A 56313-nucleotide genomic window follows, 5' to 3' on the forward strand; every position below is an offset into this window, starting at 1 on the left:
AGGTTCAGCAGATCGTTGCCGATCGCATGATTTCGGCCGTCGGCGTCCAGGGCAACATCGAAAACCTTGGGCTCGAAGCGCTCGGCGTGAAGACCGATCGCGGCTGCGTCGTCATCGACGGCTACGGCAAGACCAATGTTGCGGGCATCTACGCGATCGGCGACGTTGCCGGCCCGCCGATGCTGGCCCACAAGGCTGAGCATGAGGGCGTCGTCTGCGTCGAGAAGATCGCCGGGCTGCCGAATGTTCATCCGACCGACAAGAGCAAGGTTCCGGGCTGCACCTATTGCCAGCCGCAGGTTGCTTCCGTCGGCCTGACCGAAGCCAAGGCCAAGGAACTCGGCCACGATATCCGCGTCGGCCGCTTCTCCTTCGTCGCCAACGGCAAGGCGATCGCGCTCGGCGAGGACCAGGGTCTCTGCAAGGTCATCTTCGACAAGAAGACCGGCGAGCTGCTGGGCGCGCATATGGTCGGCGCCGAGGTCACCGAGCTCATCCAGGGCTTCGTCGTCGCCATGAACCTGGAGACGACGGAAGAAGAGCTGATGCACACGATCTTCCCGCATCCGACCGTTTCGGAAACGATGAAGGAGGCGGTGCTCGACGCCTACGGCCGGGTGCTGAACGCTTGATAATTTCCTGCCTCGCCCTTTATCCGAAGGGTGGAAAACAGCAAAGGAAATCAACATGTCTATAGCTGCTCAAGGTTGGATCGTCTTTCTTCTCATTGGGCTGGTCGCGGGTTTTCTCGCGAGCCTGGTGGTCGGGGGCGGCGGGCTCATCGGTTGCCTGGTGAGCGGGGTGATCGGGGCCTTTGTCGGCGGCTTCCTGTTCCACTGGTTCGGGATTTCGCTGGGTATTGAAAATGCGCTTGTCGTGGAGATCATCCATGCCACGGTCGGCGCGATCATCGTGGTGCTCTTGGCGAGATTGATCGTCTAGGGCACCTTGGCAAAACGCAACACGGCGTCCGGCAGGATCATTCCGAGGAGCGCCTGATCGAGGGTTTGATGGAAAGCGTAGGTTGGCTGGGTCTGATCATCATCGGCGGTCTTGCTGGCTGGCTCGCGGGCAAGCTGATGGATGCGCGCTACGGCATCATCCTCAACATCATCCTCGGCATCGCCGGCTCGGTGGTGGCCGCGGCTTTGATGGTGGCCCTGCATGTCGGCGTGCCCGGCGGCCGCCTCGGTTTTTTTATCACCGGTTTCATCGGTGCATGCATTCTGATATTCCTCGCTAAATTCGCACGGCGATGAATGGGCCGCACTTAAGCGGCGGAAAGTAGACGTTTCATGGTCACGATTCTCGACACGATCAATCCGGAAGCCAAGCGCGTACGACACCCGGAGAAGGCGCATCGGCCGGATACGGAAGTCCTGCGCAAGCCGGACTGGATTCGCGTCAAGGCGCCGACATCGAAGGGCTATGCCGAAACCCGCTCGATCGTGAAGGAGCATAAGCTCGTCACTGTCTGCGAGGAAGCGGGCTGCCCGAACATCGGCGAATGTTGGGACAAGAAGCACGCCACCTTCATGATCATGGGCGAGATCTGCACACGCGCCTGCGCCTTCTGCAATGTCGCCACCGGCAAGCCGAACGCGCTCGACATGGCCGAGCCGGAAAATGTCGCCAAGGCCGTCAAGCAGATGGGCCTCAGCCACGTCGTCATCACGTCGGTCGACCGCGATGATCTTGCGGACGGCGGCGCCGAGCATTTCGAGAAGGTGATCTGGGCGATCCGCGCCGCTTCGCCCATGACGACGATCGAAATCCTGACGCCGGACTTCCTGAAGAAGCCGGGCGCGCTGGAGCGCGTTGTCGCCGCCAAGCCGGACGTTTTCAATCACAATATGGAAACCGTGGCAGGCAACTATCTGACGGTCCGTCCGGGCGCACGCTACTTCCATTCGATCCGGCTGCTGCAGCGGGTCAAGGAACTGGATCCCACCATGTTCACCAAATCGGGCATCATGGTCGGCCTGGGCGAAGAGCGCAACGAAGTGCTGCAGCTGATGGACGACCTGCGTACCGCTGACGTCGACTTCCTGACCATCGGCCAGTATCTGCAGCCGACGCGCAAGCATCATCAGGTCATGAGCTTCGTCACGCCGGAAGAGTTCAAGTCCTACGAGACCGTGGCTTACACCAAGGGCTTCCTGATGGTCGCCTCCAGCCCGTTGACGCGCTCCTCCCACCATGCTGGCGACGATTTCGCCCGGCTGCGGGCTGCGCGCGAGAAGAAGGTTCTGCTAGCGGCGGAATAGGAGAACAGTCTCTCCGTCCTCAGGAGGGCGCAGAGATCTCAGGAATTTTTGGGTTCGAATAATTCGATCGCGTTGCCGGACGGGTCTTCGCACAGGATTTGTCGTCCGCCTGGTCCCTCTATGATGTCGTTGCGGAAATGAACACCATGTTCGCGCAGAGTGGAAACGAGCGCAGGCAATTCTCCTTGGATCTCAAGCACGAATCGGTTCCAGCCGCCCGGTTCAGGTTTGCGGCCATCCGGCATTGGCCGGGAAGCCGACGCCATCGGGCCTGCAAGCCACAATGTGAGGTCGTCCCGCGTCAGAATCGCCATTGCCGGTCCGAACTGTTGCTTTAGCGTAAAGCCGAAATGCTTCAGATAGAATGCCGCTGCCGTTTCGACATCCTCGACTATGTACCGCACCGTCGCCATTGCGCTGCTCCTCGATCTGGCTAAGGGATGCTACCACGGTTTTCGCGTGCTTCGCCATAAGATCGTCATCCGTTTGATTTAGGAAACATGCCCGCCGTTTGTTGCCGGTACCGGCACTTTCGATTCGATTGTGGAGCTGTACCGTGGAGCAGATCGTCGCGCCGCAGACGCATGTCCGTGCCGTTGATATCGAAGAGGCGACTGCGCTTATCAAAGAGGCGAACCGCATCCTTGTCATAGGCTGCTCCGGTACCGGCAAAAGCACGCTGGCGCAGGCGATCGCCTCGTTGCTCGGTCTGACCTACGTGTCCATGGACCGCGATATCTTCTGGCTGCCGGGTTGGAAGTCTCGCTCGCGTCCGGAAGCGATCTCGCGGATCGAGCAGGCGGTCGCCGGGCCGCGCTGGATCATGGATGGCAACAGCCCCGGAACCTTGCCGCTGCGGCTGCCGCGCACGGAGATCGCCCTGTGGCGCCGCCCTCCACGGTATGTTGCGCTATGGGACGTGTTTTCGCGCTGGCTGCGCTACAGGGGCAGCACTCGACCGGAGATGGCGGCTGGATGCCCGGAGCAACTGACGTGGACATTCCTGCGTTACATCTGGACTTTCGAGCGTAACGAAGTGCCGCAGTTTCAGGAAATGCTCGCGCTGCATGGCCGCCATGTGCCTGTTTTGACGCTGAAATCCTATCGCGACGGCGAGGAGCTGCTGGCACGTCTGCAAAGCAAGATCTGAAGTGGGTGGTATCATGGATCAGATGACGATGCCTGCGCTGCGCAACGAAATAGACGACCTCGCCCAGGCCGCCGATCGTATCCGCAGGGCGAACCGTATCCTGGTGATGGGTTGCTCCGGCGGCGGAAAATCGACGCTGTCGCTGCAGATCGCCGCCCGCTTCGGCCTCGCTTATGTCTCGATCGATCGCGATGTGCTGTGGTTGCCGGGCTGGAAGCAGCGCGACAAGGCCGAGCAGCGCGCGATCATCCTTTCCAAGATCGCGGGCGAGCGCTGGATCATGGACGGCACGAATCCCTCCACCTTCGACATACGCCTGCCGCGAACCGACTTCGTCATCTGGGTGCGGATGCCACGGCTGCTTTGCATCTGGGGTGCCGTCTCCCGCTGGGTCAAATGGATCGGCCGCACGCGCCCGGAAATGGCGCCCGGCTGCAGAGAGAAAATCGACTGGGAATTTCTGCGCTTCATCTGGACGTTTGAGGAAAAGTTTACGCCGCGCGTCGTCACCGGCCTTGTCGAACATGGCCCGGATGTACCGGTCCTTCAACTGATCAGCCGCCGGCAGATGCGCCGGCTTCTTGATCTGCTTGCGGCCTCTGTTTGACTGAGATCCCCTGCATTCCGGAGGTGAGAATATGAAGGTGCTAAGTGATCTCACCGAAGCTGCCGCACGGCTTAATGCGGCCGATCGGGTTCTCGTTATAGGATGCTCCGGTGGCGGTAAGTCGACCCTGTCGCAAACGATCTGTGAGCGCCTGAATCTGCCTTATGTCTCCATGGATCGTGACTTCTATTGGTTGCCGGGATGGATCAAACGCGCAAGAGCAGAGGAGCGCAGCCTGATCGCCGCCAAAGTCGCGGAGGAGCGCTGGCTGATGGATGGCAGCGGGCAATCCTCTTTCGATTTGCGACTGCCGCGCACGAATTTGATTCTGTGGGTGCGTATGCCGCGATGGCTCTGTCTCTGGGGCGCCCTCTCCAGAGCGGTCATGGGTTACGGCAGGACACGGCCGGAAATGGCGGAGGGTTGTCCGGAGCGGATCGATGGAGAATTCCTGCGTTATATCTGGAATTTCGAGAGGATGACCGTTCCGAAAATTCTTGCAGGCTTAGCTCAACACGGCCCCGATGTGCCTGTTTTACAGTTAAAATCCCGCGGCGAAATGCGTCAGCTTCTTGATCTTCTTGGCCGTCCTGCTTAATTGCCGATCATGCCTCAATTCGAAACCCATCGCCCCGTTCCGCATTCGCCTGACCAGATGTTCGACCTCGTCGCCGACGTCGAGCGCTATCCGGAATTCCTGCCGCTTTGCGACGGGCTTGTTGTTCGCAGCCGCAAGGAACGCGACGGTAAGGTGTTGCTGATCGCCGACATGACCGTTGGCTATAAGGCGATCCGCGAAACCTTCACCACGCAGGTGTTGCTGAACAAGCTCGAACGCGCCATCGATGTGAAATATATCGACGGCCCTTTCAAATATCTCGACAATCGCTGGCGCTTCGCGCCGTTGGAAAACGGCGGCTGCAGCATCGATTTCTTCATCGATTACGAGTTCAAGAGCCGCATTCTCGGCGCCTTGATGGGATCGATGTTCGATCGTGCATTTCGCATGTTCACGGATGCCTTCGAGACGCGCGCGAACAAGATCTACGCGTAAGGCCGGATTTCGGCGTCACCGATCGAGAGCGATCAGCATTTCCAGCGCCTTCTTCACGGTAGCAAGCCGCACCTTGTCGCGGCCGATATCGCCATAGCGCATCTCGTGGTGGATCAGCGCGCCGTTGCGCGCCTTGGCGGCAAGGTGGACGAGACCCACAGGCTTTTCCGCTGACCCGCCGCCGGGACCGGCTATACCGGTAACCGCGACTGCAAGATCCGCATGCGAGCGGAAGAGGGCGCCGTGCGCCATCTGCAGCGCCGTTTCCTTCGAGACGGCGCCGAAACGCGCAAGCGTCTGTTCCTGAACGCCGAGCATCTCCATCTTCGCCGCGTTGGTGTAGGTGACGAAACCACGGTCGACGACAGACGACGAGCCGGGGATTTCCGTCAATGCGCCGGCGATCAATCCACCGGTGCAGGATTCCGCCGTGGCGACCATTCGGCCCTTTGCCGTGAAGTCCGCGACGATGGTTTGCGCGAGCGCAAGTATGTCCTCCGGGAAATGCGTCACGCCTTGCCTCCGCGATAGACCACGGTTGCCGTTGCGATAGCGGCGATGCCTTCGCGGCGACCGACGAAGCCGATCCCTTCGTTTGTGGTCGCCTTCACCGAGCAGCGATCGAGGCTGATGCCCAGAAATTCGGAGAGCTTTGCGCGCATGGCGTCGCGATGCGGCCCGACCTTCGGCGCCTCGGCGATCAGCGAGACATCCGCGTTCATGATGGTTCCGCCGCGCTCGCGGACGATCTTCGCCGCATGCTCGATGAAGATGCGGGATGCCGCACCCTTCCATTGGGGATCGGAGGGCGGAAAGTGGTCGCCGATATCGCCTGCGCCGCAGGTCGCGAGCAAGGCATCCGTCAATGCATGCAGCGCGACGTCGGCGTCGGAATGTCCCTTCAGCGTCTGGTTGTGCGGAATGAAGATGCCGCAGAGCGTGACGCCGTCACCCGGCTCCAGCTGGTGCACGTCATAACCGTTGCCGGTGCGCACGTCGGGCAGAAGAGCGGCGGTGAGCTTCTCATCGGCCATGGCGATATCCCTTTTGATGGTCAGTTTGATATTGTCGGCACTGCCGGTCACGAGCGTGACAGGTAAACCGTTCCATTCGGCGATAGCGGCATCGTCGGTAAAATCGGTCCTGCCGTCGGCAGCCGCTTTTTCATGTGCGGCCAGAATATCGGCAAACCGGAAGGATTGCGGCGTCTGCGCGGCATGAAGTCCGGCGCGAGGCACCGTTTCCACGACCAGCGCATGTCCATCTGCCCGCTTCAGCGTGTCCGTGACAGGCATTGCGGGCAGAACTGCCGGCGCACCGGCCGCAAGGGCCTCGGCAACGCGATCCAGCAGATCGTGGTCGAAGAAGGGGCGCACGGCATCATGGATCATCACATGCGTCACGCCGCTCCCCTGCAACTGCCGTAATCCCGCGAGCACCGATTGCTGCCGCGTCGCGCCGCCGAAAGCGATCTCGACGTCGGGCGAGCCGGCCACCTGCTTCAGCGCCGACCGCAGCAGGCTCTCATCGTCGTGGTGGATGACGATGACGATCTTCGCCGCCTGCGGCCATGTCACGAATCTTTCAAGCGTATGCGCAATAACCGCTCTGCCGCCGATCGCGCGATATTGCTTGGGACCTTCGCCAGGCGACCCCGCCCGTTCGCCGCGTCCGGCGGCAACGATCACGATTCCCACCGACAGCGGTTGCGTTGAATGCATTTGCGTCATAAACCCCCGAGGAATAAAAGGCTCCGTCTCCAGCATGCTTCTGAAAAGCGTAGAGCTTTCTTTTGAACAAGCACATGCTAAATAGATCGCCAAAGCGGGATCTCGCTCCAGCAGGGTCTATCGTCTTGAATGGGTGTTTTCCAGCATTTGCCCAAAAAATATCGGGCCTCTCCGAAACCTCTTGGCAAACTTCTCAAGCCTGTCTAAAAATAGTGCAGATGTATGGTGTGCCCGAAAGATAATCATTTGCTTTCATCCGAGCTTGCAACTTCGTTTTCCATCGGCCCGGTGTCTATCCGCAATCGCGTCGTCCTTGCGCCGATGTCGGGCGTGACCGATCTGCCTTTCCGGCAGCTGGCTTTGCGCTATGGGGCGGGCCTTGTCGTGACCGAGATGGTGGCTAGCCGCGAGCTGGTGCAGGACACGGCCGAATCCTGGGCACGACTGAAGAGCGCCGGGCTGAAGCCGCATATGGTGCAGCTTGCCGGCCGCGAGGCTCACTGGATGGCGGAGGCGGCCAGGATCGCTGCCGGCAACGGTGCCGATATCATCGATATCAACATGGGCTGTCCGGCCAAGAAGGTCATCGGCGGCTATTCCGGCTCGGCACTGATGCGCGATCCCGATCACGCGCTCAGCCTGATCGAGGCGACGGTGGGCGCGGTTGATATTCCCGTCACGCTGAAGATGCGGCTCGGCTGGGACGAGAATTCCATCAACGCGCCATTGATCGCGCGCCGTGCCGAAGAGGCCGGCATTCAGCTTGTGACCATCCATGGCCGCACGCGCATGCAGTTCTACGAGGGCAGGGCGGATTGGGATGCGATCCGCGCCGTGCGTGACGTCGTCTCCATTCCGCTGGTCGCCAATGGCGATGTCGAGACACCGGAGGATGCGCGGGAAATCCTGCGCCGGTCCGGCGCCGATGCCGTCATGATCGGTCGCGGTTGCCAGGGTCGCCCCTGGCATGCGGGCGTTCTGGCCGGTCATCGCGCGCCGGGACGCCATGAGATCGTCGAGATCGCCCTGGAGCATTATCAGACGATGCTGGATTTCTATGGCGAGGCTGTCGGCATCCGTCATGCCCGCAAGCATCTGGCCTGGTATCTGGATCGCCATGCTTCGGCGACCACCGGCGCCGACAAGGCGAAAATCATGACTTCGAAAGATAGCCGCGAGGTAGCCGCATCATTCCATGCGGCATTGCAGGCCGGGGCGAATCTCGCCCCATGCGTCCAGGAGGCGGCATGACTTCAAAATCCAGCTCCGGGACCGGGGAGAGCGCGGGCAATTCCGTCGCCATGGCCGTTCTCAACGCGATCCAGAACCCGGTCGTCATGGTCGACGAGGCGGGTCTCATCGCTTTCGCCAACTGGGAGGCGGAAGTCTTCTTCGGCGCCAGCGCCTCGCATCTGTCGCGCTACAAGATCTCGACCTTCATTCCGTTCGGCAGTCCGTTGCTGGCGCTGATCGACCAGGTGCGCGAGCGCCGCGCGCCCGTCAACGAATATCGCGTCGATCTCAGCTCGCCGCGTCTCGGGCAGGACAAGCTGGTGGACCTCTACGTCGCGCCGATTTCCAGCGAGCCCGGCTCCGTGGTGGTGGTGTTCCAGGAACGCTCGATGGCAGACAAGATCGACCGGCAATTGACGCATCGCGCCGCCGCCCGCTCGGTCACCGGCCTTGCCTCCATGCTGGCGCATGAAATCAAGAACCCGCTGTCTGGTATTCGCGGCGCTGCGCAGCTGCTCGAGCAATCCGTCGAGGACGACGATCGCGCGCTGACGCGCCTCATCTGCGACGAAACCGACCGTATCGTGTCGCTGGTCGACCGCATGGAGGTTTTTTCCGATGAGCGGCCGATCGATCGCGTGCCCGTCAATATCCATTCCGTCCTCGATCATGTGAAGGCGGTCGCCAAGGCCGGTTTTGCCCGCAACATCAAACTGTCGGAGAATTATGATCCGTCACTGCCGGCGGTTTTCGCAAACAGGGACCAGCTCGTGCAGGTCTTCCTCAATCTGGTGAAGAATGCCGCGGAGGCGGTCGGCGACCGGCCGGATGGCGAGATCATGCTGACGACGGCCTATCGTCCGGGCATTCGCCTTTCCGTCGCCGGCACCCGTGAAAAGATCTCGCTGCCGCTCGAATTCTGCGTGATCGACAATGGTCCCGGCGTGCCGGCCGATCTCGTGCCGCATCTTTTCGATCCGTTCATCACGACCAAAACCAACGGTACCGGCCTCGGTCTGGCGCTGGTCGCCAAGATCATCGGCGACCATGGCGGCATCGTCGAATGCGACAGCCAGAACCATCGCACTACTTTCCGCGTTTTGATGCCGGCCTCCAAAGGCATCACGCTTGAAGACGCCCCCTTTCCGAACTCTACAGGGACTACTCGATGACAGCCACGATCCTTGTCGCCGATGACGATGCGGCCATCCGTACCGTGCTCAACCAGGCTTTGAGCCGCGCGGGTTACGACGTACGCATCACGTCCAACGCCGCCACGCTCTGGCGCTGGATTTCCGCCGGCGAAGGCGACCTCGTTGTAACCGACGTCGTCATGCCCGACGAAAATGCGTTCGACCTTTTGCCGCGCATCAAGAAGGCGAGACCGGATTTGCCTGTTCTGGTTATGAGCGCGCAGAACACCTTCATGACGGCGATCAAGGCGTCGGAGAAGGGCGCTTATGATTATCTGCCGAAGCCGTTCGACCTCACGGAGTTGATCGCGATCGTCGGCCGTGCCCTGTCCGAGCCCAAGCGCAAGCCGGCGAAGCTCGAGGACGACATGCAGGACGGTATGCCGCTTGTCGGCCGCTCGGCTGCCATGCAGGAAATCTATCGCGTGCTGGCGCGCCTGATGCAGACCGACCTGACGCTGATGATCACCGGCGAATCCGGCACCGGCAAGGAGCTGGTGGCGCGCGCCCTGCACGACTACGGCAAGCGTCGCAACGGTCCCTTCGTTGCCATCAACATGGCGGCGATCCCGCGCGACCTCATCGAGTCGGAACTGTTCGGCCATGAGAAGGGCGCCTTTACCGGCGCACAGACCCGCTCGACGGGGCGCTTCGAGCAGGCCGAGGGCGGTACGCTGTTTCTCGATGAAATCGGCGATATGCCGATGGACGCGCAGACGCGTCTTCTGCGCGTATTGCAGCAGGGCGAATATACGACCGTCGGCGGCCGCACGCCGATCCGCACCGACGTTCGCATCGTTGCCGCCACCAACAAGGATCTGAAGCAGGCGATCAATCAGGGCATGTTCCGTGAGGATCTCTATTATCGCCTCAACGTCGTGCCCTTGCGCCTGCCGCCGCTGCGCGACCGTGCGGAAGATATTCCCGATCTGGTGCGTCATTTCATTCAGCAGGCCGAGAAGGAGGGGCTCGGCTCCAAGCGTTTCGATCAGGAAGCGCTGGAACTGATGAAGGCCTATCCCTGGCCAGGCAACGTCCGCGAGCTGGAAAACCTCATCCGCCGGCTGATGGCGCTTTATCCGCAGGATGTCATCACACGCGAGATCATCGATGCCGAATTGCGCGCCGACGTTCCCGACAGCCCGATCGAGAAGGGCCCTGTCCGCAGCGGCAGCATGACCATTGCCCAGGCGGTCGAGGAAAACATGCGGAGCTATTTCTCAAGCTTCGGCGACAATCTCCCGCCTCCCGGCCTCTACGACCGTGTTCTGACCGAAATGGAGTACCCGCTGATCCTTGCGGCCTTGACCGCCACGCGTGGCAATCAGATCAAGGCCGCCGATCTTTTGGGGCTGAACCGCAATACGCTGCGCAAAAAGATCAGGGAACTGGGTGTTTCCGTCTACAGAAGCTCCCGCACGGCTTGACAACGTGATCGGATGCGTTGCATTTTCGCCACAATGCGTTGCTTAAAGGTCACGCAGCAGATTCGTCTTTTTCGCGATGGCGATTCGTCCGGCTTACAGCCATAAATCGGCAGTTGGCCTGATTTTTCAGCCTATTGCAGAGATGAATTCAAGTAAAGATTTCGCTTTTAGGCGAAACCGGACGACAGCTGCCGCCTTGCCTGTCACTCACGCTGATGCCGAAAATGGCGGCAGCGTGAATTGAGCAGGGCGCCGACCGTCGCTCGGGCGTGGAGATGATGGGAATGATGCAGGACGCGGTGTCGCCGACGGCGAGCGACGAGGCGGTTGTCAGAGTGACGGACCGTCGTGCTTCCTTCGCTCTACCTGGCCTGATCTTGGCCGGCGGCGCGCTGCTGTGCGCGATTGCGACCCTGTTGATGCTTCTCGGACTGACGCCGGTAGCCCCAACCTCGTCCGTCGTCTTTACGTCGGTTGTAATCAACGGCATGTTCGTTCTTGGGTTGATGGCGCTGATTGCGCGGGAGGTTGCGCGACTGGTAAAGGCGCGCAGCCGCGGTCGTGCCGCGGCTCGCCTCCATATTCGTATCGTAGCCCTCTTTTCGATCGTCGCGATCACGCCGGCCATTCTCGTCGCCATCGTGGCCAGTTTGACGCTCAACGTCGGCCTCGACCGCTGGTTCGGGGTGCGCACCCAGCAGATCATCAGCTCGTCGCAGAGTGTGGCGCAAGCCTATCTGATGGAAAATGCGAGCTATCTGCAGGGGCAGACCGTCTCGATGGCGAATGACCTGGAGCGTAACCGTTCGCTCTATAGTCTGGATCGCACCGGCTTCGCCGATCTGATGACCCGTCAGGCAAGAGGCCGCGGCCTGCTCGGCGCCTTCCTCGTGCGTCGTGACGGCAGCGCCATCGTTCAGGCCGAAATCAAGACCGAGCGTCCGCTGCCGGCAATTCCGAAGGATGCGCTCGATGCGTCCGCCAATGGCCAACCGACGCTTATTCCGCCCGGTGTCACCAACCTCGTCGGCGCGGTCATCAAGCTCGATGAGATTCCCGGCTCGTTCCTTTATACCGTGCGGGCCGTCGATCCGCGCGTCATGAACGCGATGCGCATGGTGGAAGACAACACGGCCGAATACAAGGCGATGGAAGAGGGGCGCATGTCCCTGCAGATCGCCTTTGCCGTTCTCTACATCGGCTTTGCTCTGATCGTGCTTCTGGCTGCGATCTGGACTGCCATTGCGATCGCCGACCGTATCGTGCGGCCGATCCGCCTCCTGATCAGCGCCGCTGACAATGTTGCTTCAGGCAACATGAATGTCTTGGTTCCGGTGCGTTCGGCCGATGGCGACGTCGGCAGCCTGTCGCGCACCTTCAACAAGATGATCTCGGAAATTCGCACCCAGCGCGACGAGATCCTCGAGGCGAAAGACGAGGTGGATGACCGCCGCCGCTTTATCGAGGCGGTGCTTTCGGGCGTGACGGCGGCCGTGATCGGCGTCGAGCATGACCGCCGTATCACCATCGTCAATACTTCTGCCGAAGATCTGATGACGCTGACGAGCGATGAACTGGTCGGCAAGAGCCTGGTAGAAATTGCCCCGGAGGTCGATCAGGTCGTGACAGAGGCGACGATGCGTCATCGCAGTGACTTCCGCAAGCAGATCAGCCTCGTGAGGGGCGGGACGGTGCGCACGCTGAGCGTCCAGGTGACGCGAGAGGAATCGCGCGACGCGAATGAATCCTATGTCATTACGCTCGACGACATCACCGATCTGGTCATAGCGCAACGCTCGACCGCCTGGGCTGACGTGGCGCGCCGCATTGCCCACGAGATCAAGAACCCGCTGACGCCGATCCAGCTCTCAGCCGAGCGCATTCGCCGCCGTTTCGGCAAGAATATCGCCGAGGCCGATCGTCCGGTTTTTGATCAGTGCACGGATACGATCATTCGCCAGGTCGGCGATATCGGCCGCATGGTCGACGAGTTCTCTTCCTTTGCCCGCATGCCCAAGCCGACGATGGAGCCGAGCGACCTGCGTGACGTTCTGCGCGATGCGGTGTTCCTGCGCGAGATGGGCAATAGCCACGTCAAATTCGAGCGTGAATTGGGCGATGAGCGGCTGGAAGGCATGTTCGATACGCGAATGCTCGGCCAGGCCTTCGGCAATCTCATCAAGAACGCCGTTGAAGCGATCGAAGGCTTGCCGAGCGACGAAGCGCGCGCGCAACCGAAGATCCTGGTGCGTGCCTCTCTGGATCCGGAGCGCGATCGCTTTACCGTCGATGTCATCGACAATGGCCGCGGCCTGCCGGTGGAGAACCGGCACAGCATTCTCGAACCGTATATGACGATGCGTGAGAAGGGTACCGGCCTTGGGCTCGCGATCGTCAAGAAGATCATTGAAGACCATGGCGGGCAGATCGAACTCCACGACGCTCCCGCCGAATTCGACCAGGGCAAAGGGGCCATGATCCGCGTGCATCTGCCACGCCGTGAGCAGGCCGCCGTTGCCCAGACAGCAAGTGACAAGGAAAGTGTTTATGGCATCTGATATTCTCGTAGTCGACGACGAGGAAGATATTCGCGAAATCGTTTCGGGAATTCTTTCGGATGAGGGCCACGAAACCCGCACCGCGCATGATAGCGACAGTGCGCTCGCGGCGATCTCCGATCGAGCGCCGCGACTGATCTTCCTCGATATTTGGATGCAGGGCAGCAAGCTCGACGGTCTGGCATTGCTGGATGAGATCAAGGCGCGCCATCCCGATCTGCCCATCGTCATGATCTCCGGCCACGGTAATATCGAGACGGCCGTATCAGCCATCAAGCGAGGCGCGTTCGACTTCATCGAAAAGCCGTTCAAGGCCGATCGCCTGATCCTGATCGCGGAACGCGCGCTGGAAAACTCCAAGCTGAAGCGCGAAGTCACGGAGCTGAAGCGCCGCACAGGCGACGCTGTGGAGCTCATCGGCACCTCGGTCGCCGTCTCGCAGCTTCGCCAGACCATCGATAAGGTGGCGCCGACCAACAGCCGCGTCATGATCTTCGGCCCCTCCGGTTCCGGCAAGGAACTGGTGGCCCGCATGATCCACAAGAAGTCGGCACGCTCCGGCGGTCCTTTCGTGGCGCTGAACGCAGCGACGATCACGCCGGAGCGGATGGAAATCGCCCTCTTCGGCACGGAAGGCTCTCCGGGGCAGGCGCGCAAGATCGGCGCTCTGGAAGAGGCGCATCGGGGCATCCTCTATCTCGATGAAGTCGGCGAAATGCCGCGCGAGACGCAGAACAAGATCCTGCGCGTGCTGGTCGATCAGCAGTTCGAGCGCGTTGGCGGCTCGAAGCGGGTCAAGGTGGATGTGCGCATCATCTCGTCCACCGCCTATAATCTCGAAAGCCGCATCGCCGAGGGCCTGTTCCGCGAAGACCTTTATCATCGCCTGGCTGTCGTGCCGGTGCGTGTTCCGGCACTTGCCGAGCGGCGTGAGGATATACCCTTCCTCGTCGATCAGCTGATGCGGCAGATTTCCGAACAGGCCGGCATCCGCACGCGGCGGATCGGTGATGATGCGATGGCCGTGCTGCAGGCGCATGATTGGCCGGGCAACATCCGCCAGCTGCGCAACAATATCGAGCGGTTGATGATTCTGGCGCGCACCGACGGGGCGGATACGCCGATCACCGCCGAAATGCTGCCGACCGATCTCGGCGACATGCTGCCGAAGGTATCCGCCAAGAACGACTATCACATCATGACGCTGCCGCTGCGCGAGGCCCGCGAGATGTTCGAGCGCGACTACCTGATCGCGCAGATCAACCGTTTCGGCGGCAATATCTCGCGCACGGCGGAATTCGTCGGCATGGAGCGCTCTGCGCTGCATCGCAAGCTGAAATCGCTGGGTGTCTGATCCCTGGCGCAACGCTCCAATAGTCCGGAATTCTTATGCCAAGAATAGCTTATGTGAACGGTCGGTACGTCCCGCACAGCGATGCCATGGTGCATATCGAGGATCGCGGCTATCAGTTCGCCGATGGAGTCTATGAAGTTTGTGAGGTTCGTCATGGCCTGATCGTCGATCTGACGCGCCATCTCGATCGCCTCAACCGCTCGCTGGGTGAGCTGCGCATCGCCTGGCCCATGGCGCGAGCGGCGCTGATCCTCGTGATTCGCGAGACCTTGCGTCGTAACCACGTCCGCAACGGCCTGTTCTATCTGCAGATCACGCGCGGCGTTGCCCGGCGCGATCATGTCTTTCCGGCCGACGGCACACCGTCTTCGATCGTCGTCACCGCCAAGAGTACCGACCAATCCCTCATCGCTAAGAAGAATGCCAACGGCATCAAGGCGATTACCGTCCGTGACAATCGCTGGGACCGGGTTGATATCAAGTCGGTCGGCCTGTTACCGAACGCGCTGGCCCGTCAGCAGGCCAAGGAGGCCGGTGCGCAGGAGGCGATCTATATCGACCATAACGGAATGGTGAAGGAGGGTGCGGCCACCAACGTCTGGATCGTCGATCACAACGGGAATCTCGTCACGCGCCCAGCCGAGCACGGCATTCTGCGAGGCATCACCCGCACGACCCTGATGGATGTCGCGGCCAAGCTCGGAGTGACGATCGTCGAGCGTTTCTTCTCGGTTGAGGAGATGATGGCGGCGCGCGAAGTGTTTATCACAGCGGCCACAAGCATCTGTTTTCCGGTCGTTTCGATCGATGGGGAAACGATTGCCAACGGCCATCCGGGCAGCATCTCACAGAAAATTCGTGAAGCCTTTTTCGACGTTGCGGAAAAGACTGTGATTTGATACCAACATTCGCTGGGAGGAGAAAATGAGGTATCTCCTATCCGGGATCTCTGTATATCATGACATTTCACCGACTTAGGTCGGCAAAAAAGAAAGAAGCGGCGCGATGGCGGAACGTTCTCAAAACTTGCAGGACTTATTTCTCAATACTGTTCGCAAGCAAAAGATCTCACTGACAATTTTCTTGATTAACGGCGTGAAGCTGACAGGTGTCGTTACCTCATTCGACAATTTCTGTGTCCTGCTCCGCCGTGATGGCCATTCGCAGCTCGTCTACAAGCATGCGATCTCGACGATCATGCCGGGTCAGCCGATGCAGATGTTCGAGAGCGAAGAAGCCGCATCCTAACTGGGATTTGCCACTATCACGACACGCGATACCAAAAACGATTCCCTCATTCCGGAGTCCGTAAAGCACCGGGATGATATGCGGGCTGTCGTGGTCGTGCCTGTGCTGAAGCAGGCTCGCGCGTCGCGCTCTGCTCAGGCTGACGGCGCCATCTCGGTCTCACGTCCGTCCGAAAGCCGGTTGGAAGAGGCCAAAGGCCTCGCCCTGGCGATCGATCTCGACGTGGTCAACGGTTCCATCGTCCCGATCAACGATCCCAGGCCCGCGACACTGCTTGGCACGGGCAAGATCGAGGAGATCCTCGCGCTGCTCGATGAATTCAATGCCGGACTTGTCATCGTCGATCATCCGCTGACACCGGTGCAGCAGCGCAATCTCGAAAAGGCATGGAACGCCAAGGTCATCGACCGTACCGGCCTCATCCTCGAAATCTTCGGCCGCCGTGCCTCCACCAAGGAAGGCACGCTGCAGGTCGAACTTGCACATTTGAACTATCAGAAGGGTAGACTCGTCCGGAGCTGGACCCACCTTGAACGCCAGCGCGGTGGTGCAGGCTTCATGGGCGGTCCCGGCGAAACCCAGATCGAAGCCGACCGGCGCATGCTGCAGGAGCGGATCATCCGGCTCGAGCGCGAGCTGGAGCAGGTAGTGCGCACCCGCCAGCTACATCGCGCCAAGCGCCGGAAGGTGCCGCATCCGATCGTCGCTTTGGTCGGTTACACCAATGCCGGCAAGTCGACGCTGTTCAACCGCATCACCGGTGCCGGCGTGCTGGCCGAGGACATGCTGTTTGCGACGCTCGATCCGACGCTGCGCCGCATGAAGCTTCCGCATGGCCGCACCGTCATTCTCTCCGACACCGTCGGCTTCATCTCCGACCTGCCGACCCACCTGGTGGCGGCTTTCCGCGCGACGCTGGAAGAGGTGCTGGAAGCCGATCTGATCCTGCATGTGCGCGATCTCTCGGATGACGACAATCAGGTCCAGAGTGCCGATGTGATGCGGATCCTTGGCGATCTCGGTATCGGCGAGGCCGAAGGCGCCGAGCGCATCCTCGAGGTCTGGAACAAGATCGATCGCCTGGAGCCGGAGGCGCATGATGCCATCGTGCAGAAGGCATCCACCGCCGAAAACGTCATTGCCGTGTCGGCAAAAAGCGGCGAGGGCGTCGATCGCCTGATGGACGAGATCAGCCGCCGCCTTTCCGGCGTGCTGACGGAGGCGACGATCACGCTTCCGGTGGAAAGGTTGGCTCTGCTGCCCTGGCTCTACAATCACGCGATAGTCGATAACCGCGAGGACAATGAGGACGGCACCGTGACGCTCGACGTCCGCCTCACCGAGTCCGAAGCAGTGGAGTTGGAGCGGCGCATGGGCAATGGACCGAAGCCGCAACGCGAGGATTGGGAATAGGCTAGAGCGGTTACGCGTTTCACGGAATCGCCTGACCGCTCTATGCTATTGTTTTTATGCAATTCCGAACGGAAAACCGCTACGCACTTTTCCTGGAATTGCTCTAGGTTACGCCCGTTCCACGCCGCCCAGCTGTCGTTCGATAGCTTTTGCCGCCTGCCAGATCTCTTCCATTCGCTCCAGCGAGGCGCCTTCCAGCGTCTCGCCTTCGGCCGCAAGCGTCGTCTCTATATGATGGAAACGGCGGCGGAACTTGGTGTTCGTGCCGCGCAGGGCCTGTTCCGGATCGGTTTTCACATGCCGGCCGATATTGACGACGGCAAAAATCAGGTCGCCGAGTTCGTCGCTCACCTTGGCCTTGTCACCGCTTGCAAGTGCCGCCCGCAACTCACCGATCTCCTCCTCGATCTTGTCGAGGATCGGTTCCGGGGCCGACCAGTCGAAGCCGACATGGGCGGCGCGCTCCTGCAATTTCAGAGCTTCCGTCAGGGCAGGGAAAGTCCGCTGCACCGAGCCCAGGAGTCCGGCCTTGAAATCCTCGGTGATGCCGGCTCGGGCGCGGCGTTCGGCGCGCTCGCGCTTCTCTTCCGCCTTGATCCGATCCCATTGCAAAGTGACTGCATCCTCCGTATTGGCATCGGACACTGCGAAGACATGCGGATGGCGGCGGATCATTTTGCGGGTGATGGCATGCACGACATCGCCGAAGGCGAATGCGCCTGCTTCTTCAGCCATGCGGGCGTGGAAGACGACCTGCAGCAGCAGGTCGCCGAGCTCATCGCAGAGATCGTCCATATCCTTGCGCTCGATCGCATCGGCAACCTCAAAGGCTTCCTCGATCGTGTAGGGCTTGATGGTTTCGAAGGTCTGGACGATATCCCAGGGGCAGCCGCTTTCGGGATTTCGCAATGCCGCCATGACTTCGATCAGGCTGCTTATGTCTCGCGACGCTTCCATCGTGGTCTCGGGTCCTGTTGGGATTAATTGAGGGGAATGTCGTTATCGCTCTTGGAAGCCTGATAATTGTCGGACAATCCGGCATAGGCTTGCTTAATGCGCGCCGTCTGTTCCTTCAGCTGTGCCTTTCGGGGTTCCGCTTCCGTCTCGACCAGGTCGGCAATGGCAAAGCTGTTCCAGAAGGCGTTGCGCCTGTTATACCCGCCCGGCTCCAGACCGAAGACCTCCTTGAGGATCTTCAGGTCATGCGGGATCGCGAAGGCGTCTCGGGAATCCTCGTGGCTGAAGAAGTAGTAGTAATTGTCGAAGCCGGCCCAGGTGATCGCCGACATGCACATGGTGCAGGGCTCATGGGTCGACAGGAAGATCAGCTCCTTGGTCGCAGGCTTCTCGCCGAGTTCGTAGAAGCGCTTGAGGGCGTGAACTTCGCCATGCCAGAGCGGATTTTCCAGTTCGTTATTCGTCTCGGCGATCACAAGCGAAAGGTCGGATTTGCGCAGGATGGCCGCGCCGAAAACCTTGTTGCCGGCCGCCACGCCCTTCCGCGTCAGCGGCAGGATATCGTGCTCGACGACGCCGAGAAGGCGAGCTGCAACGGTGTTATCCGACAAGGAGATGCTCCGAAAAATTTCGTCCAGTCTAGCGGGATTGCCGATCCGGCGGAATGCGCAAATGACGTATGGACAGGGTTTGCCACAGGCAATAAAACTACCGCAGGCGCCGATCAATCATAAAAATCTATAGATTTCCTGTATTTATCGTGAATTTCTCGTCTGGTGAGTTTTGCTCAAATCCCTGTCATGTCGAGCAAAAGAATACGGACTCGCCAAGGCATTAGAATTTCTGTTTCTTCAATCTCTTGGCCGCAAGGGCGATATTCGGCAAATCTCGAAGTGGAATGACGATGCCTCCCAGGACTGAACAGCTTTCGGTGTTTCCCGCCTTCTTCCGCGTGGAAGGAAGGACTGCGTCCGTTTTCGGCGACGGGGACGAAGCTTTCGCCAAGGTCCGGCTTCTGATGAATACCCAGGCGAAGATCGTCGCCTATGCGCAGACGCCCGAGGCCGACTATCATTCCTTCCTGATTGCCAACCGTATCGCGACCGTACGCGGCGAGTTTTCGGCCGAGCAGGTGAAGGGTGCAACTCTCGTTTTTGCCGCAACCGGCGATGCTGAAGCCGATCGCGCCATTGTCGACGCCGCTCGCGCCGAAAGAATTCCGGCAAACGCTGTCGATCAGCCTGATTACTGCGATTTCTATACGCCGGCGCTTGTCAACCGGGCTCCGGTCGCCGTCGCCATCGGCACGGAAGGTGCCGGTCCGGTGCTGGCACAGATGATCCGCGCGCAGATCGATCAGATACTGTCGCCCTCGCTCGGCAAGCTTGCGGAACTGGCAACGCGTTACCGCAAGCCGGTCGACCGCCTCGTGCCGCGCGGCGTCGCGCGCCGTGTCTTCTGGCGGCGCTTCTTTTCCGGCTCCGTTGCCGATGCCGTCAATGCCGGTCATGTCAAGCAGGCCGAGCAGGCCGCCGACAGCCTGCTCCAGTCTTCGCGGGAAGTCGAAGGTCGCGTGTGGCTGGTCGGCGCAGGCCCGGGCGCCGAAGACCTGCTGACACTGCGTGCGCAGCGCGTAATGATGGAAGCCGACGTCATCGTCTACGATGCGCTCGTGCCGCAGGCGATCGTCGATATGGGGCGCCGCGATGCCGAGCGCCTGTCCGTCGGCAAGCGCAAGGGCTGCCACACCAAATCCCAGGAAGAGATCAACGACCTGCTGGTGCAGCTCGGCCGCGAAGGCAAGCGCGTCGTGCGGCTGAAATCCGGCGATCCCCTGGTTTATGGCCGCGCCGGCGAGGAAATGGCCGCGTTGCGCGCCGCCGGTATCGGCTACGAGATCGTTCCAGGCATCACCTCTGCCTTTGCCGCGGCCGCCGATTTCGAGTTGCCGCTGACGCTGCGCGGCGTTGCCTCGTCGTTGGTCTTCACGACGGGCCACGATCTTACCGGCGATGTCCTCCCGGACTGGGCGAGCCTCGCCATTTCCGGCGCGACCATCGCCGTCTATATGGGCCGCACGGTCGCTGCCTCCGTTGCTGGCCGCCTGATGGAGGCTGGGCTTCCGGCAGACACCACCGTCGCCGTCATCGAGAATGCGAGCCGCCGCGACCGCCGCCTGATGCACGGCACCTTGAAGGATCTGCCTGACCTCGAGCATCGCGATGAGCTGAGCGGTCCGGTCATGGTCATCATCGGCGAGGCCGTCGCCGGTGCGAATTTCCAACAATCCGAGCCGCTGGTCCGCCGCGAGACCGCTGTTCAAGACTATGCAAGGAGCTGATTCATGGTCGACAAGGTTCTGACCGCAAACCGGCTCACCGATGGCGTCGCCGTTTGGCTGAACGCAAATGGTGAGTGGGTGACATCGTTGCAGGAGGCGTTGGTCGCGCGCCATGCCGAAGCGGAAGCGGCACTTGAAGCCATCGGCAAGCAAGCCTATGCAGACAACAAGGTCGTCGACGTCAATCTGATCGATGTTCAGGAAACCGGCGGCAAGCTCTGGCCGCTGCGTCTGCGCGAGCGTATTCGCGCCGAAGGCCCCACCATGGAGTACGCGCCCGGCTATGCCGCCGCCGATCCGGAATTCATTGCAGTCTGAGGAAGTCCCGAGGAAATCATGTATCGTTACGACGAATTTGACCACGCCTTTGTCGCGGAGCGCGTTGCACAGTTCCGCGATCAGGTGGAGCGGCGCCTTGCGGGCGAGCTCTCGGAGGATGCCTTCAAGCCGCTGCGTCTGATGAACGGCGTCTATCTGCAGCTGCATGCCTATATGCTGCGCATAGCCATTCCCTATGGCACGCTGAGCTCGCGGCAGATGCGCATGCTCGCCCATATCGCGCGCACCTATGACCGTGGCTACGGCCACTTCACCACGCGCCAGAACCTGCAGTTCAACTGGCCGAAGCTCTCGGACATGCCCGACGTGCTCGCCGAACTTGCTTCCGTCGAGATGCATGCCATCCAGACCTCGGGCAATTGCATTCGCAACGTCACGGCGGATCATTTCGCTGGCGCCGCGGCTGACGAAGTCGCCGATCCGCGCCCTTATGCAGAAATCCTGCGCCAATGGTCATCCGTGCATCCGGAATTCTCCTTCCTGCCGCGCAAGTTCAAGATCGCCGTCACCGGCGCCGAGCGCGACCGTGCCGCGATCCAGGTGCATGACATCGGTCTGCACCTGAAGAAGAACGAGAAGGGCGAGATCGGCTTTGCCGTCTATGTCGGCGGCGGGCAGGGCCGTACCCCGATGGTTGCCAAGCTGATCCGCGACTTCCTGCCGGAAGAGGACCTGCTGTCCTACACGACCGCGATCATGCGCGTTTACAATCTGCACGGCCGCCGCGACAACAAGTACAAGGCGCGCATCAAGATCCTCGTGCACGAGACCGGCGCCGAGGAACTGGCGCGTCAGGTCGAGGTCGAGTTCGACAAGCTTAGGGATACCGAGCTGAAGCTGCCGGAAGCGGACGTTCAGGCGATATCGGCCTACTTCGCGCCGCCGGCACTGTCGGAAAGGGCCGAAGGCTGGGAAAGCCTCGCCCGCTGGAAGAAGACCGATCCGGACTTTGCCCGCTGGGTGCAGCAGAACGTGCAGCCGCACAAGAACCCCGACTACGGCATGGTGACGATTTCGCTGAAGCCGATCGGCGGTATTCCGGGCGATGCCTCGGATGCGCAGATGGATGCGGTGGCCGACATCGCCGAGGAATACGCTTTCGACGAAATCCGCGTCAGCCATGAGCAAAACCTCATCCTGCCGCATGTGGCCTTGGCCGATCTCGAAGCGGTTTATCGCGGTCTGGTCGCTGTAGGCCTGGAAACGGCGAATGCCGGCCTGATCACCGATATCATTGCCTGTCCCGGCCTCGACTATTGCGCGCTCGCCAATGCCCGCTCGATCCCGGTTGCGCAGGAGATCTCCACGCGCTTCGGTTCGGCCGAGCGCCAGGCCGAGATCGGTGAGCTGAAGATCAAGATTTCCGGCTGCATCAATGCATGCGGCCATCACCATGTCGGCCATATCGGCTTGCTGGGCGTCGAGAAGAAGGGTGCGGAACTCTACCAGATCACGCTCGGCGGCTCCGGCGACGAACATACCTCGATCGGCGAGATCATCGGCCGCGGCTTCGAGCCAGACAAGGTGACCGATGCCATCGAGACCATCGTCGACACCTATATCGGCTTGCGCCTCGATCCCACCGAGATTTTCCTCGATGCCTACCGGCGCGTCGGACCGCAGCCCTTCAAGGAAGCGCTTTATGGCTCTTCCGCGGCTGCAGCCGAAGCGGCGTAAGGAGATGACCATGACGAAGATTTGGCGGGAAGCCGGTTTTGTAGAAAACGATCCGTGGGTCATCGAGACCGATGAGGTCAAGGCGAGCGAGAGCCAGAAGCCGCTGCTCAGCCTCGATGCCCTGATCGCCAAGGCTGAAGAGAGCAACGATGTCGGCCTCGGCGTGGTAATCAAGCCGGCCGACGATGTGACGAAGCTGCGGCCCTATCTCGATCGCCTCGCGATCGTTGCAGTTGCCTTTCCGGCCTTCAACGATGGCCGCGCCTTCAGCCATGCCTCGCTGCTTCGCGAGCGCCTTGGCTACACCAATGAGCTGCGCGCCGTTGGCGACGTGCTGATCGACCAGATTCCGTTGATGTTGCGCGTCGGCATCGACAGTTTCGCTGTTACCAATGAGACCGCATTGAAGCGGCTGTCGGAAAACCGGTTGCCGGGCATTCCGCATTATTACCAGCCGACCGCCCGCCCAGCCGAAGCCGGGCAGGCCTATAGCTGGCGGCGATTGCCGGCAAAGTCGGCCTGATGGCCGTATTTGCGCCTATCGATGCATGTAACGTCGGCTGGAAGTAATCTTGACTGAAATATACAAATTTTAGTCGCGTGCGGCCGGACGAAATGGAATACCTTTCAATTCGGGCTATATTGTAATATTAGCCTCGCGCAATGAGCCTGCCAGGAATGACGTGTAAGACGAATACGGGATCCGAGACAGAATGAACGCCCCCGCCAAGACAGATGAATTTGTTTCCGCAGTACCGGCGGGCGTTTTCGCCGAGAAGGTGCTGAGCGTCACGCATTATACCGACCGGCTCTTCCGCTTTACGATGACCAGGCCGCAAGGCTTCCGTTTCCGCTCCGGCGAGTTCGCGATGATCGGCCTCATGGTCGATGGCAAGCCGCTTTATCGTGCCTATTCGATCGCAAGCCCGGCCTGGGCCGACGAGCTCGAGTTCTTTTCGATCAAGGTGCCCGATGGCCCGCTGACATCGCATCTGCGGAATATCAAGCCGGGCGACGAAGTGCTGATGCGCAAGAAGCCGACGGGCACACTGGTTCTCGACGCGCTGACGCCTGGCAAGCGGCTCTACATGTTCTCGACCGGCACGGGCATCGCGCCTTTCGCGAGCCTGATCCGCGATCCCGAAACCTATGAGAAGTTCGAGGAGGTCATCCTCACTCATACCACTCGGGATGTGGCCGAACTCAAATACGGTTTCGATCTGGTCGAAGAAATTCGCAACGATGAACTGCTGAGCGAGGTCGTCGGCGACAAGCTGCGCCACTATGCGACTGTTACCCGCGAGGACTTCCCCTTCACGGGCCGCATCACCGATCTCATCGAGAACGGCAAGCTTTTCGCGGACCTGGGCGTACCCCCGCTCGATATAACAGTTGATCGCGGCATGATCTGCGGTTCATCCGCAATGCTGAAGGATACCAAGGACCTGCTCGAAAAGGCGGGCCTCACGGAAGGCGCCAACAGCAAGCCGGCTGAGTTCGTCATCGAACGCGCCTTCGTCGGCTGAAGCATTTCCAGGAAGAGTGCGTAGCGGTTTTCCGTCCGGAATGCGAAATGCAAGAGAATGGAGCGGTTTCTCGTTTCGAAGAAAGGCGCAAATGCTCTGGATCGATTGCCTGGCATGCAGAGATGGAAGAGCGGTCGCGTCAACGGGGCCACTTTTTCATAGGCTGCCGAGATAATCGATCAGCGATGCCATAGCCACGCGTGCCTCGTCGGCATCGCCATCGTGAATCGCCTTTATGACGCGAATATGCATCGCAATCGAATGATCGGTGCGATCGGGCGTCGCACCGGAATACCAGAGCCGCCGCGAATGTGTTTGCACCGGTCCGAGAGCGGCCATGATGAAGTTGTTCGGGCAGGCGACTTCCAAGATCTCGTCGAATGTCTTGTCTGCTGCGAAGAAGCCGGGCAGGTCGCCCGTCATCGCGCAATCCGCCATCAGGCGCGCGCATTCCTGTAGCTGCTCGCGCTGCTGCTCGTCTGCATGAACGGCGGCAAGCGTGGCGGCGATCGGCTCAAGCTCGCGCCTGACCTGAATGACATGCTGATGGTCGTCGGGACGAATCTCCGCGATCTGCAGACCGACGCGCGGGCGCACATGGATCAGCCCCTGCCATGCGAGCTTCTGGATCGCCTCGCGCACCGGCGTCCGCCCATGCCCCGCCATCTCAATCAACTGCTTCTCGGTGACGAGCGCTCCAGGCTTAAGCTCGAGCGTCACGATCTGGTACTCGAGCGCCAGATAGGCGAGGTGGCTAAGCGAGTTCCGCATGCAAGACGTCCGACCGAACAGATATGGCGTACAGTGTCACCTTGCGCCATCGAAGGCAACCAATTGTGATATATCAGTGCCGGCGGCTGGCGTCACGGGTCACGCCGGCTCGCCGAATTAAGGCGGAGAGGCAGGCGCCATCGCATCAGTGTTCGATGGCCGAGGACAAGGTTGGCGGCTTCCGCTTGGCGGCCATCAGCAGGTCCAGCTCGGTGGCCGATGGGCCGAACTTATAGAAGAGGCGCTTCGCCTCCTCGTCGTCGAGGCGATATTTCCGTGCAAATTCAGCGATGCTGTAGGGGCGACCGCGTATGACCTTGCGGGCTGGCGTCCGATTGGCGTCTTCCGTCATCCTTCCAACCTCCTTTTCGGTTCCACTTTGCTAGATAGCGTCGCGGATGGAGTTGGAAAGGCCTTTGGCGTGCGTTGCGCCAGCAGAATGCAACAAAAAAGGGAAGGCGGAATCCCGTCTTCCCTCTTTCTCCGTCCCTATTCGGGCGGGTTCCGCCCGGATACGCCGCTATCTCCTGATCAATCGACCGATGAAGATCAGGATGCAGGCGCCGATGAAGCCCGTGATCAGGTAATTCAGCCATAGATGGAAAGGCAGCTGGATACCGAGCACGCCAAATAACCAGCTGGCGACGAGTGCGCCGATAATGCCGAGAATGATGTTCATGATGATGCCTGTGTTGCTTTTCATGATCATCTCGGCGAACCAGCCCGCTAGGCCGCCAATGATAATTGCTGCAATCCAACCGACGTGTGCATCTTCCATAAAAAGAACCTCCTGAGGACCCGACGGGTTGTTAACAATGTCTGATATACACGAAAAACGATTCGCCCCCCAACAATTGCGAACGGCAAACTGCTGGATCCCTTGAGCGCAACCCTGATTATTAGGGGTAATTGTTACGATTGTTCCGGTGTGTTGGAGCTGATTCTCCGACATTACGGCCTCTTCACCGCTTCGAATCCAAGCTTTGGCATGCCGTCCGGGTAATCCGATCGGCGGAACGCAGCGTTTAGACCGCCTGGAGATGAGGAAAAGCGCCTTGGGGGTGCCACAGCCTCGATTTTATGGGTTGACCGCAATAGGGCGTCTGCATATGTTCCGCGCACTTCCAGCCGGGGTGAAAAAACGCCCGCGGAGAGGGAGAGCGTAGCTCAGCTGGTAGAGCAACTGACTTTTAATCAGTAGGTCATGGGTTCGAGCCCCATCGCTCTCACCATAGTCTTTTCAAACTTAAGTTGAATCTCATTAATTTGAGACAACGCCGTTTGTCGCGCGGTTGGCGCGAATGTGCGCTTGATTTTCGCGATGCCGCCGGCCTCAGCGGACAAAAAGCGCGCCCGACGGCGGGCTTTGCGCTTCCGCGCCGTCGGACGCTGCGGAAACGGTGCAGAGGTGACCGTTTCCGCCGTCTCCGGTGCCGGGCGGGTCGCCGGGGACGGGTGGAGGTGTCCGGTTGTCTTTGCAGATTCCGGTTCCATTCTTTTCCGGATATACGGTGCGGTCTCGCGGATAGTTTCAGTGCGCCCGAATTATTTTCATGAAAACTAATTTAGTTTAATGGCGCTCGCTCAAGAGCGCGACGCGCGTCGGCAGCGCCCCAGTTTTCTGGAACCTAATCGAGTCACTTGTGTTTCCCACTGAGACAATAGGAGAGATATGATGGCAGACGAAGAATCCCATGATCCGCGTCGCGGAAAGGAAAATACGCAGACGCTCGCGAAGATACAGCACAGCAAGGCGCATGGCGTAAAACAGGAGGCGGATACGGACGACAAGGCGCCGCTGGTTGCCGATCCCCGCAAAAGGCTTGCGGACGGCAAAATCGATCCGGCGACGAAAGAGCTCAAGCCGAAGGAGAAGTAGGCTCGAGGGATCGGGGAATTTAGTTCCGCATATTACGAATGCAGCAGCTTCGGCGGCACCGTCTCCTTGCCGTCATTCATGGCGATGGCGATGATCGCCAGGAGAACATATTCGCGTTTCCAGCCGGATTTCAAGGCCGCGGCAAGAAGGCTCTCGATGGAAGGTTCAAGGGCGAAAAGACAGGCGGCCAGATATCTCGCCTGCGACGCTTCTTCCGAAGGGGGAGGATTTATGGCTGCTTTCAATTTCCTGCTCCGTCCATTTATTCGATCGAACAGGGATGAGTTGTAATTTCAGCAGGTTTCCCAGGTTTTGCTCCTTTATTGCGAAACGTTGCTGTCGTAGCTGGAGTGCGATCATTCGTAGTCTCCGGGATGCCGGCAGACATAGCCATTCGCAACGATCCTGTCTTAGAGGTAGAAAACAGACCTCGGTGGCAACGGAGCTGTGTGCGATGACCATGAAAAGGGCGCTGCTCTTCCGGAATAACCAGAGAACGATAAACTTCCCCAAACGTGTGGCCCTTCAAAGCCATACGCGCGCATTTTCATCCGGAATATCTGACGGGAGCGACTGACGCGTCGCAGCGATCAACCTTACCGTCATTTCAACGGCAAGGTTGATCATTGAGGGAGAAGAACCTCGGATGCTATGCCGCCTTGCCGCCGTTCTTCTTGCAGTCGCTGCGGAACTTGGCGCGTGCCTTTCCATGCAGGCCCTTGGCGTCGGCCTGAGCCGAGCATGCTTTGGAAACGGACGTTTGGGCAGGCTTCATCGCCTTTGGCTTGACCGTGCTGGTCGTCGACTTCATCGCGGGTGTCGACGTCGTGGCACTGGGGGTCGTCGTCGTTGTGCTGGGTGTCGCCGTTTGTGCCATGGCGCTTACGCTGAAGAGGGCGGCAAAGGCTGCAGTCGTGAACATGGTAGCAATTCGCATGGGGCTTTTCCTCCGCTAACTAACTTGGGTGGAATGTACGTTGTTCGACGAACGTTGACAGCTTGAACCAATATTTAAGCAAAAGCAATTTGTTCGTTGGGCTGCTCTGCGGCTGTTGGTCGCGCCTTTTGCCCGCCTGTCTCGGGCGGCAAGATGTGTGTTCCGGTTGCTTCACTATAAAGGTTTCGCAGCCATCGCCCTCGAAAAGGTGATTGGCTTTCAGGCTTTCGCGAAGCTAGGAAGATGGGGAAATGACATAGCCGGAGTCCATCGTGTCGCTTGCCGATATCTCGCTTCTCAGTGCCTTGATCGCCGGGGCGCTTTCGTTCCTTTCGCCTTGCGTGCTGCCGCTCGTGCCGCCCTATCTCTGCTACATGGCCGGGATTTCGGTCGAGCAGTTTCGCGGCGGTGGAGCAGCTGTCGCCGCAGGGCCGAGCGTCCGCGGCAATGTGCTGATGTCGGCGCTGTTCTTTACGCTGGGGTTCGCCACCGTATTCGTCGCGCTCGGCGCCGGTGCTTCATCCATCGGCCTGCTGCTCCGCCAGCATCTCGATGTTCTTTCGAAGATCGGCGGTTTGATTATCGTCATCATGGGCTTGAATTTCCTCGGTGTTTTCCGCATCGGCCTTCTTGCTCGCGAGGCGCGTTTCCACGGCAGCGGCAAGCCGGCGACGTTGACGGGCGCCTATATCATGGGCCTTGCCTTCGCCTTCGGCTGGACGCCCTGCATCGGCCCGGTTCTCGGCGCCATCCTCGGCATCGCCGCCTCTCGTGAGACGGTTGGTGCGGGCGCTGGTCTGCTCGCGGTCTATTCGCTGGGGCTTGCCATTCCGTTCTGGATCGCCGCCGGCTTTTCCGGCGCTTTCATGAGCTTTCTGTCTCGCTTCCGCCGTCATCTCGGCACGGTCGAGAAGATCATGGGCGGACTTCTGGTGCTGACCGGGCTCGCCTTCATATTCGGCTATATCAGCGACATGGCGATCTGGTTTCAGCAGACCTTTCCAATCCTGATGAAAATCGGCTAAGTCGGGCGATATCCTTCGCCTTCATTTTTCACGGTAAAATGGAATATGCCCGATGGCTGACGTTGTCGGTCTGCTGCTGCCATTCTTCGGCCTGATCCTGATCGGCTACATTGCAGCGCGCATCACGAAGCAACCGGCGGAAGCGCTTGGCTGGCTCAATACGTTCATCATCTATGCGGCATTGCCGGCTCTGTTCTTCAAGCTCGTTTCGCAAACGCCGATCGAACAGCTGACGCGAATCGATTTCATCGCCACCGATATCGCCGCGACCTATTCGATCTTTCTCCTGCTGTTTTTGATCGGGCGTTTCCTGCGACGCAATTCTCTCGCCGACAGCACGATCCAGGCCTTTGCCGGAGCCTATGGCAATATCGGCTACATGGGGCCGGGCTTAGCACTTCTGGCTCTGGGAGAGAAGGCAGCCGTTCCCGTCGCGCTGATCGTGTGTTTCGAAAACGCGCTGCACTTCATCGTCGCGCCGGCCCTGATGGCTCTGGAAGGTGGAGACAAGCGCTCCGTCTGGCGCCTTGCCGCGGATATCGCCCGAAAGGTGCTGCAGCATCCCTTCATCCTGTCGACTGCCCTGGGTTTTGCCGTGGCAGCAGTTTCGATCCATCAGCCGGTCGCCTTCGAGCGATTTGTCAATTATCTTGCGCAAGCGGCTGCGCCCTGTGCACTATTTGCCATGGGCGTGACGCTTGCCTTGCGGCCGTTGAAGCGGGTTCCGGTCGAGATCGGCTATATCGTGCCGGCGAAACTCATCCTGCATCCGCTTCTCGTCTATATCGTGCTGCAGGCTGTCGGTGGCTTCGATCCGATTTGGATCGAAGCGGCAATGCTGCTTGCCGCTTTGCCGACGGCAACGAATGTCTTCGTCATCGGGCAGCAATACGGTGTCTGGCAGGAGCGAGCCTCTGCCACCATCCTGATCACAACGGCTTTTTCCGTCGTGACGGTCTCGCTGGTGCTCTATCTGATAAACTCCGGCGCCTTACCGGCGCAGCTTTTCCCGTAACAGAGAGGGAAGGTTGCGCAGGCTGCCGCCGGGCTCGATACCTTCGCGCATGACGATGTTCCGGAGCGGCGCGATGGCGGAGAGCACATGCAGCCCCGCCGCGCGCAGCATTTGCATCGGCAGGAAATCCGACAGAAGCGAGCGATTGAGGAGATCGACACTCGTCGTCCGGCTGATGATGTCGACGCGGCGCTTGCGGTCGAAATTGTCGCCGGCCGATCCCGGGATCGGCTGGTCAGCGCGGGTGCAGAGGATGTCTGACAACGCCAGTATATCGCGCAGGCTCAGGTTCAGGCCTTGCGCCCCGATCGGCGGAAAGACATGGGCGGCTTCGCCGATCAAGGCGGCGCGGCCCTTGCCGAAACGATGGGCTGTCATGCCGGAGAGCGGCCAGACCTGGACATTGTCCTCGATCGTCACCCGACCGAGCATCGATTGCATGCGCTCCTCGACCAGTCTTCCGAGGTCTTCGAGCGACTTTTCGGCATTGGCGGCAGCTTCCGCCGGCTTCTGCACCCAGACGAGGCTGGAGCGGTTGCCGGGCAAGGGGACCTGCGTGAAGGGGCCGCTTTCCATGTGAAATTCCGTCGAGATGTTCTGATGCGGCAGGGAGTGCGCAAGGTTCAGAACCATGGCGGATTGCGGATAGGACCACCCCTTGACCTTGATGCCCAAAGCCTCGCGCACCATCGAGTTGCGTCCGTCGGCACCGACGACGAAAGCGGCATCGATCGAATCGCCGTTGTCGAGCGCAATCGTTACGCCATCGTCGCGAAAGGTGATGTCCGAGGCGCTGGCCTCGATGCGGCTGATATTTGCTTCCGCCTCGATGGCGTCATGGAGGCTGCCGAGCAGCACGGTATTCGGAATATTGTAGCCGAAGGCGTCGAGGCCGATTTCCGACGATCTGAACGAGATAGTCGGCGCACGCAGCAGCCTCGATGTGCCGTCGATGATCCGCATGGTCGTCAATGCAGCTGCCGAGGGCGCGATCTTGTCCCACAGCGTCAGGCGCTCGAGAAAGCGGATCGATTGATCCATCAGCGCCGTCGTCCGCCTGTCGGCCTTGTTGTGCGGCGCGGCCACCAGCGCGACCGATCGTCCGCCGCGCGCAAGCGCGAACGCCGTGATCATGCCGGCCAGGCCACCGCCGATAACGGCCACTTCAATCTGCTTCATATCGATGCCTCAATTGCCACTCGCTCTGAAAATAGGCGCTTAGCCTGTTGAAATCCATGGGATGAAACATCGCAGCGGGTGAAAATGACAGGAAGTCGCGCTAGCGTGACGGGATAGACGCTTTTGCGCTGGCGGTAGAGACCAAAGGATGCATATTAGCGAGAAAAACCGCCTGCCGGGGCAGGTGCATAAGCAGACGAGTCACGGGGCGGATGAAAATCTTCAAATACAAGCGGGTGCCTTATGCGGAGATTCGTGCTTTCTCCGTCCATATATTGACGGCATCCGGATCTTTTCTCGCCTTTCTCGGCGTCGTTGCAGCCTCGGAGCATCGTTTTGTCGATATGTTCTGGTGGCTTGGCCTGGCGCTGCTGGTCGACGGTATCGACGGGCCGATCGCGCGCAAGGTCCGGGTCAAGGAAGTCCTTCCCAATTGGTCGGGCGATACGCTCGACAATATCATCGATTACGTGACCTATGTGCTGCTACCGGCCTTCGCGCTCTATGAAAGCGGCATGATCGGCGAGCCTTGGTCGTTTGTCGCCGCCGGCATGATCGTGGTCTCCAGCGCCATCTATTACGCCGATACCGGCATGAAGACGGACGAGTATTTTTTCTCCGGCTTCCCAGTCGTCTGGAACATGGTAATCTTCACGCTCTTCGTCATCGATGCCAGCGCCACGACCGCCATGATCCTCGTGGGCGTTTCCGTCGTCTTGACCTTCCTGCCGATCAATTTCCTGCACCCCGTGCGCGTCAGACGGTTGCGGCCGCTCAATCTCGGCATATTCCTCTTCTGGTCGGCGCTCGGTGTCTATTCGCTGCTGATGCACTTCGTCATGCCGCAATGGGCGGTTGCCCTCTTCATCATCAGCGGCATCTATCTTTACTGCATCGGCGCCATGTTGCAGTTTTTTCCGTCCCTCGGGCGTCAATAGGATTGCGCATCATGAACAAGACCCAGGTCATTCGCATCCATGAAAACGGCGGTCCTGATGTCATGAAGCTGGAGGAGGTGGATCTGCCGCCGCCTGCTGCCGGAGAAGTGCAGCTCCGCCATGCCGCGATCGGACTGAATTTCATAGATGTCTATCTCCGGTCTGGGCTTTACAAGGCGCCTTACTTTCCGCTGCCGCTCGGCAAGGAAGCCGCCGGTACAATCACCGCGGTCGGGGCGGGCGTCTCCGATTTCTCAGTCGGCGACCGCGTCGCCTATGCCGGCAGCGATGGCGCCTATAGCGTCGAGCGTAATATCGAGACCCGTCATCTGGTCAAGGTGCCTGACGATATCCCGCTCGAAACGGCGGCGGCGATGATGCTGAAGGGCATGACGGCCGAATATCTGCTGAACCGCACCTTCAAGGTCGGCCCCGGCGTCACGCTGCTGTTCCACGCCGCAGCCGGCGGCGTCGGCCTGATCGCAGGTCAATGGGCGAAAGCGCTGGGCGCCACCGTGATCGGCACGGCCGGTTCGGCTGAAAAGGTCGAGCTGGCACTGGCGCATGGTTATGACCACGTCATTGACTATAGCCGGGAGAATTTCGCTGACCGCGTTCGGGAAATTACCGGCGGCAAGGGCGTTGACGTCGTCTACGATTCGGTCGGCAAGGATACGTTCCCGCATTCGCTCGATTGCCTGAAGCCGCGAGGCATGTGGGTGACCTTCGGCCAGTCCTCGGGTCCGATCGAGAATTTCAATCTCGCCATCCTCAATCAGAAGGGCTCGCTTTTCGCGACGCGCCCGAGCCTTTTCGCCTATGTCTCCACACCGGAAGAGTTGAGAGGCAGCGCCGGGGCGTTATTTGCTGTTGTGCAAAGCAACAAAGTGCGTATCAATGTCCATCAGACCTATCCGCTTGTTGATGCTGGGCGCGCGCACTCGGATCTGGAAGCAAGAAGAACAAGTGGAACTACACTGCTGATCCCATAGATCCATAAAGGGCAGGACGGTGGGAAGGAAATGAGGGGAACGTGTCGTCATCTGATGTGCCGGCAACCGGTGCGTTACTATCGGTTCGCAAACTGACGAAGCTGTTCGGTAGTTTTGCTGCCTGCAATGAAATCGATCTGGAAATCCAGCCGGGCGAAATTCACGCTCTGCTCGGCGAGAACGGCGCAGGCAAATCCACGCTCGTAAAGATGCTGTTCGGCGTGCTGGAGCCGACGCATGGAGAAATAGTCTGGCAGGGCCAACCCGTTGCGATCGACTCGCCGGGCACGGCCCGCAAGCTCGGCATCGGCATGGTGTTCCAGCATTTCTCGCTGTTCGAGGCGCTGACGGTTGCCGAAAATATCGCGCTGTCGCTCGACAGCAAGATCCCGATCGCGAAAATATCGGAAGAGGCCGCGAGGCTGTCGCGAGCCTATGGCCTGCCGCTCGATCCGAACGCTCATGTGGCCGATCTCTCTGTCGGCGAGCGCCAGCGCATCGAAATCGTACGTGCGCTGCTGCAGAATCCGAAGCTGATCATTCTCGATGAACCGACCTCGGTGCTGACGCCGCAAGAGGCCGATCGCCTCTTCGAGACACTGTTCCAGCTGAGGGACGAAGGGCGCTCGGTGCTTTACATCAGCCATCGCCTGGAAGAAGTGCAGCGCATTTGTTCGCGCGCCACCGTGCTTCGCCACGGCAAGGTGACCGGTGCCTGCGACCCGCGGCAGGAAACGACGGGTTCGCTTGCGCGCATGATGGTCGGCAGTGACGTTGCCAGTGTGCAGCACGAGGGACTTGGGAGTGCGGGTGACATTCAGCTCGAGGTCGCTGGTCTGTCCGTCCCGGCGCGGACTCCCTTTGCCATGTCGCTGAAGGACGTTTCGTTGCGTGTGCGTGCCGGCGAAATTCTCGCAATCGCAGGCGTTGCCGGAAACGGGCAGGGCGAGCTGTTCGACGTCATCTCCGGCGAGTACACCGTCCCATCGGACGATCTGATCCATGTGCGCGGCCAGGCGGTCGGCACCAAGGGCATCAATACGCGCCGGTTGCTCGGTGCCGGTTTCGTGCCGGAGGAGCGCCATGGACACGCCGCCGTCTCGGCGATGAAGCTGTCGGACAATCTCGTCCTGGCGCGCAACCAATCGGACAGCAAGGCATTTCTGCGCGGTCGTTTCCTCAAGATCATCCGTCACGGCGTCGTCAAGCAGGCCGCCAAGCGGATCTGCGAAGCGATGGATGTGCGCAAGAGCGGCGAGGATCCGGCCGCCGGCGCGCTTTCGGGCGGCAATCTGCAGAAGTTCATCGTCGGTCGAGAACTCGATCGCCAGCCGAGCGTGCTGGTCGTCAACCAGCCGACCTGGGGTGTGGACGCAGGGGCCGCGAGCCGCATCCGTCAGGCACTGGTCGATCTTGCCCGTGACGGTTCGGCTGTGCTGGTTATCAGCCAGGATCTTGACGAGATCTTCGAAGTGGCGACCGATATCGCCGTCATCTCGGAAGGCCGGCTTTCAGCTTCATACCCCGCCGGCGAACTCACCCGCGAAAAGATCGGCCTGCTGATGAGCGGTCTGCATGAATCCAGGACGCATTCGGAGCCCGCGCATGCGCATTGAACTTGAAAAGCGCCCGCAGGTCTCGAAACTGTTCGGCATACTGTCGCCGTTGCTTGCCCTCGCGCTGGCGCTGATCGCCGGCACCATCATGTTCGCCGTCATGGGCAAGGACCCCGTGGAGGCGTTGGACGCCTTCTTCGTCGAGCCTCTGCTGGAAGTCTGGTCGCTGCACGAACTGGCGATCAAGGCAGGGCCGCTGATCCTGATCGCCGTCGGCCTCTGCGTCTGCTACCGCTCCAACAATTGGAACATCGGGGCGGAAGGTCAGTTCTCCATCGGCGCGGTCACCGGCTCCCTCATCCCGATCGTCTTCACCGATTGGCATTCGCCGATGATCCTGCCGCTCATGCTGATCGCCGGCGCCATCGGCGGCGCCCTCTATGGCGCTATTCCGGCGCTGCTGAAGGCGCATTTCAACACCAATGAGATCCTCACGAGCCTGATGCTCGTCTATATCGCACAGCTCTTTCTGGATTGGCTGTCACGGGGGCCGTGGCGCGATCCACAGGGGCATAATTTTCCGCAGAGCATCGATTTTCCGCCGGAGGCCGTGTTGCCGGCGATCTGGGAGGATTCCGGCCGTGCCCATTGGGGTATCGTCTTTGCCGTCGTCGCGGCGATCCTTGCCTGGTTCATGATCAAATATACGCTGAAGGGTTTCGAGATAACCGTGCTTGGTCAGTCCGCACGGGCAGGTCGGTTCGCCGGCTTCTCCTCGCGGAAAATGGTCTGGTTCGCCTTTCTCTTTTCCGGCGCGCTCTCGGGTCTTGCCGGCATTTCCGAGGTCGCCGGCTCGATCGGCCATCTGCAGCCGGCGATCTCGCCAGGCTACGGCTTCACCGCCATCATCGTTGCATTCCTGGCACGTCTCAATCCTCTCGGTGCGATCCTTTCCGGCTTCGTGCTGGCGCTGACCTATCTCGGCGGCGAGGCGGCACAATTGTCGCCCGGTATTTCCGCCAAGGCGGCGAGTGTCTTCCAGGGGTTGCTGCTGTTTTTCGTGCTCTCCTGCGATACGCTAATCTACTATAAGATCCGCCTGATCTGGTCGCGGGTTCGAGGAGGTGCGGCATGAGTGTCTTTGAAGCGATCCTCCTCACCATCATCACGGCCTCGACGCCGCTCGTCATTGCCGGCTTGGGCGAGCTGGTGGTGGAGCGCTCTGGCGTGCTCAATCTCGGCGTCGAAGGCATGATGATCATGGGCGCGGTCGCCGCCTTCGTCGGCGCGCAGATGACCGGATCGCCCTATGTGGGCCTCGTCACCGGCATCATCGCCGGCGCATTGTTTTCCCTGCTGTTCGGGTTCCTGACGTTGACGCTGGTGACCAACCAGGTCGCTACGGGTCTCGCGCTGACCATCCTCGGCCTCGGTCTTTCCGGGATGATCGGCGAAGGCTATGTCAGCGTGCCCGGCGTGCAATTGCGAGAAATCGTCTTCCCGTTGCTATCGGATATTCCGCTCGTGGGGCCGGTGCTGTTCAAGCAGGACCTGACCTTCTATCTCTCGATCGCGCTGCTCATCGGCGTCAACTGGTTCCTCTTCCGCAGCCGCGCCGGCTTGAAGCTGCGCGCCGTCGGCGACAGTCACGGTTCCGCGCATGCGCTGGGCATCGATGTCATCCGCACGCGCTATCTCGCCGTCATGTTCGGCGGCGGCTGCGCGGGGCTTGCCGGCGCGCAATTGTCGCTGGTCTACACGCCGCAATGGGTCGAGAACATGTCGGCCGGCCGCGGCTGGGTGACGCTGGCGCTCGTCGTCTTCGCGTCCTGGCGGCCGATGCGCGTCATGGCCGGCGGCTATCTCTTCGGCGCCGTGACGATCCTGCAGTTTCACGCACAAGGCTTCGGCGTCGGCATTCCCTCGCAATTCCTGTCGATGCTGCCCTATGCATCGACTACTGTGGTTCTCGTCATCATCTCACAAAATCGCCGCGCGACCTTGATCAACACGCCAGCGTCGCTCGGCAAGGCCTTCGTTCCGGAGCGCTGAGGACAAACAGCCGGACGGATTTTTGTAAAAACATGTCAAACCAATAGGGGTAACCATGAAAAAACTAGCACTCGCACTCGCCACGACAGCCGCTGCCATCGTTGGTTTCGCGGCTGCGGCCGAAGCGGCGCCGACCAAGGTCTGCTTTGTCTATGTCGGTTCGCACACGGATGGCGGTTACTCGCAGGCGCACGATCTCGGCCGTCAGCAGATTCAGAAGGAATTCGGCAACAAGATCGATACGCCTTATCTCGAGAACGTGCCGGAAGGCCCCGACGCCGAGCGTGCCATCGAACGTCTTGCCCGCTCCGGCTGCTCTCTGATCTTCTCCACCTCGTTCGGCTTCATGGATGCGACCGTCAAGGTTGCGGCCAAGTTCCCGAAGGTGAAGTTCGAGCATGCGACCGGCTTCAAGAGCGGCCCGAATCTCGCGACCTACAATTCGCGCTTCTATGAAGGCCGCTATATCCTGGGTCAGATCGCTGCCAAGATGTCGAAGAATCACGGCGCCGCCTACATCGCTTCCTTCCCGATCCCGGAAGTCGTCATGGGCATCAACTCCTTCGAGCAGGGCGCCCGCTCGATCGATCCGAGCTTCAAGCTCAAGGTCATCTGGGTCAATACCTGGTTCGACCCGGGCAAGGAAGCCGATGCCGCCAAGGCCATGGTTGACCAGGGCGTCGATATCCTGACCCAGCATACCGACACGACGGCACCGATGCAGGTGGCCGAAGAGCGCGGCATCCACGCCTTCGGTCAGGCTTCCGACATGATCGCCGCCGGCCCGAAGGCGCAGCTGACGGCCGTCGTCGACACCTGGGGCAACTATTACTCCAAGCGCGTTCACGCGCTGCTCGACGGTACGTGGAAGTCCGAGCAGAACTGGGACGGCCTGAAGGACGGCATCCTGAAAATGGCGCCCTACACCAACATGCCCGACGACGTGAAGAAGATGGCTCAGGAAACCGAAGCCAAGATCAAGTCCGGCGAACTCGCACCCTTCACCGGCCCGATCAACAAGCAGGACGGCACACCTTGGCTGAAGGCCGGCGAGAAGGCCGATGACGGCACTCTGCTCGGCATGAACTTTTACATCGAGGGCGTCGACGACAAGCTGCCCGCTTCGAAGTAAGGCAGACGAAATGGCATGAGTTGAAAGGGGCGCCCTTGGTGCCCCTTTTTTGTTGTGTTGCGGTAGCGAATACTGATTTACAAAAGTACTACTATATGTTTTTTTGATCGAGGGTCGGGGAGAGGGCCCTTGACGGGACTTCGCTGGTCTATCCGGAATCGTTTTTTCCATTTATACATCAGCGGGATATTCGCTTGTCATGGTGAGCATTGAGCTTGTCGTGGTGATGGGCGGAACACTGCTAACGGGAGGAGCGGGGTTCGGCGGAGGAGCATTCATCGGAATTCTGATACAGGATCAGCTTCAGACCTACATCGCCTTTGATGGAACGCTTTCCAACGGGTGGATGACGGCCTGATCGGCCTGCTGCAGTTTGCATATATTCTGATGCCCGAGAGTTTTCTGCTGCTTTCTCGTTTCAATCGACGTTACGTCTGAGGGAAGGACAGAGTGCTTGCGCAGCCGAATGCTTGATACGAGAAAACCCCAGGGAAAGTCGCGGACGAGCCATGCACAGGTGGTCGACGATCTCGGCAAGGCAATTGTCTCCGGCGTCTTCCCGATCGGTAGCATCCTTCCGGGGGACAGCGAACTTCTGCAGCGCTTCAAGGTATCCCGCACTGTTCTGCGCGAAAGCATGAAGACCCTGGCGGCAAAGGGGATGGTTGTGCCGCGCGCGCGTGTCGGCACGCGTGTCACCGAGAAGATTTATTGGAACATGTTCGACAACGAAGTGCTCAACTGGCATTTCGAAAGCGGGGTCAACAAGGAGTTTCTTCTCCACCTCTACGATATACGCATGGCGTTCGAGCCTTTCGCCGCCAGCCTGGTGGCGGAACGGGCCAGCCGCGAGGACATCGATTTGCTGCGGCGGCTTGCGGCCTCCATGGCGGCCCCGCATCATACGTCCGACAGTCTGGCCGTTGCCGACCTTCATTTCCATCTGGCCATTACCGAGGCGTCGCAAAATCCGTTCATGCGGTCGCTCGGCGGGCTTATCGAGGCTGCGCTGGTCGGCATGTTCCGCATGAGTGCGCCACCCTCCAGCAACGGCTTCAGCAATATTGCCGACACGCATATGGCCATCGTCGAAGCCATTGCAGCGCATGATGCCCTGGCGGCGCACAAGGCCATGGAATTCGTCATCATCGACGGACGTCAACACGTCCTGGAGGCTTTCGCGGCTCTTGTCGAGGCGTAAGGGCGACTTCTAATTTCGCCGTAGTTCACCGCTCGACTAGTTGCTATGAGGGGACAGCGCCCGGTCACGGGCGGCGCCTGATGTTTATCTCGGAGCCTGAAATGGAACGCACCTGCCTCGCCATCATCCTCGCTGCCGGCGACAGTACCCGCATGAAATCATCGATCTCGAAGGTTCTGCATCCGATCGCCGGTCGGCCAATGATCGCGCATGTCATGGAATCGATCGCCAAGACCGATATTTCGGCAGCGGCACTGGTCGTGGGGCGCAACGCCGATGAGGTGAGTGCGGCAGCGGCGATCGACGGCGTCGAAGTGGACTCCTATCTGCAGAAAGAGCGCCTTGGCACCGGCCATGCCGTGCTTGCAGCCCGTGAGGCGATCGCTCGAGGTTATGACGACATTCTCGTTGCCTACGGAGACGTGCCGCTGCTCACCGACGTGCCACTGCGCGCCGCCCGCCAGGGGCTCGCCGAAGGCAATGATATCGTGGTCATCGGCTTTCACACCGATAATCCGAATGCCTATGGTCGGCTGCTGGTCAAGGACGGCGAGTTGATTGCCATCCGCGAGGCGAAGGATGCGACGGATGCCGAGCTGGCGGTCACGTGGTGCAACAGCGGCCTGATGGCGATCAACGGCCGCAAGGCGCTCGATCTGCTCGACCGCATCGGCAACAACAATGCCAAGGGCGAATATTATCTCACCGATCTCGTTGAAATCGCTCGTTCGCTCGGCGGCCGCGCCGTGGCGGTCGATGCGCCGGAAGTGGAGATGACCGGTTGCAACAACCGGGCCGAACTTGCCGTCATCGAGCGTCTTTGGCAGGAGCGGCGGCGTCACGAACTGATGCTGTCGGGCGTCACTATGGTTGCGCCGGAAACCGTGTTTCTCGCCTACGACACCGTGATCGGCCAGGATGCGATGATCGAACCGAACGTCGTGTTCGGTCCCGGCGCCGTCATCGAGGGAGGCGCGGTCGTTCATGCCTTCTCGCATATCGAGGGTGCGCACGTCAGCGCCGGTGCGACGGTCGGGCCGTTTGCGCGGTTGCGACCCGGCGCCGATCTCGCCGGCGGTTCCAAGGTCGGCAATTTCTGCGAGGTGAAGAACGGCAAGATCGGCGAGGGCGCCAAGGTCAATCATCTGACTTATATCGGCGACGCGACCGTCGGTGCCGGCAGCAATATCGGTGCCGGCACCATCACCTGCAACTACGATGGGGTCAACAAGTACGAGACTCATATCGGCGCCAACGCCTTCGTCGGTTCCAACTCGTCGCTCGTGGCACCTGTGCGCATCGGCGACGGCGCCTATGTCGCCTCCGGCAGCGTCATCACCGATGACGTCCCGGCGGACGCGCTGGCCTTCGGCCGGGCGCGGCAAGAGGTAAAGCCGGAGCGTGCCAAGCTGATACGCGAGAGGGCACTCGCCATCAAAGCCGCCAAGAAGGGTGGCCACTAAGCCTAAAGTAGATGGTCCCGTAACGGTTGGAAACCGAAAGTGACCATCGTGGCAATTGTGAAAACTGTTAGAATAGTTAGGACTTGCCTTCAAATTTGAGGCCAGACGGAGAGTTGTATGTGCGGCATTGTTGGGATCGTCGGAATGAAGCCTGTAGCGGGCCGTTTGGTGGATGCGCTGCGGCGCCTCGAGTACCGCGGCTACGATTCGGCCGGCGTCGCCACCATCCATGAAGGCATGATGGATCGCCGCCGCGCGGAAGGAAAGCTGTTCAATCTGGAAAGGCGGCTGGAGGCCGAACCTCTGCCCGGCACGACCGGTATCGCCCACACACGCTGGGCAACCCACGGCGTTCCGAATGAAACCAACGCCCATCCGCATTTCGTCGAAGGTGTCGCAGTCGTCCATAACGGCATCATCGAAAACTTCTCCGAGTTACGCGAGGAGCTAAAGGCCGAGGGCAAGGTGTTCGCTTCGCAGACGGATACCGAAGTCGTTGCTCATCTGCTGGCCAAGTACGTTCAGGATGGCCTCGATCCGCGTGCCGCCATGCTGAAGATGCTGAACCGCGTCACCGGCGCGTATGCTCTGGCCGTGATGTTCCAGAGCGATCCCGGCACGTTGCTGGCGGCGCGCTCAGGCCCGCCGCTCGCCGTCGGTTATGGCAGCGGGGAGATGTTCCTTGGCTCGGACGCAATCGCGCTTGCGCCGTTCACCAACGAGATTACCTATCTCGTCGACGGTGATTGCGCGATCGTCACCCGCGACGGCGCGACGATCATCGATTTCGACGGTAACGACGTGAGCAGGCCGCGGCAGGTTTCACAGGCAACCGCCTATGTGGTCGATAAGGGCAACCATCGCCACTTCATGGAAAAGGAAATCTACGAGCAGCCGGAGGTGATCTCGCACGCGCTCAGCCACTATGTCGATTTCGACAGCCATCGCGTCCGTCAGAGCGCATCGGCGATCGATTTCGGCAGCGTTTCCGGCTTGGCGATCTCCGCTTGCGGCACTGCCTATCTCGCCGGTCTGATCGGCAAATACTGGTTCGAGCGCTATGCCCGGCTTCCTGTGGAAATCGATGTAGCTTCCGAATTCCGCTACCGCGAAATGCCCTTGTCGCCCTCGCAGGCGGCGCTGTTCATCTCTCAATCCGGCGAGACGGCGGATACCCTGGCCTCGCTACGCTATTGCCGGGACAACGGACTGAAAATCGGCGCCGTTGTCAATGTCAGGGAATCGACCATCGCGCGTGAATCCGATGCCGTGTTTCCGATCCTGGCCGGCCCGGAGATCGGCGTCGCCTCGACGAAGGCCTTCACCTGCCAGCTCGCCGTCCTTGCCTCCCTCGCGATCGGAGCGGGCGTTGCCCGCGGCACGGTGAGCGCCAAGGAGGAAGAGGACATGGTGCGCCACCTGGTCGAGATGCCTCGCATCATGGCGCGCGTGCTGAACATCATTCAGCCGCAGATGGAAAGCCTCGCGCGAGAGATATCCAAGTTCAAGGACGTGCTCTATCTCGGCCGTGGCACCAGCTTCCCGCTTGCCATGGAGGGGGCGCTGAAGCTGAAGGAGATCTCCTACATCCATGCCGAAGGCTACGCGGCCGGCGAGCTGAAGCACGGGCCGATCGCGCTGATCGATGAGAACATGCCCGTCATCGTCATCGCGCCCTTTGACCGCTTTTTCGACAAGACCGTTTCCAACATGCAGGAAGTGGCAGCGCGAGGCGGCCGGATCATCTTCATCACCGACGATGCGGGTGCCGCCGCATCGACGCTGCCGACCATGGCGACCATCATTCTGCCTGTTGTTGACGAAATCATCGCCCCGATCATCTTCTCGCTGCCGATCCAATTGCTGGCCTACCATACAGCGGTCTTCATGGGCACGGACGTCGATCAGCCGCGCAACCTCGCCAAATCGGTGACGGTAGAGTAGGCCTCACTTCCTTTCATTCATCCTGCGGTCACGTCGTCGTGAGCCGGCCGCCTGTTCGGTGCGCCGGCGGGACTGGCGGGTTGTATGCCGCGCCAATTTCTGGCACGCTTCTTGAAGGAGATGGTGGGGGAGAATTTGCCTGATAAAGGTGGGCGGCGGAACGGAGTTTTCGAACGGCGAATGACTGAAAAACTCATCAAAATGTCCGTGCCGACGCGGATCAGAAACAACTTCCTGGCCGGCCTGATCATCTGCGCTCCGATCGCCATCACGCTCTGGCTCACATGGTCAGTCGTGCATTGGGCGGATAGTTGGGTGCGGCCCTACATCCCGGCGCGTTACGACCCTGAAAGCTATCTGAATTTCGCCGTCCCCGGCACTGGCCTGGTGATCGCGATGATCTTCATCACGGTTGTCGGTTTCCTGGCCAAAAACCTGATCGGGCAGAGCATCGTCCGCTTTGGCGAGTCGATCGTCACTCGCGTTCCGCTCGTGCGAAGCATCTACAAGAGCGTCAAGCAGATCTTCGAGACCGTGCTGAAGGAACAGGGCACGTCGTTCAAGAAGGTGGGGCTGATCGAATATCCAAGCCCGGGCCTCTGGTCCATGGTTTTCATATCGACCGACGCCAAGGGCGAGATTGCTTCGAAATTCAACGCCATGGGCCAGGATATGGTTGCGGTTTTCCTGCCGCCGACACCGGTGCCGACAGCCGGGTTCCTGGTTTTCGTGCCGCGTGAAAAGATTACGATTCTCGACATGAGCCCCGAGGATGGCGCCAAGCTTCTGATTTCCGGCGGTCTGGTTTCGCCCGAATACAAGGAAGAGCTGGTCGCGATGAAGGGGCCGCGCACCTCGGTTCCGATGAAGTCTCTCACCTAGAAATCGCTCTTTCCGCTATTGTCGACAGCCTATTCTCGCGCCCTGCGCGAATTGTCATGTCTCTATCATGTTGACGTCTTAGATCGTCCTTGGGATAGGCAATGGGTATCTCACTATCGAATGTTCGGGACGCATGTGCCGGACACTATCTTCGATACGGCTTCCATCAAGCCGCGGATGGATACCGTTGCCTCCATACGGTTTTTCATCAGGAGGATATTTTTTTGAGAGACTCACGTTCAAGGACATTGCCGCTGCTGTCTGCAGCGCTTGCCACATTCATTTTCACAACACCGCTAGTAGTACATGCCGAAAGTTCCGTAGCGGTCGCAGGCACGACGCTCGTCAACAAGGGACGTGTTGCCGTGGGCCGTATTCCGGCCAACCAGCGCGACAAGTTCGGCGAGACCTTCGGCTCTGGCTCGGGCATGTCCATCGACGCCAAGAGCTGGACCCGCAATGCTGACGGTACCTACAAGGGATCGCTGTGGCTGCTGCCGGACCGTGGCTACAATGTCGCCGGCACCACGGATTATCGCGCGCGTCTCAACACCATCGATATTCAGCTGACGCCGGTTGCTCCCGGCGCTACGCCGCCGGCCGGCAAGGAGCAGTTGGGTGTCGAAGCCAAGCTCGCAGATACGCTGCTGTTGAAAGACAATAAAGGCAACGAAACCACCGGCCTTGACCCCGCCAACGGCGTCCGACAAGCAGAAGGCGGCATGCCGCTTTTGCCGCTGGCACCGAACGGCAAGGTCTCGCTCGACAACGAAGCCATTGCCCGGCTGCCAGATGGCTCAATGTTCATCAGCGATGAATACGGTCCCTATATCTACCGCTTCTCGGCGGATGGGCGGATGATCTCGGCCACGGCACCGCCGGCGGCGTTTCTGCCGATGCGCCACGGCACCGTGAATTTTTCCTCGAATAATCCGGGTCCCGGCGAATCCGCTCCCGATCCGAAGGATCCGACAAGTGGGCGCCAGAACAACCAGGGCTTCGAGGGCATGTCCCTGACCCCGGACGGTAAGTTCCTCATCGCGGTGCTCCAGTCTGCGACGCGCCAGGATGGTGGCGATTCCAGTTCGACCAGGCAGAACACGCGCGCCCTGCTTTACGATGCTGCTGATCTCGACCACCTGAAACTCGTGCACGAATACGTCGTGCCTTTGCCGGTCTTCACCAACGACAAGGGCAAGACGTCCGTCGCCGCCCAGAGCGAAATCGTGGCGCTTTCGCCGACGAGCTTCCTGATGCTCGCTCGCGATAGCAACAATGGCTACGGCCAGAAGGGCGATAAGTCGATCTATCGCAACATCGTCGCCGTCGATGTGTCTGCCGCCACCGATATTGCCGGCGGCAAATTCGACGGCGACACAGCTGTCGCTCCGAAGGGTGTTCTTGATCCCTCGGTCAAGCCCGCTGTCCTCAGCCAGTTCATCGACATCAACGACACCGCCGATCTCGCTCGCTTCGGCCTTCACAACGGCACTCCGAACGATCGCAACAATCTATCGGAAAAGTGGGAAGCCATGTCGCTTGCCAGCGTCCAGGATCCGAAGCTGCCGGATGATTACTTCCTGTTCGTCGCCAACGACAACGACTTCATCACCCAGGACGGTTTCCAGGTGGGAGCCGCCTACAAGGATGACAGCGGCGCCGACGTCGACACCATGTTCCAGGTGTTTCAGGTGACCATTCCCGGTCTCTCTGCCAAGTAAGCCATTTGAAAAAGGGGTGGACGCGGTTAGCGCGTCCCCCATTCAGCCCGCACGCAGGAACCGGATCGCCTCGTCGCGGCGGAAGAGATAGAGCAGGGTGCGTACCGCCATGCCGCGCTCGCCGGTTAATTCCGGATCGCGCTCGATAATATAGGCGGCATCCTTGCGGGCGATTTCCAGAAGATCGGCATGGGCTTCGAGACTGGCGATGCGAAAGCCCGGCGTACCCGACTGGCGCGTGCCCAGAAGCTCGCCTTCGCCACGCAGCTTCAGATCCTCCTCGGCAATGCGGAAACCATCCTCGGTGTCGCGCATGATCGAAAGCCTGGCATGTCCTGTTTCGCCAAGCGGCCCCTTGTACAGCAGGATGCAGGTGGAGGCCTCGTCGCCGCGTCCGACGCGGCCACGCAGCTGGTGAAGCTGCGCCAGGCCGAAACGCTCCGCATGTTCGATGACCATGATCGTCGCATCGGGAACGTCGACACCGACTTCGACGACCGTCGTCGCCACCAGCAGCCGGATCTCGCCATTCTTGAAGGCCATCATGACAGCATCCTTTTCAGGACCGCTCATCCGGCCGTGGATGAGGCCGACGCCAGCCCCGAGCGCGCTCGTCAATGTCGCGTGCCGCTCCTCCACGGACATTAAATCCGATTCTTCGGATTCCTCCACAAGTGGGCATATCCAATAGGCTTTTTTGCCTTCTGTCAGCGCGCGCTTCAGTCTGCCAACGATCTCGCCGGTTCGCTCGTTTGGAATGGTGATCGTCTGGATCGGCTTACGCCCGGCTGGCTTCTCCGTGAGCTTGGAAACGTCCATGTCGCCAAAGGCGGCCAGCACCAGCGTGCGCGGGATGGGCGTCGCTGTCATGACAAGCATATGCGGCGAGATGCCTTTCGCTGTCAGCCGCAGGCGCTGGTGGACGCCGAAGCGGTGCTGCTCGTCGACGACAGCCAGCATCAGATTGGCGTAGGCGACGCTGTCCTGGAACAGCGCATGCGTGCCGATGATGATCTGCGCTTCGCCAGAGGCGATGCGCTCGAGAATGGCATCTCGCTCGCGGCCCTTTGTGCGGCCTGTGAGGACTTCGACCGAAAGGTTTGCATCTGCTGCGAATTTTGAGATCGTCGCGTGGTGCTGCCGCGCCAGGATTTCGGTCGGCGCCATGAACACGGCCTGGCCGCCGCTCTCGATCACGGCAGCGATCGCCATCAAGGCGACAAGAGTCTTACCCGCGCCGACATCCCCCTGCAGCAGCCGCAGCATGCGCTCCGTACCGGCCATGTCCTTGAGAATATCAGCAACGGCCTCGCGCTGGCTGTTGGTCATCGAGAAAGGCAGGGATTTCAATATTTTGCTACTGACTTTCCCCGTCGCATGCACCGGCTGGCCCGCAACCTTGCGCAGCCGCTGTCGGACGAGCGAAAGCGACAATTGCCCGGCCAGAAATTCGTCATAGGCGAGCCTGCGGCGCGCCTGCGCCTGCGGATCGATATCGGCGGCATCCCGCGGCGCGTGCAGCATATGGAAGCTGTCGGAGATCGAGGGAAAGCCTTGCTTCTGCACAAGCGCAAGATCGTCCCACTCCGGCAGGTCAGGCATGCGCGGCAGGGCGGCTTCGATGGTCTTGCGCAGGAATTTCGGCGAGAGGCCGGCGGTCAGGGGATAGACCGGCTCGACCAGCGGCAGATTTTCCGCTTCGCTCTCTCGCATGATGTAGTCCGGATGCACCATCGACGGCCGGCCGTTGAACCAGTCGACCTTACCGCTGACAGTTACCGTCTCGTCGATCGGCAGCTGCTTTTCGAGCCACTGCGCCTTGCCCCGGAAGAACACCAGCGCCAGTTCTCCTGTCTGGTCATGCAGGAAGACACGATAGGGCACATTGCTGCGTGCATTTGGCGGCGGCTGGTGACGGTCGACTCGGCCGGTAATGGTGACGATCGCGCCCTGTGGCGCTCTGGCGATGCCCGGCTGCTCGCGCCGGTCGATGATGGAGTGCGGCGCGTGAAAGAGCAGGTCGATCACGCGGCAATCGTCGATCGTTTCCCGGTCGAGCAGCTTGACCAGCAGTTCGGATACCTTCGGCCCGACGCCGGGCAGCGAAGAGATGGAGGCAAACAGCGGATCGAGGATGGCGGGACGCATGGAGGGCAAAATGCGACGGGCAGGGTGGATTTGGCAAGGGGCGGCCGGGAACTCGGCCCTATTGAGATAAACACTCCCCGGAAAATTGCACGCGAGTCGCTTTTTTCAGAAAAGCCGGTTCCCACCTTTCAACGCTGGTTTTATAGAGACGCATCAACAGGAAGGTGTTTTTGATGACTGGGCTGACCCTCAGCAGTGCCGATCTCGATCCCCGCCGCCGGCGCATCCTTTTCCGCTGTTGGCATCGTGGCATCCGCGAGATGGATCTGGTCTTCGGCCAGTTCGCCGATAACGAGCTGCCGGGATTGGCCGAAGCCGATCTCGATGAGCTCGAAAGCATCATGGACGAGGAAGACAACGATCTCGTCAAGTGGATCCTCGGAACCGAGCCGACACCGCAACATTTGCAGACCCCCCTGTTCCAGCGCCTGGCGTCCTACAGGCCCGATTTCGAAGAGATCGCTGAAAGGTTCGGCATAACCAGATGATTCCCGGTTTCGATGCGAAGAAACTGCTCGCCGCAAGCGAGCCGCTGACGGTCGGTCATGTCCCGGCCGGCATGGAACCGTTCCTGCTCGCGGAGCTGGCAAGAGCCGGTCAGCCGATCGCCTATGTCATGTCTGATGGGCAGCACATGGCCGATGTCGAGCAGATGCTCGGCTTCCTCGCGCCCGAGATTCCGGTACTGACCTTGCCAGCCTGGGATTGCCTTCCCTACGACCGCGTTTCGCCGAGTTCCGACACGTCAGCCCGCCGTCTGGCCGCGCTCTCCGGCCTGATTGCCTATCATCACAAGCCGCATGCGGCGATCGTGCTGGTGACGGTCAACGCCATGCTGCAGAAGGTCGCGCCGCAGGACATCATCGAAAGCCTGGCGTTTTCGGCAAGGTCAGGCAATCAGCTGCGCATGGACGATATTGCAGGCCGACTGGAGCGGAATGGCTTCGATCGCGTCGCGACCGTGCGCGAGGTCGGTGAATATGCCGTGCGCGGCGGTATCCTCGATGTCTTCGTTCCGGGCACGGAAGAGCCGGTGCGTCTCGATTTCTTCGGCGATACGCTGGAAAGCATCCGCAGCTTCGATCCAGCCAGCCAGCGCACGACAGGGCAGGTTCGCTCCCTCGATCTCAATCCGATGAGCGAGGTGACGCTGACGCCGGATACGATCAGCCGTTTCCGCAAGAACTATCTCTCCGCCTTCGGCGCCGCCACGCGCGACGACGCACTCTATGTCGCCGTTTCCGAGGGGCGCCGCTATGCCGGCATGGAACATTGGCTGCCGCTGTTCTACGAGAAGCTGGAGACGGTTTTCGACTATCTCAAGGGTTTCCGGCTGGTGACGGATCACACGGTGCGGGAAGCGGCCGAGGAGCGTTCCAAGCTCGTTTTCGACTATTATGATGCGCGCCTCAATTCCGGACAGCCGGCCAAGAGCCAGATGTCGCAGGGCACGCCCTACAAGCCGGTAACGCCGGGTCAGCTCTATCTCGATGCCAGCACCTTCGGCAAGGCGCTGGATGCCTTCAGTGCCATCCGCATATCGCCTTTCAACGAGCATGAGGGCGAGGCACGCCGCGTCGTCAGCATCGACGCCCGGCAAGGGCCTCGCTGGGCGCGCTCGGCGACCGAGAGCGCCGATAGCGAACGCGTCAACGTCTTCGATTCCGTCGTCAAGCACATTGCCGACAAGCGCGCCTCCGGCGGCAAGGTGTTGATCACGGCCTGGACCGAGGGTTCGCTCGACCGCCTGCTGCAGGTGCTCGCCGAACATGGGTTGGCGCGCGTCAAGACTATCGAGGCTTTCAAGGACCTCGGCGGCTTGGCGAAAGGCGAGGCGGCGGCGGCAGTCCTAAGTCTGGAAGCGGGCTTCGAGGCTGGCGATCTCGTCATCATCGGCGAGCAGGACATTCTCGGCGACCGCATGGTGCGTCGCTCCAAACGCCGTAAGCGCGCCGCAGATTTCATTTCGGAAGTGGCCGGCCTCGACGAAGGCTCGATCGTCGTCCATGCCGAACACGGCATCGGCCGTTTCGTCGGCCTGAAGACCATCGAGGCGGCAGGCGCTCCGCATGCCTGTCTCGAGCTGCGCTATGCCGACGACGCCAAGCTGTTCCTGCCGGTCGAAAACATCGATCTCCTGTCTCGTTACGGCGGCGAGGGCACTGAGGCTCAGCTCGACAAGCTCGGCGGCGGCGCCTGGCAGATGCGCAAGGCCAAGCTCAAGAAGCGCTTGCTGGATATGGCCGGCGCCTTGATCCGCGTCGCAGCCGAACGCCTGACGCGGCATGCGCCGGTGCTCAGCGCCCCGGACGGCCTCTATGACGAGTTCGCCGCCCGCTTCCCCTATGACGAAACCGAAGACCAGATGAACGCCATCGAGGCGGTGCGCGACGATCTCGCCGCCGGCCGGCCGATGGATCGCCTCGTCTGCGGCGACGTCGGCTTCGGCAAGACGGAAGTGGCGCTGCGCGCCGCCTTCGTCGCTGCCATGAACGGTGCGCAGGTCGCCGTCGTCGTACCGACGACGCTGCTCGCCCGCCAGCATTTCAAGACCTTCTCCGAGCGTTTCCGCGGGCTACCGATCCGGGTGCAGCAGGCATCCCGTCTTGTCGGCGCCAAGGAGCTAGCCCTGACAAAGAAGGAAGTCGCCGAAGGCAAGACGGATATCGTCGTCGGCACGCATGCGCTGCTCGGCGCCGGCATCAAGTTCGCCAATCTCGGCCTGCTTGTTATCGATGAGGAGCAGCATTTTGGCGTCAAGCACAAGGAGCGGCTGAAGGATCTGAAAAGCGACGTGCATGTGTTGACGCTGTCGGCTACGCCGATCCCCCGCACGCTGCAGCTGGCCATGACGGGCGTGCGCGAATTGTCGCTCATCACCACGCCGCCGGTCGACCGCATGGCGGTGCGCACCTTCATCTCGCCTTTCGATTCGCTGGTCATCCGCGAGACGCTGATGCGCGAGCATTACCGCGGCGGCCAGAGCTTCTATGTCTGCCCGCGTCTGACTGATCTTGCCGAGATCCATGCCTTCCTGCAGTCGGACGTGCCGGAGTTGAAGGTGGCGGTGGCGCACGGCCAGATGCCGGCCGGCGAGCTGGAGGACATCATGAATGCCTTCTACGAAGGCCGCTATGACGTGCTGCTCTCCACGACCATCGTCGAATCCGGCCTCGACGTGCCGACGGCCAACACGCTGATCGTCCACCGCGCCGACATGTTCGGCCTTGCGCAGCTCTATCAGCTTCGCGGCCGCGTCGGCCGTTCCAAGGTGCGTGCCTTCTCGCTCTTCACCCTGCCGGTCAACAAGGTCCTGACGACGACGGCCGAGCGCCGCCTGAAGGTATTGCAATCGCTGGATACGCTCGGCGCCGGCTTCCAGCTCGCCAGCCACGATCTGGATATCCGCGGCGCCGGCAACCTGCTCGGCGAGGAACAATCGGGCCATATCAAGGAAGTGGGTTTCGAGCTTTACCAGCAGATGCTCGAGGAGGCCGTCGCCGAGGTCAAGGGCGTCGACGAGATTCAGGATACCGGCTGGTCGCCGCAGATTTCCGTCGGCACGCCGGTCATGATCCCGGACGATTACGTGCCGGATCTGCATCTGCGCATGGCGCTCTACCGCCGCTTGGGCGAAATCACCGAAATCAAGGAGATCGACGGTTTCGGTGCCGAAATGATCGACCGTTTTGGACCGATGCCGATCGAGGTGCAGCATCTCCTCAAGATCGTCTACATCAAGTCGCTCTGCCGCATTGCCAACGTCGAGAAGCTGGATGCAGGCCCGAAGGGCGTCGTCGTGCAGTTCCGCAACAAGGAATTCCCGAACCCGGCCAATCTCGTCGGCTATATCGCCAAGCAGGGCACCATGGCAAAGATCCGCCCGGACCACAGCGTATTCTTGACCCGCGATCTTCCGACACCGGAAAAGCGGCTGCAAGGGGCGGCCGTGGTTATGACGCAATTGGCGGAGCTGGCGAAGTAAGGGCAGTGGGGCGCTGGCGTTCGAAGAAGAAGCGTTCTATCTCAGGAACGAAACGAATAAGTTCGAAGCCTGCTTTCTCCAGCAGCCGTCTCGAAACTCTGTTTTCCGGTCGTGCGAAAGCACCAACCTTCGCGAGTTTCAGTGTGTGATCGGCTTCCGCCAATGCGGCCGAGACGAATTCGCTTCCATATCCATGACCCCAGGCGCCAGGGTGGAAATAATAGCCGAGTTCGACACCCCAGCCGGGATCGAAAGGGTCGTCGTGTAGACCGCCCCAACCTATGGCGCGGCCGGTGCTTTTCAGAATAACTGTCCAAGGCGCCTCTCCTGCGCCGCCGCTCATGTACTGCTATGCGCTGACGGCAATCTTTCAACGATGCGTCGGTGTGCGTGAATTGCATCGCTTCTGGGTCGCCCAGAAATTCAAAAAGGCTGGAGGCGTTCGATAACAGAGGCTTTCGTAAAACAAGCCGTGCCGTCCCGATTATCTAGCGCCAGCGCTCAGTTCATCCCAGCCCGTGCCTCGGCCTTCATCTTGGCGATATCCCTCAGCGCCTCCACAAGCACATCCGGCGTCTGGGCGCCGCTGACGGCATATTGCTGGTCGAAGATGAAGAAGGGCACGCCGTTGACGCCGATCTTCTGGGCGGCGTCGATTTCGCCGATGATGAGGTCGCGGTCGGCGTCGGAGGCGAGCAGCGCTGCGATGACGGATCTGTCGAGCCCGGCCTTTTCGGCGATCTCGAGCAGAACTGCGTGGTCGCCGACGTTGCGGCCCTCCTCGAAATTGGCCTTGAAGAGGGCGTTGACCACCTTTTCCTGCGTCTCGCGGTTTTCGGTGCCGGCCCAGTGGATGAGGCGGTGTGCGTCGAGCGTGTTCGGACCGATTTTGATGGCGTCGAAATCGAACTTGATGCCGATCTCACGGCCGAGATCGCTGAGCATCTTGTGCGCCTGCGCAACACGCTCCTCGCCGCCGAGTTTCTTTGTCAATTCCTTCTTCTGGTCGACGCCTTCGGGCGGATAATCTGGGTTCAGTCGATAGGGCCGCCAGTTGAGATCGACGCCCACTTCGTCCTGTACTTCGGCGATGGCCAGCTCCAACCGGGCCTTGCCGAGATAGCACCAAGGACAAACGACGTCCGAGACGATATCGATCGTGATGCGTTCCATGGCTCTATCCTTTCGGTTTTTGGCTTGTCCTGACCATCTAGGCGTTCTCGCCGATGGCTTCAACCGGTTACCGAAAGGGAACTAATCAACATCATTGCGCGGATGCGTCCCACCAGACGGGCAGGTAATAGCCATAGAGCGGCAATGTGTCGGGATGGGCTATATGACTTCGCCGCGCCACCCATTGCTGCGCGATATGGTAGAGCGGCACGACGTAGTAGCCCGAGATCAGGATGCGATCGAAGGAGCGCACGGCGTCACGGAAATCTTCCGCTGACTTCGCCGTCAGGAAATGATCGATCAGCGTATCGACATCGGGGTCGGCAACGCCGGCGAAGTTCAGGCTGCCTGGCGTCTTTGCGGCGGCGGAGCTCCAGCGACCTACCTGCTCGATACCAGGCGACAGTGACGACGGGTAGGATTTGATGATCACGTCGTAGTCGTAGTTGGTCGTTCGCAGCTGATATTGCGAATCGTCTACGGTGCGGATGGTGACGGCGATGCCAAGCAAGGCCAGCGAGCGGCGGTAGGCGATGGCGATTCGCTCCTGATCCGCATTTTGCGTCATGATCTCGAAGCTGAGCTGCCGTCCGGCACTGTCGACCATGCGCTCACCCTTGATCGCATAGCCGCCCTGCTTGAGGAAATTGACGGCCTTCCGCAGGATCGAGCGATCACGGCCGGAACCGTCGCTGACGGGCAGCTTATAGGTGCCGTCGAGGACGTCGGCGTCGATATGGTCCTTGATCGGGCCGAGCAGGGCGAGCTCATTGGCGTCTGCGGGTACGCCAAAGGACGAAAGATCGGAATTCTGCCAGTAGCTTTCGGTGCGGGTATAGGCATCGGAAGCAAGGTTGCGGTTGAACCATTCGAAATCGAAGGCGAGCGTCAGGCCCTTGCGGACGTTCTTGTTTGCAAAGATAGGCCGGCGGGTGTTGAAGACGAAACCCAGCATGCCGCTCGGCAGCTTCGGGGTGAAGACCTCCTTGACGACGGCTTTGGAAGTAACAGCGGGAAAATTGTAGGCCTGCTGCCAGTGGGCCGGGCTGCCGTCCTGATAGATATCGATATCACCCTTCTTGAGGGACTCGAACACCGTCGTGTCCTGCAGGAAGTAGTTCACCACGATCTGGTCGTAATTGTCGACGCCGACCTTAGCGGGAATATCCTTGCCCCAGTAGTCGGGATTACGCTCGAAAACGATTCGCTGGCCAGGATCAACGCTCTTCACCCGGTATGGGCCGGAGCCGATCGGGATGCTGAGCGTGGTGCGTTCAAAACTGTCGGGATCGGTCGCATGTTTCGGCAGGATGGGCAGCGACGAGGCGATGATCAGTGGCGTTTCGCGATTGGCCTTGTCGTTGAAGCGGATCAGCACACCATGCTCACCGACCTTCTCGATCGTGCCGATCGTGTCGAGCCAAGACGACATTGGTATGCGCCCCTTGTCGCGCAGGAGCTGGAAGGTGAAGATCACGTCTTCGGGCGTGACCGGCTGCCCGTCCGACCATTTTGCGTCGGGATTGAGATTGAACTGGATGTAGGTCCGGCTCTCGTCCCATTCGACCGTTTGCGCCAAGAGCCCGTAGAGCGTGAACGGTTCGTCGCGCGAGCGCTGCATCAGCGGCTCATAGACGAGGTTGCCGTACTCCGGGTCCCACATGCCCCGCGCCGTCGTGCGCATGCTCTTCAGGATAAACGGATTGAGGTTGTCGAAGGTGCCGACGACGCCATAGCTGATGCGGCCGCCTTTCTTGACGTCCGGATTTACGTAGGGCAGGTGCTTGAAATCCGCCGGCAGGGCCGGATCTCCATGCATGGCGATACCGTAGAGTGGTTGCGCCGCGGCGGCGTTGCATAATGCTGCGAAAAATACAAAGACAGCGATCCGGAGCGCTCGCATGGCATCCTTTCCGGTAAGGGCTACGATTCGGCCGAACCTTATCACGAGCGTGCCGAATTCAACACGCGACCGCGGAATTCTTGGGTCTCGACAGAAAAGGTCAAAGAAAAGCTGGATATCCGCGTCGGTGCGATGTAACAGGGGGGCCGGGTTTCCCGGGTCATGCATTTGCCTTATTCATTCGACAGGTGGACGACGGTTTGACCCGAATGGCATGGGACGGCAGGCGTCGTCCCGCAGCGGATTTCAGGAGGCGGTTTCGCTATGATGTTCAAGACTGACAACAAAATGCGGGCAGGTCTCTCTGCTCTGGCTCTCATGATCGGTGCGGCGCTCCCGGCAGCTGCCTTCGCTCAGGATGCGTCGAATGCAGCTCCCGCCGACGGCGGTGGCGATCCCAATCAACCGCGTCTGGGCTGGTACAAGACCTGCGCCAAGCAGGACGATGCCGATATCTGCATCGTGCAGAACCTCATCATGGCCAATAACGGCCAGCTGGTGACGGCGGTCGGCCTCATCTCCGTCGACGGCAAGGTCAATCGCAAGATCCTGCAGATTTCCGTTCCGACGGCTCGCCTGATCCCGCCTGGCATCACCATGCAGATTGACGGCGGCAAGGGCCAGAAGCTCGATTACGCCGTCTGCCTTCCGGACAAGTGCACCGCGGAAGTGCCTGTGACCGACGCTATGGTCGCGTCGCTGAAGAAGGGGACCGATGTGACCTTCACCTCGATCAACTTCCGCCGCGCACCGAACCCGATCAAGATTTCGCTGACCGGCTTTGGCGCCGCCTTTGACGGCCCGGCGATCTCCGACTCCAAGCTTGCCGAAAGCCAGAAGAGCCTGCAGGACAGCATGCAGAAGAAGGCTGAGGAAGCACGCAAGAAGCTGGAAGATGCCCAGAAGGCCGCCAAAGCGCAGTAAACTTGCGGAAATTCATCATCTCATAAAGGAAAAAGCCCGGAGCAATCCGGGCTTTTTCTTTGCTGCCGGCTCCTCGAACACAGACTCCGGTCAAAAAATGAAAAGGGAAGGCCTTGGGAAGCCTTCCCTTCAGAAATAAGATTGGTTTGACTGGCGCTTAGTGGGCGAAGCTCATCTTGGGCTTGAGCTGTCCTGTCGGCGCCTTGTCGAAGATCTGGTCGACTTGTGGATTGCGGAGCGGAACGCCGCTCTCGTCACTGACCAGATTCTGTTCCGACACGTATGCGACATACTCAGTCTCGTCGTTTTCGGCGAGAAGGTGATAGAAGGGCTGGTCCTTGCTGGGCCGCACTTCCGCCGGAATGGAATTCCACCATTCGTCGGTATTTGCGAATTCCGGATCGACATCGAAGATGACACCGCGGAAGGGGAACATCCGGTGTCGAACCACGTCGCCAATATTGAATTTTGCGTCTCGTTGTTTCATGGTACGACTTCCTTTCAGGCAATCATGTGGTGACTTTCACCGCTGATATCAAGGATTTTGCCCCATTCCTTCACTGAACCGTCACATTCTGCCGGTCTTTCCACCCCGGCATCGGGTGACAGTGCTATGTAGGAATTCCGCGTTCCGATGGAAGGAGCGCGATCAGGAGAAGTGGCCGCCGCATCTTCGCCCGCATGAAGAAAGCCCCGGCTAGCCGGGGCTTTCGCTTTGGGTATCAGACCGAATAGTACATGTCGTATTCGACCGGATGCGGAGTCATTTCGAAGCGCATGACTTCCTGCATCTTCAGTTCGATGAACGCATCGATCTGGTCGTCGTCGAAGACGCCGCCGGCGGTCAGGAACTTGCGGTCCTTGTCGAGGCTTTCGAGCGCTTCGCGCAGCGAGCCGCAAACCGTCGGGATCTTCTTCAGTTCCTTCGGCGGCAGATCGTAGAGGTCCTTATCCATGGCCTTGCCGGGATGGATCTTGTTCTTGATACCATCAAGGCCTGCCATCAGCATGGCTGCAAAACCGAGATACGGGTTTGCGGCCGGGTCGGGGAAGCGGACTTCGACGCGCTTTGCCTTCGGGTTCGAGCCGAACGGAATACGGCAGGAGGCGGAACGGTTGCGAGCCGAATAGGCAAGCAGAACCGGAGCTTCGTAACCCGGGACGAGACGCTTGTAGGAGTTCGTCGACGGGTTGGTGAAGGCATTGATCGCCTTGGCATGCTTGATGATGCCGCCGATGTAGTAGAGGCAGCTCTCGGAGAGACCAGCATATTCGTCGCCGGCGAAGGTCGGCTTGCCGCCCTTCCAGATCGACTGGTGAACGTGCATGCCCGAGCCGTTATCGCCGAAGATCGGCTTCGGCATGAAGGTTGCCGTCTTGCCATAGGCGTTGGCGACCTGGTGGACGACATACTTGTAG

55 protein-coding genes, 1 tRNA gene and 1 pseudogene (2 of these 57 running past the window's edge) are annotated in these 56313 nt (G+C 60.3%); 40 read left to right on the top strand and 17 right to left on the bottom strand.

Annotated elements, in window-relative coordinates:
- The 4 genes from lpdA to lipA form a co-directional block, all read left to right on the top strand.
- Positions 1-632, top strand: the end of a protein-coding gene (gene lpdA, locus AB8B29_RS06740; protein ID WP_037201960.1) for a dihydrolipoyl dehydrogenase. Its footprint begins 814 nt before the window's first position; only the last 632 of its 1446 coding nucleotides appear in the window; the start codon falls outside the window, past its left edge; the stop codon is at positions 630-632.
- A gap of 55 nt (positions 633-687) precedes the next feature.
- The gene (locus tag AB8B29_RS06745) at positions 688-942 is read left to right on the top strand and encodes a GlsB/YeaQ/YmgE family stress response membrane protein (RefSeq protein ID WP_034480636.1); all 255 of its coding nucleotides are present in this window, start codon (positions 688-690) and stop codon (positions 940-942) included.
- A gap of 68 nt (positions 943-1010) precedes the next feature.
- Positions 1011-1259, top strand: a complete 249-nt coding sequence (locus AB8B29_RS06750) for a GlsB/YeaQ/YmgE family stress response membrane protein (RefSeq protein ID WP_037201967.1) — start codon at positions 1011-1013, stop codon at positions 1257-1259.
- 36 nt (positions 1260-1295) lie between these two features.
- Entirely contained in the window at positions 1296-2267 is a 972-nt protein-coding gene (gene lipA / locus AB8B29_RS06755; protein WP_037201970.1) for a lipoyl synthase, read from the top strand.
- A gap of 38 nt (positions 2268-2305) precedes the next feature.
- Here the strand turns inward: lipA and AB8B29_RS06760 are convergent, their stop codons facing one another.
- Complete coding sequence (locus AB8B29_RS06760; protein ID WP_037201973.1) at positions 2306-2680, bottom strand: VOC family protein; 375 nt, start codon at positions 2678-2680, stop codon at positions 2306-2308.
- 143 nt (positions 2681-2823) lie between these two features.
- Here AB8B29_RS06760 and AB8B29_RS06765 point away from each other — a divergent pair, with 143 nt between their 5' ends.
- From AB8B29_RS06765 to AB8B29_RS06780, 4 genes are read left to right on the top strand one after another with little or no spacing between them, the layout of a single operon-like run.
- Complete coding sequence (locus AB8B29_RS06765; protein WP_037201975.1) at positions 2824-3417, top strand: ATPase AAA; 594 nt, start codon at positions 2824-2826, stop codon at positions 3415-3417.
- Positions 3418-3430: 13 nt separating this feature from the next.
- A complete protein-coding gene (locus AB8B29_RS06770) occupies positions 3431-4024 on the top strand; it encodes an ATPase AAA (RefSeq protein WP_037201977.1) in 594 nt (197 codons plus the stop codon).
- Between the two features lie 31 nt (positions 4025-4055).
- Entirely contained in the window at positions 4056-4622 is a 567-nt protein-coding gene (locus tag AB8B29_RS06775; RefSeq protein ID WP_047557703.1) for an ATPase AAA, read from the top strand.
- Between the two features lie 9 nt (positions 4623-4631).
- Positions 4632-5078: a type II toxin-antitoxin system RatA family toxin gene (locus AB8B29_RS06780; RefSeq protein ID WP_034505627.1), complete on the top strand. Its 447-nt coding sequence runs from the start codon at positions 4632-4634 to the stop codon at positions 5076-5078.
- 15 nt (positions 5079-5093) lie between these two features.
- On the opposite strand, the gene AB8B29_RS06785 is transcribed toward AB8B29_RS06780, so the two are convergent.
- Positions 5094-5591: a CinA family protein gene (locus AB8B29_RS06785; protein WP_037201981.1), complete on the bottom strand. Its 498-nt coding sequence runs from the start codon at positions 5589-5591 to the stop codon at positions 5094-5096.
- Positions 5588-6808, bottom strand: a complete 1221-nt coding sequence (locus AB8B29_RS06790; protein WP_037201983.1) for a bifunctional 2-C-methyl-D-erythritol 4-phosphate cytidylyltransferase/2-C-methyl-D-erythritol 2,4-cyclodiphosphate synthase — start codon at positions 6806-6808, stop codon at positions 5588-5590. The genes AB8B29_RS06785 and AB8B29_RS06790 overlap by 4 nt, the downstream gene beginning before the upstream one ends.
- 222 nt (positions 6809-7030) lie before the next feature.
- Here AB8B29_RS06790 and dusB point away from each other — a divergent pair, with 222 nt between their 5' ends.
- From dusB to hflX, 8 genes are all read left to right on the top strand, one after another.
- Entirely contained in the window at positions 7031-8059 is a 1029-nt protein-coding gene (gene dusB, locus AB8B29_RS06795) for a tRNA dihydrouridine synthase DusB (protein WP_037201985.1), read from the top strand.
- Entirely contained in the window at positions 8056-9213 is a 1158-nt protein-coding gene (locus AB8B29_RS06800; RefSeq protein ID WP_037201988.1) for a two-component system sensor histidine kinase NtrB, read from the top strand. The genes dusB and AB8B29_RS06800 overlap by 4 nt, the downstream gene beginning before the upstream one ends.
- Positions 9210-10661 carry a nitrogen regulation protein NR(I) gene (ntrC, locus tag AB8B29_RS06805; protein WP_439006325.1) on the top strand — a complete coding sequence of 484 codons (1452 nt, stop codon included), beginning with the start codon at positions 9210-9212 and terminating at the stop codon, positions 10659-10661. The genes AB8B29_RS06800 and ntrC overlap by 4 nt, the downstream gene beginning before the upstream one ends.
- Before the next feature lie 284 nt (positions 10662-10945).
- Complete coding sequence (locus AB8B29_RS06810) at positions 10946-13219, top strand: sensor histidine kinase NtrY-like (protein WP_037201992.1); 2274 nt, start codon at positions 10946-10948, stop codon at positions 13217-13219.
- Positions 13209-14573 carry a nitrogen assimilation response regulator NtrX gene (ntrX, locus tag AB8B29_RS06815; protein ID WP_037201994.1) on the top strand — a complete coding sequence of 455 codons (1365 nt, stop codon included), beginning with the start codon at positions 13209-13211 and terminating at the stop codon, positions 14571-14573. Before AB8B29_RS06810 ends, ntrX begins: the two co-directional genes overlap by 11 nt.
- A gap of 35 nt (positions 14574-14608) precedes the next feature.
- A complete protein-coding gene (locus AB8B29_RS06820) occupies positions 14609-15472 on the top strand; it encodes a D-amino-acid transaminase (protein ID WP_037201996.1) in 864 nt (287 codons plus the stop codon).
- Between the two features lie 106 nt (positions 15473-15578).
- On the top strand, positions 15579-15821 hold the full coding sequence (gene hfq, locus AB8B29_RS06825) for an RNA chaperone Hfq (RefSeq protein WP_003539403.1): 243 nt from the start codon (positions 15579-15581) through the stop codon (positions 15819-15821).
- A gap of 78 nt (positions 15822-15899) precedes the next feature.
- The gene (gene hflX, locus AB8B29_RS06830) at positions 15900-17234 is read left to right on the top strand and encodes a GTPase HflX (RefSeq protein WP_037201999.1); all 1335 of its coding nucleotides are present in this window, start codon (positions 15900-15902) and stop codon (positions 17232-17234) included.
- Between the two features lie 108 nt (positions 17235-17342).
- Here the strand turns inward: hflX and mazG are convergent, their stop codons facing one another.
- On the bottom strand, positions 17343-18191 hold the full coding sequence (mazG, locus tag AB8B29_RS06835) for a nucleoside triphosphate pyrophosphohydrolase (RefSeq protein WP_047557692.1): 849 nt from the start codon (positions 18189-18191) through the stop codon (positions 17343-17345).
- 23 nt (positions 18192-18214) lie between these two features.
- Positions 18215-18802, bottom strand: coding sequence for a deaminase (locus tag AB8B29_RS06840; protein ID WP_037202003.1), 588 nt, complete (start codon positions 18800-18802; stop codon positions 18215-18217).
- A gap of 287 nt (positions 18803-19089) precedes the next feature.
- Between AB8B29_RS06840 and cysG the strand changes: the two genes are divergently transcribed.
- From cysG to AB8B29_RS06865, 5 genes are all read left to right on the top strand, one after another.
- Positions 19090-20532: a siroheme synthase CysG gene (gene cysG, locus AB8B29_RS06845; RefSeq protein WP_244655141.1), complete on the top strand. Its 1443-nt coding sequence runs from the start codon at positions 19090-19092 to the stop codon at positions 20530-20532.
- A 3-nt stretch (positions 20533-20535) separates the two neighbouring features.
- Positions 20536-20850 carry a DUF2849 domain-containing protein gene (locus AB8B29_RS06850; protein ID WP_034505099.1) on the top strand — a complete coding sequence of 105 codons (315 nt, stop codon included), beginning with the start codon at positions 20536-20538 and terminating at the stop codon, positions 20848-20850.
- A gap of 18 nt (positions 20851-20868) precedes the next feature.
- Positions 20869-22548 carry a nitrite/sulfite reductase gene (locus tag AB8B29_RS06855; RefSeq protein WP_037202005.1) on the top strand — a complete coding sequence of 560 codons (1680 nt, stop codon included), beginning with the start codon at positions 20869-20871 and terminating at the stop codon, positions 22546-22548.
- Between the two features lie 10 nt (positions 22549-22558).
- On the top strand, positions 22559-23071 hold the full coding sequence (locus AB8B29_RS06860) for a DUF934 domain-containing protein (RefSeq protein ID WP_037202808.1): 513 nt from the start codon (positions 22559-22561) through the stop codon (positions 23069-23071).
- Positions 23072-23261: 190 nt separating this feature from the next.
- The gene (locus AB8B29_RS06865; protein WP_439006328.1) at positions 23262-24074 is read left to right on the top strand and encodes a ferredoxin--NADP reductase; all 813 of its coding nucleotides are present in this window, start codon (positions 23262-23264) and stop codon (positions 24072-24074) included.
- A gap of 156 nt (positions 24075-24230) precedes the next feature.
- Here the strand turns inward: AB8B29_RS06865 and AB8B29_RS06870 are convergent, their stop codons facing one another.
- From AB8B29_RS06870 to AB8B29_RS06880, 3 genes are all read right to left on the bottom strand, one after another.
- Positions 24231-24845, bottom strand: coding sequence for a GntR family transcriptional regulator (locus AB8B29_RS06870; protein ID WP_037202009.1), 615 nt, complete (start codon positions 24843-24845; stop codon positions 24231-24233).
- Between the two features lie 145 nt (positions 24846-24990).
- Positions 24991-25197, bottom strand: coding sequence for a hypothetical protein (locus AB8B29_RS06875; protein ID WP_034505093.1), 207 nt, complete (start codon positions 25195-25197; stop codon positions 24991-24993).
- A gap of 168 nt (positions 25198-25365) precedes the next feature.
- A complete protein-coding gene (locus tag AB8B29_RS06880) occupies positions 25366-25623 on the bottom strand; it encodes a GlsB/YeaQ/YmgE family stress response membrane protein (RefSeq protein WP_037202013.1) in 258 nt (85 codons plus the stop codon).
- A 378-nt stretch (positions 25624-26001) separates the two neighbouring features.
- On the opposite strand from AB8B29_RS06880, the gene AB8B29_RS06885 reads away from it, so the two are divergent.
- Together AB8B29_RS06885 and AB8B29_RS06890 are read left to right on the top strand one after the other, a co-directional pair.
- Positions 26002-26077, top strand: a tRNA-Lys gene (locus tag AB8B29_RS06885).
- 443 nt (positions 26078-26520) lie between these two features.
- A complete protein-coding gene (locus AB8B29_RS06890; protein ID WP_113118265.1) occupies positions 26521-26724 on the top strand; it encodes a hypothetical protein in 204 nt (67 codons plus the stop codon).
- 32 nt (positions 26725-26756) lie between these two features.
- Here AB8B29_RS06890 and AB8B29_RS06895 read toward each other — a convergent pair whose 3' ends face one another.
- Positions 26757-26969, bottom strand: a complete 213-nt coding sequence (locus AB8B29_RS06895; protein ID WP_037202019.1) for a hypothetical protein — start codon at positions 26967-26969, stop codon at positions 26757-26759.
- A gap of 404 nt (positions 26970-27373) precedes the next feature.
- Positions 27374-27661 (bottom strand): PsiF family protein, encoded by a 288-nt coding sequence (locus AB8B29_RS06900; protein ID WP_037202021.1) that lies wholly within the window; start codon positions 27659-27661, stop codon positions 27374-27376.
- A gap of 272 nt (positions 27662-27933) precedes the next feature.
- Here AB8B29_RS06900 and AB8B29_RS06905 point away from each other — a divergent pair, with 272 nt between their 5' ends.
- Positions 27934-28686: a cytochrome c biogenesis CcdA family protein gene (locus AB8B29_RS06905; RefSeq protein ID WP_047557667.1), complete on the top strand. Its 753-nt coding sequence runs from the start codon at positions 27934-27936 to the stop codon at positions 28684-28686.
- Positions 28687-28738: 52 nt separating this feature from the next.
- Positions 28739-29701 carry an AEC family transporter gene (locus AB8B29_RS06910; protein ID WP_113118264.1) on the top strand — a complete coding sequence of 321 codons (963 nt, stop codon included), beginning with the start codon at positions 28739-28741 and terminating at the stop codon, positions 29699-29701.
- Here the strand turns inward: AB8B29_RS06910 and AB8B29_RS06915 are convergent.
- Entirely contained in the window at positions 29678-30880 is a 1203-nt protein-coding gene (locus AB8B29_RS06915) for a UbiH/UbiF family hydroxylase (RefSeq protein WP_113118263.1), read from the bottom strand. The genes AB8B29_RS06910 and AB8B29_RS06915 overlap by 24 nt on opposite strands.
- Before the next feature lie 212 nt (positions 30881-31092).
- On the opposite strand from AB8B29_RS06915, the gene pcsA reads away from it, so the two are divergent.
- From pcsA to AB8B29_RS06975, 12 genes and pseudogenes are all read left to right on the top strand, one after another.
- The gene (gene pcsA / locus AB8B29_RS06920; protein ID WP_113118262.1) at positions 31093-31818 is read left to right on the top strand and encodes a phosphatidylcholine synthase; all 726 of its coding nucleotides are present in this window, start codon (positions 31093-31095) and stop codon (positions 31816-31818) included.
- 11 nt (positions 31819-31829) lie between these two features.
- A complete protein-coding gene (locus AB8B29_RS06925) occupies positions 31830-32810 on the top strand; it encodes a quinone oxidoreductase family protein (protein WP_113118261.1) in 981 nt (326 codons plus the stop codon).
- Positions 32811-32851: 41 nt separating this feature from the next.
- A complete protein-coding gene (locus AB8B29_RS06930) occupies positions 32852-34426 on the top strand; it encodes an ABC transporter ATP-binding protein (RefSeq protein WP_113118260.1) in 1575 nt (524 codons plus the stop codon).
- Positions 34416-35501: an ABC transporter permease gene (locus AB8B29_RS06935; RefSeq protein ID WP_113118259.1), complete on the top strand. Its 1086-nt coding sequence runs from the start codon at positions 34416-34418 to the stop codon at positions 35499-35501. Before AB8B29_RS06930 ends, AB8B29_RS06935 begins: the two co-directional genes overlap by 11 nt.
- The gene (locus AB8B29_RS06940; RefSeq protein ID WP_439006330.1) at positions 35498-36418 is read left to right on the top strand and encodes an ABC transporter permease; all 921 of its coding nucleotides are present in this window, start codon (positions 35498-35500) and stop codon (positions 36416-36418) included. The genes AB8B29_RS06935 and AB8B29_RS06940 overlap by 4 nt, the downstream gene beginning before the upstream one ends.
- Before the next feature lie 55 nt (positions 36419-36473).
- A complete protein-coding gene (locus AB8B29_RS06945) occupies positions 36474-37550 on the top strand; it encodes a BMP family ABC transporter substrate-binding protein (protein ID WP_037202043.1) in 1077 nt (358 codons plus the stop codon).
- 142 nt (positions 37551-37692) lie between these two features.
- A pseudogene (locus AB8B29_RS06950) lies at positions 37693-37988 on the top strand (sugar ABC transporter permease YjfF); the annotation flags it as partial.
- A 28-nt stretch (positions 37989-38016) separates the two neighbouring features.
- Positions 38017-38751 carry a FadR/GntR family transcriptional regulator gene (locus tag AB8B29_RS06955; RefSeq protein ID WP_234903729.1) on the top strand — a complete coding sequence of 245 codons (735 nt, stop codon included), beginning with the start codon at positions 38017-38019 and terminating at the stop codon, positions 38749-38751.
- A 101-nt stretch (positions 38752-38852) separates the two neighbouring features.
- On the top strand, positions 38853-40214 hold the full coding sequence (glmU, locus tag AB8B29_RS06960) for a bifunctional UDP-N-acetylglucosamine diphosphorylase/glucosamine-1-phosphate N-acetyltransferase GlmU (RefSeq protein ID WP_047561785.1): 1362 nt from the start codon (positions 38853-38855) through the stop codon (positions 40212-40214).
- Between the two features lie 117 nt (positions 40215-40331).
- A complete protein-coding gene (gene glmS / locus AB8B29_RS06965; RefSeq protein WP_047561748.1) occupies positions 40332-42158 on the top strand; it encodes a glutamine--fructose-6-phosphate transaminase (isomerizing) in 1827 nt (608 codons plus the stop codon).
- 180 nt (positions 42159-42338) lie between these two features.
- Positions 42339-43040 (top strand): DUF502 domain-containing protein, encoded by a 702-nt coding sequence (locus AB8B29_RS06970; RefSeq protein WP_113118258.1) that lies wholly within the window; start codon positions 42339-42341, stop codon positions 43038-43040.
- A gap of 224 nt (positions 43041-43264) precedes the next feature.
- The gene (locus AB8B29_RS06975; protein ID WP_047561752.1) at positions 43265-44761 is read left to right on the top strand and encodes an esterase-like activity of phytase family protein; all 1497 of its coding nucleotides are present in this window, start codon (positions 43265-43267) and stop codon (positions 44759-44761) included.
- A gap of 42 nt (positions 44762-44803) precedes the next feature.
- On the opposite strand, the gene recG is transcribed toward AB8B29_RS06975, so the two are convergent.
- Positions 44804-46909, bottom strand: coding sequence for an ATP-dependent DNA helicase RecG (gene recG, locus AB8B29_RS06980; protein WP_047638099.1), 2106 nt, complete (start codon positions 46907-46909; stop codon positions 44804-44806).
- 173 nt (positions 46910-47082) lie between these two features.
- Here recG and AB8B29_RS06985 point away from each other — a divergent pair, with 173 nt between their 5' ends.
- Positions 47083-47397: a succinate dehydrogenase assembly factor 2 gene (locus AB8B29_RS06985; RefSeq protein ID WP_037202057.1), complete on the top strand. Its 315-nt coding sequence runs from the start codon at positions 47083-47085 to the stop codon at positions 47395-47397.
- Positions 47394-50894 (top strand): transcription-repair coupling factor, encoded by a 3501-nt coding sequence (gene mfd, locus AB8B29_RS06990; RefSeq protein ID WP_047638101.1) that lies wholly within the window; start codon positions 47394-47396, stop codon positions 50892-50894. Before AB8B29_RS06985 ends, mfd begins: the two co-directional genes overlap by 4 nt.
- On the opposite strand, the gene AB8B29_RS06995 is transcribed toward mfd, so the two are convergent.
- The 3 genes from AB8B29_RS06995 to AB8B29_RS07005 all read right to left on the bottom strand — a co-directional run bounded on the left by AB8B29_RS06995 (position 50863) and on the right by AB8B29_RS07005 (position 53970).
- The gene (locus AB8B29_RS06995; RefSeq protein ID WP_439006335.1) at positions 50863-51237 is read right to left on the bottom strand and encodes a GNAT family N-acetyltransferase; all 375 of its coding nucleotides are present in this window, start codon (positions 51235-51237) and stop codon (positions 50863-50865) included. The two genes, mfd and AB8B29_RS06995, sit on opposite strands and share 32 nt — an antisense overlap.
- Before the next feature lie 158 nt (positions 51238-51395).
- Entirely contained in the window at positions 51396-52067 is a 672-nt protein-coding gene (locus AB8B29_RS07000) for a DsbA family oxidoreductase (RefSeq protein ID WP_037202061.1), read from the bottom strand.
- Positions 52068-52158: 91 nt separating this feature from the next.
- Positions 52159-53970, bottom strand: coding sequence for an extracellular solute-binding protein (locus AB8B29_RS07005; protein WP_047561787.1), 1812 nt, complete (start codon positions 53968-53970; stop codon positions 52159-52161).
- Between the two features lie 264 nt (positions 53971-54234).
- Between AB8B29_RS07005 and AB8B29_RS07010 the strand changes: the two genes are divergently transcribed.
- On the top strand, positions 54235-54894 hold the full coding sequence (locus AB8B29_RS07010; RefSeq protein ID WP_034505055.1) for an invasion associated locus B family protein: 660 nt from the start codon (positions 54235-54237) through the stop codon (positions 54892-54894).
- 157 nt (positions 54895-55051) lie between these two features.
- On the opposite strand, the gene hspQ is transcribed toward AB8B29_RS07010, so the two are convergent.
- Positions 55052-55381, bottom strand: a complete 330-nt coding sequence (hspQ, locus tag AB8B29_RS07015) for a heat shock protein HspQ (protein WP_037202067.1) — start codon at positions 55379-55381, stop codon at positions 55052-55054.
- Positions 55382-55616: 235 nt separating this feature from the next.
- Positions 55617-56313: the 3' end of a type I glutamate--ammonia ligase gene (gene glnA, locus AB8B29_RS07020; protein ID WP_037202069.1), read on the bottom strand. It continues 713 nt past the right edge of the window; the window shows 697 of its 1410 coding nt (coding positions 714-1410); the start codon falls outside the window, past its right edge; it ends in the stop codon at positions 55617-55619.

Origin of the sequence: Rhizobium sp. 11_C7_N12_5, from assembly GCF_051811145.1 — a bacterium.
Lineage (GTDB): Bacteria > Pseudomonadota > Alphaproteobacteria > Rhizobiales > Rhizobiaceae > Rhizobium > Rhizobium lusitanum.

Coding starts and splice junctions, on each gene's coding strand:
- AB8B29_RS06760 (WP_037201973.1), bottom strand. CDS start 2,680: ATGGCGACGGTGCGGTACATAGTCGAGGATGTCGAAACGGCAGCGGCA.
- AB8B29_RS06855 (WP_037202005.1), top strand. CDS start 20,869: ATGTATCGTTACGACGAATTTGACCACGCCTTTGTCGCGGAGCGCGTT.
- glmS (WP_047561748.1), top strand. CDS start 40,332: ATGTGCGGCATTGTTGGGATCGTCGGAATGAAGCCTGTAGCGGGCCGT.
- recG (WP_047638099.1), bottom strand. CDS start 46,909: ATGCGTCCCGCCATCCTCGATCCGCTGTTTGCCTCCATCTCTTCGCTG.
- mazG (WP_047557692.1), bottom strand. CDS start 18,191: ATGGAAGCGTCGCGAGACATAAGCAGCCTGATCGAAGTCATGGCGGCA.
- AB8B29_RS06865 (WP_439006328.1), top strand. CDS start 23,262: ATGAACGCCCCCGCCAAGACAGATGAATTTGTTTCCGCAGTACCGGCG.
- AB8B29_RS06925 (WP_113118261.1), top strand. CDS start 31,830: ATGAACAAGACCCAGGTCATTCGCATCCATGAAAACGGCGGTCCTGAT.
- hfq (WP_003539403.1), top strand. CDS start 15,579: ATGGCGGAACGTTCTCAAAACTTGCAGGACTTATTTCTCAATACTGTT.
- AB8B29_RS06850 (WP_034505099.1), top strand. CDS start 20,536: ATGGTCGACAAGGTTCTGACCGCAAACCGGCTCACCGATGGCGTCGCC.
- AB8B29_RS06955 (WP_234903729.1), top strand. CDS start 38,017: ATGCTTGATACGAGAAAACCCCAGGGAAAGTCGCGGACGAGCCATGCA.
- AB8B29_RS06875 (WP_034505093.1), bottom strand. CDS start 25,197: ATGACGGAAGACGCCAATCGGACGCCAGCCCGCAAGGTCATACGCGGT.
- AB8B29_RS06775 (WP_047557703.1), top strand. CDS start 4,056: ATGAAGGTGCTAAGTGATCTCACCGAAGCTGCCGCACGGCTTAATGCG.
- AB8B29_RS06860 (WP_037202808.1), top strand. CDS start 22,559: ATGACGAAGATTTGGCGGGAAGCCGGTTTTGTAGAAAACGATCCGTGG.
- AB8B29_RS06900 (WP_037202021.1), bottom strand. CDS start 27,661: ATGCGAATTGCTACCATGTTCACGACTGCAGCCTTTGCCGCCCTCTTC.
- AB8B29_RS06750 (WP_037201967.1), top strand. CDS start 1,011: ATGGAAAGCGTAGGTTGGCTGGGTCTGATCATCATCGGCGGTCTTGCT.
- mfd (WP_047638101.1), top strand. CDS start 47,394: ATGATTCCCGGTTTCGATGCGAAGAAACTGCTCGCCGCAAGCGAGCCG.
- AB8B29_RS06970 (WP_113118258.1), top strand. CDS start 42,339: ATGACTGAAAAACTCATCAAAATGTCCGTGCCGACGCGGATCAGAAAC.
- AB8B29_RS06810 (WP_037201992.1), top strand. CDS start 10,946: ATGATGCAGGACGCGGTGTCGCCGACGGCGAGCGACGAGGCGGTTGTC.
- AB8B29_RS06940 (WP_439006330.1), top strand. CDS start 35,498: ATGAGTGTCTTTGAAGCGATCCTCCTCACCATCATCACGGCCTCGACG.
- ntrX (WP_037201994.1), top strand. CDS start 13,209: ATGGCATCTGATATTCTCGTAGTCGACGACGAGGAAGATATTCGCGAA.
- AB8B29_RS06870 (WP_037202009.1), bottom strand. CDS start 24,845: ATGCGGAACTCGCTTAGCCACCTCGCCTATCTGGCGCTCGAGTACCAG.
- AB8B29_RS06800 (WP_037201988.1), top strand. CDS start 8,056: ATGACTTCAAAATCCAGCTCCGGGACCGGGGAGAGCGCGGGCAATTCC.
- AB8B29_RS06745 (WP_034480636.1), top strand. CDS start 688: ATGTCTATAGCTGCTCAAGGTTGGATCGTCTTTCTTCTCATTGGGCTG.
- hspQ (WP_037202067.1), bottom strand. CDS start 55,381: ATGAAACAACGAGACGCAAAATTCAATATTGGCGACGTGGTTCGACAC.
- AB8B29_RS07000 (WP_037202061.1), bottom strand. CDS start 52,067: ATGGAACGCATCACGATCGATATCGTCTCGGACGTCGTTTGTCCTTGG.
- AB8B29_RS06790 (WP_037201983.1), bottom strand. CDS start 6,808: ATGACGCAAATGCATTCAACGCAACCGCTGTCGGTGGGAATCGTGATC.
- pcsA (WP_113118262.1), top strand. CDS start 31,093: ATGAAAATCTTCAAATACAAGCGGGTGCCTTATGCGGAGATTCGTGCT.
- AB8B29_RS07010 (WP_034505055.1), top strand. CDS start 54,235: ATGATGTTCAAGACTGACAACAAAATGCGGGCAGGTCTCTCTGCTCTG.
- ntrC (WP_439006325.1), top strand. CDS start 9,210: ATGACAGCCACGATCCTTGTCGCCGATGACGATGCGGCCATCCGTACC.
- AB8B29_RS06915 (WP_113118263.1), bottom strand. CDS start 30,880: ATGAAGCAGATTGAAGTGGCCGTTATCGGCGGTGGCCTGGCCGGCATG.
- AB8B29_RS06770 (WP_037201977.1), top strand. CDS start 3,431: ATGGATCAGATGACGATGCCTGCGCTGCGCAACGAAATAGACGACCTC.
- AB8B29_RS06890 (WP_113118265.1), top strand. CDS start 26,521: ATGGCAGACGAAGAATCCCATGATCCGCGTCGCGGAAAGGAAAATACG.
- glmU (WP_047561785.1), top strand. CDS start 38,853: ATGGAACGCACCTGCCTCGCCATCATCCTCGCTGCCGGCGACAGTACC.
- AB8B29_RS07005 (WP_047561787.1), bottom strand. CDS start 53,970: ATGCGAGCGCTCCGGATCGCTGTCTTTGTATTTTTCGCAGCATTATGC.
- AB8B29_RS06935 (WP_113118259.1), top strand. CDS start 34,416: ATGCGCATTGAACTTGAAAAGCGCCCGCAGGTCTCGAAACTGTTCGGC.
- lipA (WP_037201970.1), top strand. CDS start 1,296: ATGGTCACGATTCTCGACACGATCAATCCGGAAGCCAAGCGCGTACGA.
- AB8B29_RS06780 (WP_034505627.1), top strand. CDS start 4,632: ATGCCTCAATTCGAAACCCATCGCCCCGTTCCGCATTCGCCTGACCAG.
- cysG (WP_244655141.1), top strand. CDS start 19,090: ATGACGATGCCTCCCAGGACTGAACAGCTTTCGGTGTTTCCCGCCTTC.
- AB8B29_RS06820 (WP_037201996.1), top strand. CDS start 14,609: ATGCCAAGAATAGCTTATGTGAACGGTCGGTACGTCCCGCACAGCGAT.
- hflX (WP_037201999.1), top strand. CDS start 15,900: ATGCGGGCTGTCGTGGTCGTGCCTGTGCTGAAGCAGGCTCGCGCGTCG.
- AB8B29_RS06945 (WP_037202043.1), top strand. CDS start 36,474: ATGAAAAAACTAGCACTCGCACTCGCCACGACAGCCGCTGCCATCGTT.
- AB8B29_RS06880 (WP_037202013.1), bottom strand. CDS start 25,623: ATGGAAGATGCACACGTCGGTTGGATTGCAGCAATTATCATTGGCGGC.
- AB8B29_RS06985 (WP_037202057.1), top strand. CDS start 47,083: ATGACTGGGCTGACCCTCAGCAGTGCCGATCTCGATCCCCGCCGCCGG.
- AB8B29_RS06995 (WP_439006335.1), bottom strand. CDS start 51,237: ATGAGCGGCGGCGCAGGAGAGGCGCCTTGGACAGTTATTCTGAAAAGC.
- AB8B29_RS06910 (WP_113118264.1), top strand. CDS start 28,739: ATGGCTGACGTTGTCGGTCTGCTGCTGCCATTCTTCGGCCTGATCCTG.
- dusB (WP_037201985.1), top strand. CDS start 7,031: ATGGTGTGCCCGAAAGATAATCATTTGCTTTCATCCGAGCTTGCAACT.